We start from the raw sequence: 57,671 nt of genomic DNA, 5'->3' as shown, positions 1-57,671 counted from the left end.
TATTTCTACAGGACAACCCAATGTTATTATAGAAACGGCTATGCCTGTAAAAACCTCTCAATTGGTAACGATGCCTATAGAACTGATGCCACCAACGCCCGCAAGAAATATGCTCGACAGGATTAATGCGCTTGCTAATTCTAAAAAAACGAGAGAAGCAAAATCAAAACAACAAGAATTAAAAAAACACGGCTATCTGGTTGATGTTGATTTTAGTATGTAAATCTGCTGTTTTATGAAAATTGACTATCCTGTATTACCTTCTTATGGCGACAATCCTACCGAAGAAGAAAAAGAACGCACTATAGCAAGCTATTACGGACATCAAAACCGACATGGTTTTTATCCTGTAGGGAGTAGTAATACGTGGCATGGCGGCATCCATATAGAAGATTTTGGAACAAACGTGAGTGCTATTGCAGACGGTAGAATTATAGCCTATCGCATACCCGAAAAGTATCTACATGAAAAAGATAATAAAGATATTAAATACTCCAACGGGTTTATACTCATACAACATCATTATAAAACCCCAAAAGGGGTAGCACTACGATTTTACAGTCTGTATATGCACCTGCAACCTAAAGCAGAAATGATAAAAAACAAAGGGAAAAGCATACCAGATCTATATGCAAAATATACAACAAAAGTAAAGACAGCTACTAAAGAAATAGGTTTAAAAGTTAGAGAGTATTGCGAAGATCATAAAACAAAGGATGATGCCAAAGAAAAGGTATTTGTACCTAAAGGTAGTTTGATAAAAAAAGAAAATATTACCCCACCCAAAGGACATTGGATGGAAAATAATACAAGTTATGTATTTTGTAGTTATCAAGGAGAAATATTAATTGCGCTAAAGAGTTGGACTACTGATCATGGCGAAAACCACTACCAAATAAGCCATACTAAGGCAAAAGATAAAAATACTTTTAATGCCAATGCTCCCAAAGGCACGATGGTATTTGATACTATCAATGGCACATATATAGGTATGGAATGTGCAGAAACAGCACTTGAAGTTGAAAAAACCAAAGATAAAAACTGGTATAAAATCAAAGGCAGAACACAGTATGTTATGGTTGCCGATTGTGAACCTCTTACTAAACAGATCAAAGATGATGTAGTATTTAATGAGGTACAGAATGTAGATGTACCTATTACAGCAGGGCAGATTATTGGTGTTCCTAGTCGTTATGAATCTAATGCCTCAAAAGGCTATACCACCGTACATATAGAAGTCTTTACAGATGATAGCGGCATACACGAGTTTATCAATAATACACAGGACAATGACCGCACATCGTATGAAGTTGCCAAGGAGCAATTATTACAGGTGGGCAAACCTTGCAATTTTTTAAAAGCCGATACCAAAGTAAAAATCTATCAGATTAAAGACGACTATACCCAAATCGGGTTTGAAGATGTTTCCTGTAAAATCGAAGATAAAACAACACATCTTCATTGGACAAAAAAAGTAGCTGTTTATGTGAATGGAAAGAAAACTACGAAGCCTACATATACCATTGTTGGAGAACATTTTGAGGAAGTGAATACAGCACTCGAAAACCTTTTGCCAAGTACAGACACCAAAGTATATTTAAAATTTCAGGGAACAGGAAATAAAAGGACTATTGGTTACGGCACAGCGCAATCAGGCAAAAAATACTGGGTAAAAACCAGTGAGGTAACAGGCGAAGTAGGCAATTGGGTGGCATTATCACAAGATATAAGCGTTGTGTATGAACAACAACCCACAGCAGACACCGCTGATAGTAAAGCTAAAAAAACCGCAAAGATTAGAAAAAAAGCCACTACAAAAGATAGCGCCAATACAGAATGGTGGCTTATAAAAACCAAAGACAATGAACAAGGGTGGGTTAAAAAAAGTGACCTAACCAAAAAGAATCCTTACCATTGGGCGGATTATGGTTGGGAAATACTAGAAGATACAGGCAACCAGTATTTTTATATGTTTGGCGAATATGTAGAAAAAAGCGAACCCCATGATTTTATCAAAAAGATATGGGAGTTAGCCGATAGCGATGGCGATAAAGAACTCTCTAATTATGAGCTGCAACAAGCTGTAAGTACCAAAGATACCATAGACATACTAAGCAAGCTTATTTGCAAACATCAAAGCGAATGGAACACTTGGGCTAATATCAGTGATTTTGAACAAGAATTGATAGAGGTGCATAAAAAAGGGATTAATGAAGCCAAAGGCACAGATGATAAGGGTAATGACCTAAAACAAAAGTTAGAGCAGCAACGAGATGCTAAAATCGAGATGTTTAAAGATAAAATAAAACATCTTTGTTTTTGGCAAGACATAAAAAATGGCGAAATTGTACCTATGCAACAGCGTAGAGAAGCGTACATAGACAGTAAATACAACCCCACACACAGGATATTCCCTAAAGGAACAAGTGCAAAGGAAATACTACTAGGCAAAGAGTTTGACGAGTTAGAGAAAGAACGAGATAAAAGGCAGTTTCCTACAGATTCTAATGTGTATCATTTGCACGCTATTTCATTTATCGAGCAGATGAAAATGATTGTGGGTGATGGTGGAAAAATGAAATCTGTACTAGAAGAAATGAAGCTTTTGGTAAATAAGCATATTCCTTATAGTCAACAAGGAGAAAGAAGCTCCTTATCCGATGAAGGGTTGGCAGCTTTGGATTGTTCCGAGACTGTTGGTATATATCTACATAAGCTTGGTTGTATGCCTAAATATAAAGCTATTCATACAGGTATAATGACCACAGAAGCAGATTTTAGAAAAGCCATAGGATCGAATAAAATACAATTTGTAGAAGGAAGTGATAAGGCAGATTTTATTCCTGAATCAGGAGATATTTTTGTATGGAGAAGTGGTGGTGGGCATACAGGAATCGTTTACAAATATGATGAGAAGAAAGATGCTGTTTGGATAATGGAAGCTATTGGAAAAAGTGGTGCTAGAAAGCCTATGGAAGCATATAATCGTGAGAATGGAGGATATAACAAAACTTGGTGTACTCGTACTTCTGTATATAAAAGAGATAGTAGTGCATTAACAAAACACGATGGATGGAAAGGCTATTTTAGACCAATTAATTACTAAATGAACAATATAAATATGAAGATTAAATTTATAATGTATGCAGGATTTATTTTTTTGTTTTTTATTACTAGCTGTAAGGAAATAAATAAAAAAGCAAATGCCACTACAAATCATAAAAAATCAGAGCAAGTACATGAAAAAAGTGAGGATAAAGTAGAGATAAAATCTAGCTATAATTTTGATAATATTATTAAATGTGAAAAATACGGCTATGATGGAACAGCAAGCATAGCAGATTATGGATGTCTTTATAATCCAAAAGGGAATAATACTTATGGAAATATTGCACCTTACCTAATACCTAAGATTGGAATTAAGAAACATCTACAAAAAGTTGATGAGTTATTTAAGGAAGGTGATAAATATGATAAATGGGAAAAAGAAGGAGAGCGCATTAACAGTTTGTCTGTATCAGACATTAAGGAAGAATTTTACATTTATTTATCATTGATAGATAAAAAGTATTTAGAGCATACATCTAATCTTGATGCTTCTTATAATATAAAACGGAGTGAAGAAAAAGATTATAAATTTACGACACAGTGGTTTACTTTTAATAATTCAATCAAAAGTTGGCAGTTGTTAAATTCTTTTGAAACTTCACCCAGTACAGACAGAAAAGCTTGGGAATGGGAGCAGGAAAAAATAAAAGAAGTAATTGCAAAAAACCAATGATCAACTCTAGCTCTACGAATTTTATAACTCCGTAGTAATTTTAGTAAATAGTAGTGATGCAAAATCTCATTATTTAAAATGAAATACATATATTCAATATTATTATTGTTATCTGCAATTGTTTTTAGTTGTAAACAGACAAACAAAAATCAAAAAGAGACATCTTTCAAAAACAATAACAACTCTGTTGTTGAAAGGGCGAAAATTAAAAGTAATCACCCTCCTTTTAAGATTAAAAACATTTCAATAAATGATGGGTTTTGGAAACGAGAAGCATATTATAAATCTAAAATTGAGGGAGAAAAATACTATCAAGTTCGTGTTAGTATTATTGACACTTTAAAATCGTTTTATTTCTTAGGATTAAGAAAACGAAAATTTGATGAAGATACTGTTAGTATAAGTAAGGTTTATTTGTATGAATTAGATAAAAATAAGAATATCTTTATTGTTGATTCCTTACCTGTCACAAAAAGTGGCGGTAATTACTACTATGAGGATTTATTTTTATCAAGGCAATACGACAATTTGATATTAAAAAAGGATTGCCTGTTTTATTACAAAGAAAATCAAAATCTTTTGCAAGATACAACAGATAATTATTCATTTAGAAATTACTTTAAATATAAATTAGGATCAAAAGAGCAACCTATCAAAATAGAAAAAAACCAATTACCATTTAAAGAAGATAAGATAAGTATAGGATTATATGATGTAAAAGCGACAATTGATTCAAAAAAATCAATAGTAGCCCTAACCAACAGTTCTAATATTTTTATTTTAAAAAATAAACTATGGCAAGACAATATTCATGCTTTAGATACAATTAATCCTTACAGATTTAGCGAAAGTTATAAAAACTCAATAAATATTCAACTGTCCACATACCCCCAATTTGAATATCATGATTCTACTGAACCCTGCCCTTTAAATGCAATGTTTGGTAGTATGTCATGGGATGATAGAGGAAAGGTGTTATATTTTGATAATAGTGCTATTTGTCAAGCTTGTATTTGGAAAATTGATATAAAAACTAAAGAATTAATTAAAATTGTCCCTGAACATGAAGCAATAGACCCATACTTTTTTAAAGAAAAAGGCAAGGAAAATATTGCTTATGTTTATAAAAATTGTATCCAATTAGCACATCCAATTAAAAAAAAGTCTAATAGAATCTCTAAAAACATAATTACATATAATCCCAAAAATTATAGATTGGATTATGATGAAAACAATCTATTTATAGAAACTAAAATATTAGATAAAAAAAGCGATAAGTCACTAGTCTTAAAAGAAGGTGATTTTTATTTAGGTTCTGAGGATTCAGGTATTTCATTTTATTTTTCAATCGATAAAAACAATAAATTATCAGGAACTTACAAATTTTACAGAAATGATAATACTTCTGAGGATAATATTCTATTTCATCAAATGAATATAATAGACTCTAAAATAGTAAATCAAATTATTGGCGATAATGAGTATAATTACTATTATGAATATGACCACGAAAATAAGAAATGTCACACACAGCAGTATACTAAAAACAAACAATTTGTTAGTGAATCATTTTCAGATTGGGATAAATTAGAAGAGTATTTTATTAGCGAGAAAACTAGAAGATATAATTCTGAAAATAAGACATATTTAGAAACTTATTATTATTCAGGCATAGTCATAGAGTATGATAGTGTTTTTAATTTAAAATCAAAGAAAGACCCTAATAACGGTTTCCATAAATTCTATAAAAACAATTATTTGAATAGAATTGAGTTAATTGGTGATGAATGGGGTATTAAAGAATTTGAAAAAGATAAATTTGAAATTTTTATAAAAAATAAAGGCAAGCAAGTTTTAGAAAAAAACATGGATTATATATTCAAGATTTCAATTAATAGCTATTATCAATTTTCTACAGATAATAATGGTTTTATTATAAGTAAAACTTTTAAATATGTATGTAAAAATTGCTAGTTGATAACTTTAACATCCCATTTCTTCCTGTACATAGAGTTGCCAAAAGTTTGCTGCTAAACAACTAAAAAGATGGAATATCCCACAGATATAGAAAAAATAGTAACCCCGTATATTAATCCTAATTTCCATATAAAATTAGATGCTACAACTTATAAAAAACATATCAATTCTTATGAGTGTATGTTGTTAAGTTTTCTAAGTTTAAGTAGAGAATGTATAAAGCACGAATTACACAACCCTGCTATTGTTGTTTTTGATTATCAAGAGCGAATTATTTGTAATAGAGATTTTACTATGGAGTATGTAGTAAATAATTCTGATGACAGTACTAATTTTAGGTTAGAATTAATTGAAGATACAAGAAATGATCGTATCTATTTTATGCTTCAAGAAAAAGCGAAACCAGACAATGTGGTATTTCATTGGTTACATTATTCCATACCTTTTAATATTCTTAGTCATGTAGATTACAGTAAAATTACTAATCATATTGTTGATAGGCAGCAGCTAAAAAAAGACCACGAGGTTTTAAATTTTGAACTATTGCTACACCGTATCAATTTTAAAACAGGTAATTGGCATATTACAAAGCCCTAGATTAATATGCTTTAAAATTATTTCCTGAAGAACGGCGGGTATATTATATCATATATTACCCGTGCGCCCTCTTTCATTGCAATTTCAACATTGTGTAAATCATTTTTTAAGTCTGTAGTATCAGACAATGTAAGATCATATAAAGTCACGCCTGTTTCTGTATTATGAACGGTCAAGCCTTTTGTTTCTTTAGGAGCATCCCCAATTATAAAACGACACATAAAGCGTGGCGTATTTTTGTGACTTATAAACCCCGATTTAGCCCGTTCATTTTTAGGGGCTTTATCAATTTTCAAATGGTACGGCAATGGTGGCAATTGCGGCGTTTGGTTAATGTTTTCCTTCATCCCTATTTTTTAAAATGATGTTTGGGGCAAACCGATTTTTTGAAACTTTACTTTTTTTGCAAAGCCCCAATTTGTCAAGGTTTCTACCCGACATTGTTATAATATAATTGTCTGTTTTATGGATTGTTATCATATAATAAAGATACGATTTTACGAGATAATGACAGCACCAAACCCCATTTTTGAAAACTATATATTTTGTACGGCCATAACTAGCGTTCACAAAACATATAGATTTCAAAACGCGCCCGAACCGATAAACCGCCTTTCAGAAAAAGAAAGTCGTTTTAACCGTTCTCATTGCCTTTGCGCTCGACCTCGAAAAACCCTAAAAAAAGGAAAAGGGAGATTGCTCCCCCGATTCCTACGGATTGTGTGGAATCCGCAAAACCATTGTATAATACATTTGATTTTGTAATGTCAATTAAACCGATACGCCAAGTATTCACAGGGTAAAATTTGAAAATGAATACTATCGAAATCAAATAAAAAAGGGGTGCGAACCGCATCCCTTAATTTCTTCTTTGTTAGTATTCTATGGATATTTAAAAACATTTTTCATATGATGTGTTATCAGTCTTTGGAGATAATGGCTTAAATTATTTTCAGGGTTCTAAATATAATAATATATCTTATGAATTATTATTATCTTATGAGGCAATTACCCCTGAAATTAAAGCGCATATAAATCAGAAAAATAAAAATGAATGATTAGTTTTTTAGTTAGATATTGGCATAAGATTGGTTTTTTAATTATGCCAGATTTATATAAAGAAAGGTTTAAGCAAACACCTTGGTATTTTAAGCTCTACCATAGTTATGACATTATTAAGCTAAAAAAATTATACAAAAAAGATAGAGATAATAAAGGCGTGGTTAAAGCTCTTGAAAATGTATTCCAAAATGTAGATAATTATATGAATGAATACTGTAATCAAGAAAAGCCTACAATAACGTGTAAAAAAGGATGCTCTTTTTGTTGTTCTAAAGAGGTGTTTATCTCTGATGATGAAGCTAAAATTCTTCATAATTATATATCGGTAAATGATATAAAAGTAGATTTGAATAAAGCTACTTATCAAGCACTTTCTAAATTTAATTTACCATTAAATCAAAGAGATTGTATCTTCTTAGATTCGGAAACTAAGGAATGTAAAGTGTATAGAGTTAGACCGCTTAGTTGTAGAATGTTACTAGCTGCTAGTGAGCCTAAATTCTGCTTAAATGATAAATATGGTAAACCATTGTATTTTTTGTTGCCAAAAATGGAAAACATCAAAACAGCTATTTGGAATAGTTCTATTTCTGGAATTTTACCTGCAATGATATTAAAACAAGTCAAAGAAAAATGATTTTAGGTCGTAAAATACAACCTGAAAAACAATATTTTCTATAAAGGGTATTATTAAACTTTGTATATTTAAAATAAATTTTTTATGTCAGAATTAATACCTTTCCAAGCCCATTTTGAATATCATCATAGCGATAATTTTAATACAGCATTTTCAGAGACAGTATGGTCACGATTATTTAGTGAATCTGGAACGAGAGATGTAAAAACAATCATTCATAACAATAGTGATGGTTTTGATATTCCTTATTTGAAGAAGGGAACAAAGATTAATTTAGATTTTGATCAGATACATTCGGTATCGCCTGAAAAGATAAATAAAGCAGACTATGACCAGTCTGTAAGTTTTAAATTTAATTCTAAGCCTGTAGAAGTCCTTCAAATTAGAAACGATGAAATTACTTTTTCTAATAATAATTCAGAAGTATATACAGTAACGCTTAATGATAATCTTAAACTAATAAAACGCTAGGTGAAAAGAAACTATGAAAACACAAGATGTTGTTTTCATAGTTCAGCTCTCGCATACCAGATGTTGTGTTTTACGGATTAAGCGGAAGATCATTTTTAATCATTCTTAGATCGTTCAAGCTGCGCAAAATTACGTTAAGGGGCATACGCCCACTTACCTTAAATCTTTGCTTGTTTCACTTCACTAAAATAATTAAACCGCCCACCCTGTCTATAACTTGGCTTATCCACATTCTTTGTGGTTGCTTTGGTGGATGAAAAAGGGAAAACTAACGGGTAACAATTTTCACGGAGAATCAAAACGAAACATTAGGAACATAAAAAAGCCCGCCGAAGCGAGCCTTTTAAAAAATCTTTATATTGAGCGATGCACAACAAACTGAACACTTGAAGCATCGCCCAATATAAAGGGAGATGCAAGAAAAAAATGCTTTCTTGTAACACTTTTTTACGGCTTTTTTTCAAGGTGGGTTTTTCTTCCTAAAACGGATAAGGAAAACCAAAAATGCGACACATCGCCAGTACTTCATACCTCAATACAATTATTGCACCCTACTCTTTTAACCGCAGCAAAGAACCCCGCAGAAAGTCATTGGCATTACAAAGCCCGAATTTTGGGTTTGTAAAGGCTGTTAAACAGGATTTTGTTAGAAACCCCCGTATGATGTCAGGTACGCGTTGTATGGTGCTTATGTTGCTCGGTTGGGCGGGAAGCGAACAGCCCATTAAAACAACGGCGGGAATTATTGCCAAAAAGCTAGGGCGTAGTGTTCGACAAGTGCATAGGTACTTACAGGATGCCATACAAGAGGGGTATTTGTATTATAGTCGCACCAAAGACCGTTTGGGCTATTATACGGGTATTAAGATACATTTGAATTTTGGCGCAATTCGATCATATAAAAAACAACCTGTACCCCGCACAAATAGCGATATGACAGATACGGCAGACACTAATACTAACTTTATATATAAAAGGGAAGATACCAAGCAGGAACGGGAATATTTGAGCAAAATAGATGCAATTTTAAAACGTAATGGTTTGCCCCCTACTCCCTAGTAGCTTTTTACCGCTTTAAATCGTTAAAAATGAACCTTCGTAAAAACGAAGGTGCTTTATGTATGCTTGCTAAAAGAAAAACAGATTAAAAATTTTTGCGCGGTACACATGTATTGTGGATTAAGTAAAATCATTGCTTTTACCTATGGCTGCACAGGCTATACAATGTATGAATACAGTACAATAATACAGGATTGCACAAATGGAAATCAAACAAGAATACACGGTTGCAGAAGCTACGGAGTTTTTAGGCTTCGCATCAAGAAGCACTATAAACGTGCGTACCAAAGAGAAAGGAGATAAAGCACTATCCTATAATTTAGACGATAATAATAATAAGGTAATTCCTATAGCAGAGTTAGAAAGGGTATTCCCAAAGAAATATAATGCAGCAATTAAGCGAAAAAGAAATACAAACAATACAAGTACAGAATACAGTGCAAAAATACAAAAAAGCACAGCTAAAAATACAAACAATACCATACAGTTAGAACAGGATATTAAGATTTTAGAACAACAAATTGAATTTAAGGACGAACTGTTGCGAATATCCAAAGAAGCCAAAGAGAAGGCAGAAGAACGCGAACAGGACTTATCTAAAAAATTGAACCTATCGCAAGAGACTTTGAAAGCTCAAACGGCAATTTTAGAAGATTTACGAGAGAAAAAACAGCCACAGAAGCCTGTACAGGAGGAAAAACAGAATTTTGATAGGAGGGAAGGTAAAAACAGATTAAAGACACTCACGGACGCAGAAATCGCAATTATTATATTGTTGTCGTTCTTATGCGGATTAATCGTTCTAACGCTCTAACCCTTGATCTTGTTCGCGGTCTAAATCCTTTTGCTCCTCGATCATATCAAATTCTTTGCGAATTCTATCTTGTTCGTACAACATACCGCTATCATTAAACCCATCCAAATAGTCAGGGTGTGCATTACTCTTTTTAATCGCTTCGACCAATTCAGGTTTAAAGGAATGAATATAATATCCTTGATTAACACCTTTCAGATATTCTGGTGAAGGCTCAATATTTTCGTTTTCTTCCATTGTTAAAATGTATTTTTACTGTGCTTTTCAAGGTATTCATTAATGCTGTCACGGTCATACAAAATCAATTTTCGGCGGGGTTGGCTAAATCGGATATCCCCATTATTTCGAAGATTGGATATAGTCGTTTTTGAAGTTACACGGAGTAGGCGCATAGCTTCACTTTCAGAAATCCATTTATCTTGTGTATGCCCTTGATTCTTTTCTTTTAGACGGTCAACCACTTCGTCAACAAGGGCGTAAAATGCTTCGGTTTCTAAACAAATCACTTCCATACGCCTAATTTAAGAATTTAATACCGCATCCAATGCATCGTCGGCATCTTTATGAATGAAATTAGCTTGATAGTTTATTGTTGTTTTTAGATCACTATGACGGTACAGCTTTTGGAGCATAAGCGGACTAATGGCATCCCCCGCGATATTCCCAAAGGTATGGCGGGCTATATGGTTGGATAAGTTTTTATCTATCTCACATTGTGCTGCAATTCGCTTTAGGTATTTGTTAAAAAGGCTTGAAGCATTACGGGCTTTTACAAACATATCGCGTTTATCATTCTGATCTGCTTTTTTGAGATATGGGAAAATAAAATCTGTTTTTGATTGTTTGTCAGCTTTGTAAAATTCAAGGATAGCCGCCGCCTTATCTGGTACTTTTAAACTTACGGGCTTATCGTTTTTGTGCATCGTATAAAATAATCTGCCATCCTTGAAATTATACCACCGCATTTCTAAAACATCGGAGATACGAATACCTGCAAAGTAATAGGCAAAAAGCCATACATTACGAGTATGCCAAATAGAGGTGTTTTCTTCTAAGCCCAAAGACTCTATACGTTCGATTTCTTCCCTTGTTAGTCCGATTTTATGACCGTTACCAATACGGATTTTTTCTTTTTCGCCTGCAAATGGATAGTGTTTTGTATCTACGATACCGTCCTTTATTGCAGCATTGTACAAGGTACGGATAAGCATTAATTGGTTCGTAATAGTTCGCTTTTGTTGACCCAAATACGAAGCACAGAAGATTTTGAACCGATTTATAAAAGGTTCGTTTATATCCTCAAAATACAAGGTTGTATTTTTTGAAAACTCTTTTTTCAGAATATCTAAAATATTATATTCACCTTTTCGCGCTTTGCTTATACGTTCTTTTCTGCGTTGCATAATACCATCAATAACCGTTTGTTTATTCTCGGATTTATTATGCGTTAGAAACTCGCTGATATTGTACATTATGGACAGGTCAGGTTTTGCAACGGAAAATACACCTTGCAAATATTTGCTTTTCACACGCTGCGCCCCAAATTGGAAAAATGACACGTTTTTGCCTTTACGTTGCACCTTTTTTTGAATTTCTTTACTAGATACATTGTCATTGGCTGTGTCAGCTTCTAAGGCGATATTTTCCGTTTCAGATAGCTTTTTAAGCAGGAAGTTATTAAGCCTTGCAGAATTAGGATAGGAGCGTTTTACCTTGCATAAATTCTTATCCCAATCTTTGGGAAGAATGTATTTTCCTGTAAAAACAAACCGTGTTTTTCTATTTTGAGTGATTCTAATGGCAAGCGGGCAAGTGCCATTTTTTTTGCTATAGTTCGTCCGAAGTACTATCTTTACTGATGCCATAACCTTTGCTTTTATATTACAAAGATACGAAATTCTAAGAATACACTGTACAACATATGTACAACATTTTGTGTTTTATCGTGTATTTTTATGATTCTATATAAAAGTTAAATAACTGATAATCAAATATATTAATACATATTGAATCATATTAAACCAATAGTTATTAGGCTCATAACCCGAAGGTCACTGGTTCGAGTCCAGTTCCCGCTACTAGCAAAGACAAGGCTTTCGAGAAATCGAAAGCCTTTCTTTTTTGCAATGGGTACAGAATAGGTACAGAATAACGTATTTTTCAAAACTTAATAAACACTGGTGGTAAATATTATTATTTGGTTTTAAATTCTATAAATCTTCATTTTACATTAGAGGGAGTTTATTATCATACAATATATCCGCAAGTTAAACTCGTAAAATACTTCCATCAAAAGACTACGGCATAAAGCCAACGCTTCTTCCACTACTCATTTATTCCGTTTCCTTTTGAGCCAAGATTTTATCTTCCGTTTGGTTTCTACTCAAATATTGTTTAATCTAAAATTTGAGTATTATGACAACAAAAGCGAGTACCACAAAGAAGCGCAGTAGAGAGAAATCTACTGCCAAGAAGGAAGTAAACGGAAAGAAATCATCCGTACTTCAAATTCAGAACTTACCACTGGGCAACATCAAGCCTGACCCAGAACAACCAAGAAAGACTTTCAACAAAGATGCATTACAGCAACTTTCTGAGAGTATCGAAGAGCACGGTGTATTGCAGCCAATCACGGTAAGGCATCTAAATGGCCATTATGTCATCGTGATGGGCGAACGCCGATATCGTGCAAGCAAGCTGGCAGGAAAAAAGACCATACCCAGTATTGTGAGGACTTATGAGAACAATGATGTCCTTGAAGTTCAAATCATCGAGAACCTGCAAAGACAGGATGTAGAACCTACCGAGGAAGCTGAAGCGATTGCTTACCTAAGCGAGAAGTATGCGCCAACAGAAATTGCAAAGCGATTGGGCAGAACGGACAACTTTATCAGACAGCGCCTAAAATTGGCAGGTTTAATAGAGGGTTTCAAACACTTTGTTCGCAATAGCGAAATGACCATTTCCTTAGGTGTAGGTGTTGCATTGTTTGCACCAGAAGAACAGCAGATGATGTTGGAAACGATGGGCGAAGATTTTAATGCGCATCAAATCAACAGGATGATTAAGGACCAGTCCTATGACTTGGAAAAAGCATCTTTCGATGTAGCTGATAAGAAATTAGTGCCGAAAGCAGGCTCTTGTATTGAATGTCCATTTAATGCGGCCAATCAAGGTAATCTGTTTGGCGAGGGTAAAATGGTCTGTACAAAATCTGCTTGTTTTGAAACTAAGAAAAGTAAATCGTTCTTGAACTTGATTGAAAAGGCTAAGAAGCAAAACATCCTACTAATTCCTGAAATACGACGGTATTGGGCAGATGACGAAAACAATCAGCTGGTTATTTCACAGTTGGAAAAAAGTGGCTTGAAGGTCTATCTGCTGGATGATGTTGAAATCATCGAAAATCCAATTAAGCCAACAACAGAAGCCATCAAAATAGAATATCAACATTACGATTATTCTGAGGACGAACTCAAGGCAGAATTGGAAGAAGCGATACAGAGCTTCAATGAAGAACTGGAACAGTTTATTACTGCAAAGGAAAAAGGATTTGTAAATGGTATCGTTTTTCATCCTGAGACCTACCAGAACAAGGAAGTTTTTGTCAAGGTAAGCGAGAAATCAAAAGATAAATCGAGTGAGTATTCAGCACCATTGGCCAACAGAAAAATGGCAGATTGCACACCTGAAGAACAAATCATTAAAATCAATGAAAGGGAAATCCGCAAGAAGCACATTGAGAACAACAAACAGTTCGAAGAAGTGGTTCAAATGATTCGTGAAACAAAATACATCAATACGAAGAAGACACTTTCAACAGACGAAATGGTGGCATTCTCAATATCGCTTTTTGAAAATAATGTGGACTATATGAGCCAACAAAAGTATTTTTCAAAGTTCTTAAGCGACACGTCCAAGATGACCAAAGTTGAAATGGTCGAGAATTTCAAGAAGAATTTCAAAAAGGAAATCTTTCACAAGCTGATACGCTATATGCTCACAAAGCAAGTGCATTTTGGCGAGAGCAATCACGTGAATAACCTGACAAACATTTCATTCTACAGTGCGATGCAGGGATATTACAAATCCAAGATTGACGGCATTGAGAAGGAATATGCTGAAAAACGAGACAAGCGTGAAGCACGTTTGAAAGAGCGCATCACAGTTCTTGAAAAGAAAATTCAGGAACTAAACGATTAGCTTTTGTTGTTTGAAGAAGGGTCGGCATTCGTGCTGGCCCTTTTTCTTTTTTATGATTATGCCTAAAAAATGTATTTACAAGGAAGGGGTTATCAATCAATAGTTAGCGCAAAGATAAACTCGTAAAATACACCCATCAAAAGACTACGGCATAAAGCCATTGCTGCACCCTATGCTTATTTATTCCGTTTCCTTTTGAGCTGAGATTTTAGCTTCCGTTTGGGTACTGCTCAAATATTGTTTAATCAAAATATATCATTATGAAACGAGTATCTGAAAAATCTAAAATTTCGCCACAAGAGGCTGAAATACATTATCAATCGAGTAAAGAAAATTACAACATCGAAGGTGCGGAAAGCCACTTGGCTTATTACAGAGAAAAGTATCCACTGTACTATGCGCAGTTATTACAAAATGTCTAATTTAAAATTCAAAAGCTATGTATTTACAAAATTTGCAACAGGATGAAATCTTTGTTCCATCAGAAATGAAATCCTTAAAAGCTTTGACACAGATGGAATCCAGACGAGGACTTGAAAATGTTATCATCTCAAATGGCAAAATCGTCAATGTGGTATCGAACAGCTATGGACACATTCCGAATCAACTGTTCTTCAAGAAAGCTGAAGAAATGTTGACCGATGCACAACTGAACTTCCACAAGCGCACCATCAACAAAAATGACAGGTCGTTCATTACAGATTTCATTATTGACGATAAGAGTCAGTTTTCTGTAAAAAATAAAGAGGATTTGATACTGCCAATGCTTCGGTTTAAAAACTCTTATGACGGTAGTGAAAAGACCTCTGGTCATTTCGGGTTTTACCGAAAAGTATGTTCCAACGGTTTGCACGTTTCTCAGGCAGAAATTGAGTTTTCTATCAAGCACAGTAAGAACAACACTCACCTCATTATGCCGAGGCTGAACAATCTGCTCGATAAATTTCTGGATAATGAGTTCTACACCATTACCAAGAAATTCGATAAGATGAAGGAATTTAAAATCATCGACACTCAGGAATTTGTGAAAGCTATTCTTCACAGAACTAAACTTTTCAGATACGAGTGTAGTGATAAGAATAGTGACCCTTCGAAAAAGTCTCGTGAGGTCATTGAGATTTTGAACTACGAAGCCTTGTTGCTCAATGAAGAACCAAATCTGTGGTTAGGTTACAACGCTTTTAACTCAGTATTACATAACACTTTGAAGAAGAGTTTTGGTCAGCAAGAACGGTTGGACAAAAAACTATTCGATGAAGTTTATGAAATGGCTTAGAGATATTTAAAGGTTTATCCAGTACCTTAAACTGGATTTTTTATTTAATGAAGAATAGCATTTACAAAACCACTCAGCACATTCCTCTACATTTCGCGGAAAGCTACATTTTGGGAAAAGAGCTTCACTACAAATATCTTGGACACAATCCACAATTTCAGCTTTCCATTCCGTTAACCCTTCCCGATGCTCTGGGAAGGAACACTACATTCCCGAGCCAAAATTGTGAATTAAGTCCGCTTTTTCATCGGAAAGCCATCACTTCGGTTTTCTTAACAGGATTTTCGGCGCGGTCTTCTTGAGCCCTCACTCGAAAATCCTTAAAAACCGAAACGCTGTCTTACACATTTTAAGGGGTTTATAATGGATAAAGCCTTTATTGTTTTTCGGGGCGTCGAAAAACAGGCACGACATAACCAATTCTAATTTAACCACAGCTACTTATTTCGCTTAACTATCGGTACGCTCAAACGCAACTGCGTTTAAAAGAATTGCTAATGCCCTTATGGAACTTGTCAAGACTGTACGAGTTTTAGTGAAAAATAAGGCTTCTACTTCCTTGAAATTCCAAGGAATTTACTACGTCGCAAACACACCTGATTTATTCCCTAAAAGTCTTGACAAAACCCACTCTATCCATTGTGCGGTGCACGAAAGAAAAGAACAAACACCCCTTAAAATTTAATCTGTTTTAAATCAATAGGGGAAATATAAATCACTTAAATATTTTATTATGAGTACTATTAAAAATCACGTACAGTTAATTGGAAACGTTGGACAAGAACCAACCATTACGAACCTTGAAAGCGGAAAGAAAGTAGCCCGTTTTTCGTTAGCCACAAACGAGTATTACAAAGACAGCAAAGGCGAAAAGCAAACAGATACGAATTGGCATACAATTGTAGCCTGGGGCAAGACTGCCGAAATTGTAGAGAGGTATGTTGCTAAAGGGAAAGAAGTTGGAATATCAGGAAAACTAAAAACCCGAAGCTACACAACCGATGATAATGAGCAACGCTATGTTACGGAAGTTGTAGCCGATGAAATCCTTTTACTTGGAAGTAAAGGCGATAAGTAAACCTAAAATTAAAGAGGGCGTAACCGTCGAAAGATGCGCCCTCTTTTCATTATCCATATTAATAATAGAAACAATGAAACACAAAGTTAATGAAATAAAGATTAGTTATAAGGGGGAATTGAAATCCTCAATGTGGCATAAAATAGGAAATTCGCAAGATGCAGCAGAATTGCTTTTTGAAGACTGGGATAAAGATACTATTGGTATTCAAGAAACTTTTAAAGTCGTCTTATTGAATAACAGCAATAAGGTAAAAGGTGTGTATCAACTTTCGCAGGGCGGAATAACAAGCACATTAATAGACCTACGAATATTGTTTGCAGTAATTTTAAAATCCTTGTCCGTAGCCATCATTTTGGTGCACAATCATCCAAGTGGAAAATTACAACCAAGTGATGCGGATAAACAACTCACAAACAAGATTAAAAAAGCATCCAAACTTTTTGATATCACCATTCTTGACCATTTGATATTTGCGCCCGATGGCGATTACTATAGCTTTTCTGACAATGGAATTCTGTAAAATTTACAGCTATGATATATCTCAATTTTACAGACTTGAGCGAAGAGGCTCAAAACCGACTTTTAGAAAATTCTAAAAAGGATGTAAAACGAAAATTTGGCGATAGCATTCGCAAATACGTAAATAAAAACCATACTAGTTTTGAAACGATGATTGAAGAAGAAGCGATGCGAAATTTGTATTCGTACACCTATGTTTTCAATCCTTGAAATTTGAAAAGCTAATTGATACACCTCTATATTTTTAGAGGTGTTTTTGTATTCAATCAATTTCAAGTCAATAAAAAACCGTATCTTTATTTCGCTGAAATTCAGCACACAAATTACAGTAAGGTTATCCACTTTTCGACTTTCGCCGATACCCTTACACATCGAAAAATAACATATCGGAAAATCATTTTCCCTGAAAATGGCAATCGGCTTTTTAGCTGGATTGTATGGATTTTTGTCCCGCGAGCGGGACGAAAAGGAATAGCAAGAGGGTAACACGCTGCGCGATGTTTCGGATTCCTTTTCGTTTTTAATTAACTGATAATCAGTTAATTAATTATATTTTAATTTCTGGACAATCAGCGATTTGCGACAAACGGGCTGAGAACGCCCATTTTTAGGGAAGATTTTGCGACAAATCGGCGAAATATGGACTCATTTACTGGAATTAGATTTAAAAAAGAAACTGCAAAACGTTTCCAAACATTTTCACGCACATACTTCAAATCGCACACCGAAGCAATGTCCACGATGCTCGATTTTTTCTTCTACAATGAAATTTCGCCAAAAGAAAAATTAGGTCCAACAGGACGCACCATCGAAGCTAAACTCTTAAAAAGAATCAATGCGGTTATTGCCATCATGCGTGATGTAGAAAAGACACAAACCAAACCTACGGTGGCTATGATTCAATCGCTGTTTGAAACAGAAGAACCCACAAAAAAACCGCTAATCGTAGAAAAGAAATATGCTGAAGAAAAGAAAGAAGTGCGCTTTCGCGAAAAGCAAAATACAAGTAATCAACTCTAATTTTTTAAGCTATGTACATTACAATCACAGCTCAAAAATTGGGTAATAATTATTCACAAAGTTCAGCAGATTTCGTGGGTTATTTAGAGAAAGAAAATCAAGGTTTGGAACAACAGGAAATGGAACCTTTTTTTAATCAATATGGCGATGAGATTTCTGCAGAAGAAGTTGTAAAAGAGATTGATGGAAACACCGCAAAGTTGAAAAAGAAAGAACCTAAGTTTTATTCAATTACGGTCAGTCCTTCAAAATATGAATTACGCAAACTTCAGAACAATAGCCAAGATTTAAAAAACTATACTCGTGAATTGATGAAGGATTATGTTGCCAGCTTCAATCGGGAAATCAATGGGCGACCTATTACGATAGATGACATTAAGTACTTCGCAAAAATTGAACGCCAACGCACCTTTAAAGGAACAGATTTTCAGATAAAAGAAAACCAACCCTTTGCCACAAAAATATTGCAGCTCAAAACGGATATCCGAAATGTTCAAGCGGGAAGAGCTGAAGGGAATATTAATAGGATGAAAAAGGAAATTGACAAACTGGAACGTAAAGCACCACATCAACAAAACGGAAAACGGATAGTTCAGGGAATGCGAAAAGAGGGAAACCAAAGCCATATCCATATCATCGTGAGCAGAAAGGATGCTTCAAATTCTGTCAGTCTTTCCCCAGGAAGTAAACACAAAGCTTCGGAAGTTGAAATGCACGGTAAGAATGTAAAACGAGGTTTTGACCGAGATGCTTTTTTCACGAAAGCGGAACAAACTTTCGACAAGACTTTTGGTTATAAACGCAACTTTGCAGAGACCTATAAGGCACGAAAAGATTTTGTTAAAAACCCCAAGCTCTACTTTGCTGCCTTGATGAAATTACCAGCTAACGAAAGAGCAATGGCTTTCAAAATGATGACGAAAACGGGATTGCCAATCGTTCCAAGTATTCCCGTTACTCAGGCGCAAATTGCACTTCGTGTTTTCAAACGATTAAGACGTGGTGCAGAAGTGGCTATAAAATCAAGTTCTATAGGCATATAAAAACAAATAGTTATGAAAGTCAAGAATCCATTAACAATATCGAAGAAAACTATAAACATCTATGAACCCAAAATAGAATTGCTAGTAATGGATTGTATGGTTTATATGAAAGATTGCAGAGATAAGCAATTTGATTTGGCAATAGTTGACCCACCATACGGAATAGGGATTCATAAAATGAATTTCACCCAAAATCGGAAAGGTGGTTTAGCTAAACGGGGTGATTACAGCTCTATAAGTGACTGGGATAAAGAAATACCAAAGCAAGCTTACTGGGATGAGTTATTTCGCATTTCGAAAAATCAAATCATCTGGGGTGGAAATTATTTTTCATTACCACCAATGAAAGGTTGGGTTTTTTGGGATAAGAGAACGGATGCAAAATACAATACGGATTATGCCGATGGGGAATTGGCTTGGACTTCATTTAATAAACCTTTACGTTGTTTTCGTTGGTTGTGGAATGGTATGCTTCAACAAAATATGAAAAACAAGCAGATAAGAATTCACCCTACCGAAAAACCCAAAGCTTTGTACGAATGGTTACTTATGAATTATGCTAAAAAAGGTGACAAGATTATCGATACACATATAGGTAGCGGTAGTATTGCTATGGCATGCTGGAATATGAAATACGATTTAGTGGGTATGGACATCAATCCTGTTTATGTTAAAGCTGCTCAAAAGCGTTTAGACGATTACAGGAAGCAATTAAAATTGTTCTAATGCTAACTACAAAACCTGAAATAGTACTTTTAATTATTGGTTTAGCCAGTATCGTTTTCTATGTAATGTTTCGAGTAAGTAAGTATGCGTTCTTATTAAATATCACTATGCTTTCGTTTCTCGTATCCTATATTTCTGAAGGAAATGAATTAGTATCGATATTATTGTACTTGGTTTGTCCTCTTATGCTAATTAATACAGGACTGTATGTTTTTCTGCATAAAACTGAAAACGCACAAAATGGAAATACTAAATATCAGGTCAGTTTTTCTACGAATAAAGGAAACTTCAAACTAGATAATATTAAACGTGGCGCATCCGTCATCGGATCCGCTGGAAGCGGAAAAACCGAAAGCGTAGTTTATGGTTTCTTAAATCATTTCCGGAAAGAGGATTTTTGTGGAGTCATTCACGACTACAAGGATTTTGAATTGACCGAAATGGCATATCCATTGTTTAAGGAAAGTAATATTCCGTTTAAGGTCATTTCCTTCGATAAAATCATTCATAGGGTAAATCCTATTGCGCCACGCTACTTAGAGAACGAGGAAAGTGTAAACGAAGTGTCGAGGGTACTAATTGAAAACCTTTTGGAACAACGTGAATCAGGAACTACAGGCACAACCAAATTCTTTAACGATGCTGCTGAAGGTTTGATTGGTGGTTTGATTTGGAAACTGAAGACGGATTACCCTAAATACTGTACACTGCCTCATTTAATAGCCATTTATCAATTATTGGACACTGATAGCCTTATCCAATTTTTGGAAACCAATACCACATCTAGAGCAATGGCAGATGCTTTTATTAGTGGTAAGGATTCTGATAGGCAGACCGCTGGTGTTAAAAGCACCTTGGCCAATGCCCTAAAACGCATTAGTACACAGCGAATTTTTATGGCATTATCCGCAGACGAAGTGCCATTGAATATTAATAGTGAAGAAAATCCTGCCATCATTTCCGTAGTAAACAATCCAAAATATGAAACATCGTATTCGCCTGTGATCGCCACCATTATTCACACCATCACCAAACAAATGAGTGTGCGAAATTCTAAGCCCTCATTTTTATTGATGGAAGAAGCACCAACAATTCGTTTGTTGAATATGCATCGAATTCCTGCAACTTTGAGAAGCTACGATATAGCTACTATTTATGTGATGCAGGATAAAATACAGAATGATATGATGTATGGTGATAAGGCGAGTAAAGCAATATTGAGTAATCTTTCTTACCAATTTTTCGGAAAGGTAAACGACCCAGATACCGCTAAATATTACGAACGTTTTTTTGAAATCATCAAAGACCCAACGAAAAGTATTAGCCGTGGGCATAACCTTGATTTTGATACCCGAATCACGACTGGAGAGAAAGAAATCCCAAAAATTAGAGCAGATGTGTTCTTTAGATTAAAGCAAGGGGAGTTTATTACCTATGCTGATGGAAAGGATAAAAAAGTGCAGTTTAAATTGGCAAATATTCAAAGAGAGTTGCCCAAGGAATCTAAGCAGTTTTCCCAATCAGATTTAGCAGCTAATTTTGAGCGGGTTTATGATGAAGTGCAGTCGATATTCAATTAATACTGTCACATTGAGAAAGTATAAATACTGGTGAAAAATTTTCAGTAAAGAAAACTGAAATTATTTTAACTAATAAAATGCTCTTATATTGAAGGAAAATAAATACTTTGATTGAAAAAGAACAAATACAAAAGAGGCGTCAGGAAATTGCAGAAATCAGACACGCTGATAGTGTATATAGAGATATTGTAGCTAGAGAAAATGAAAGAGCAGACTACGAGAAACGTTGGTTTTGGGAATTACTTCAAAATGCAAAAGATTCTGTTAACCCAGACCAAAGCATAAAAGTGAAAATTTGCATTGAGGAAAATGAAATATCATTTCTGCATACCGGTAATCCTTTTGAATTAGATGATATTTTAAGCCTTATTATTCAAGGTAGTTCTAAAAACAATAAGGAAGGTATGACCGGAAGGTTTGGTACAGGATTTATGACTACCTATCTTCTTTCTAAAGAAGTTAGAATTACTGGTAAACTAGTAAATAATCAAGGTTGCTTTGATTTTCTGCTCAACCGTAATGCAACAGATAATGAACATTTTTATTTGCTGCAGCAAGAGTCAAATAAACAATTTGATAATTCAATTAGGAATAATAACTACTTAGGTGATGATGAATTTCAAACTAAGTTTACTTATAAGCTAGGAACAGAAGGAAAGAAGACTGCGAGTATAGGATTAAAATGTTTAGATGAACTAATTCCCATTACTCAACTATTCAATAAGCAACTAGAATCAGTAACTGTCATTGAGGATGGTATAACCAGGACCTTTAACAAGTCATTGGTGAATAAGCACGAAATAGGCTCTATTAATGAATGGATGGTAAATACGCTTTATAATGGCAAAATGCAAACAAGTTTAAAGGCCTATGTGCAAAATGACCACAGGTTTGATGCTTGTATTATTACTACCTATCAAAATGAAACCGAAACAATTCTGCCGTTAACAAAGAACCATCCGCGACTATATTATACTTTCCCATTACTAGGAACTGAAGAAATTGGAATCCCGATTATTATTAACTCAACTCATTTTGACCCTAGGGTTGAGCGGGACGGCATATATCTCAAGAAAGTATCAGAAGGTGGAAGTGAGGTAATTAACAAGGAAATAATAAATAAGGCTTTATCGCAAAGTTTACTGGCATTCGTACAATTATTTAAAGACAAAAATATTTCTGGAATTCACGAAGTTTTTAATTTCAAACTTTCTAAAGATCTAAAATGGATGGACCACGACTGGTTCGTCAATTTAAAAAATAACACATTCCAGATACTTGCCACCAAACAAGTAATCAAGTATAACAATTCTGAGGAAGGCTTTACTAGTCTAAATGATTTAACAATTCCATTTACTGATAAAACCGATTGTATTAAGGGTTTATGGGAACTTTTATCAAAAATACTTAAGCTAAAGGTGCCATTGGTTAACGAGTTACAAAGTTGGGTTGAAGTTGCCCGAAGTTATTCATTTATTGAACCCAAAATAGAAAACATTGATGAACTTGATTTTGTATGGGGTATTGATGAGTTAATTGATTTTGTTGAGCAAACTAATGATATTGAAACATTAAATTCTTTAATCAGTATTGAAGGACAGTTATGGCTTAACAACTTTTACTCTATAATTGTACAGATTAAAAGGCATTTTCCACTAGAGAAATGTATTGCTTTAAATCGTAGGAATAACTTAAGAAAAGCTGAAGGTATTAGTTGGGATTTATGCAATGATGAAACTCTGATTGTTATATCCGATTTAGTTGGATTAAACTTTGCTGACAAACTCTTTTCAAAAAACATTCAAACATTTAATCTAAGTGGCGTTGAGAATTTTTCGCTTCAAGAGGCGGTAAGTGAGTTAAAATCTAAGCTCAATCAAATTACACCATCTGAAATAAGTAGCAGTTCATACCAAATATGTAATGCAAAATTCTTGAAATGGTTAATTTCTAAAGAAAATCAAGAAACAATTAAAGATTTAAAAGTTCTAAGAGGTACCGTAAATAATAATAACGAGGATTTTATTTATGACCATTTCCCTAAATCCGAACACTTACTTTTAGGTCCAAAAAAATTATTCGAAAAAGAATTTCCAATCTATGCAAGCTTAGTTAGAGATAAAGATTGTATGAATGATATTTATACTGAGTTTTTGAGTAGTGAAGACTTTAGTTTTTTAAATGAAGGTGGGTTTATACATTATAGCCCAATTATTATTAAAACTGAAAATGCAACCATCAAATTGCTAGAAGATTTGATGATAAGCGAAAGGGATTTGAATAGCTTAAGAGATAGTGACGGAAACCTTAAATATAAATTCCAGGTTACTTATTCAGATTTCGCATACTTAACAACAAGTGATGGGCATATTTATGCCCGAAATACAACTCAAAAATCAAGTTTAGAACGGTTAAGATTTTTACTTAATGAAGCCATAGAAAAAGATGTTTTTTTTGATAAAGATTACCAGGAAATTAAAATCGATGATGTCGAAACTGCTATACAATTAAAAAAGTGCTTATGGGTATATCGTGCCAAACGATTGAATTGGATAAATATAAAAACTGAAAGTGAAGACTCGGAAACAAAGTTTGTAAGCGAAACACCTTCATCAAAAAATCTTTCAGAATTATTTAAAGAGAACGATGCCTTGCTAAAAACAATTCGTGGCGCCAGACAACAAACTTTTTTGAACAAATTAGGTGTTGGTGTTTCAGATTTAATTAGAAATACTTTGCCTACGGACGAACTTCGGTTGAGCTGGGATAAAGCAATAACAAATATGATTACAAGTGATGCCGACCCGGAACTTGTCCAAGAAATTTTTAACGACCCAAGTATTAGAAAAGAATATGAGAGAAGGCTCGGTGAGAGGAAGTTAATAAGTAGGAATCAGTTTATTGGTAAACTCATAGAAGATTTGTTTAAAGAATACATAACACAACTCAAAGCCGAAGGTGTCAATATAAATATTGAAAGAAAGCCATTTGGTAGTGATTATATTCTTACAGAGGAATCGTCAGATTTAATCAATCAACAGAACGAACGAGAGGCTTTTAAAATTAATAACTGGCTTGTAGAATTAAAAGCAACAGGAAAAGATTATGCTGCAATGACCCCTTTGCAAGCAAAAACAGCAACAGAACAGAAAGAAAATTATGCTCTAATTGTAGTGCCCCTAAATGGTTTTGAACCTGATTTGGAATATCTCAGACAAAATATCAAGGTCATTCACAATATAGGTTATAAGATAGATAATGTTTTTGCAGATTTTAGCGAAATTGAAATTAAAAAAAGCCACCTTCACAATGGCCAAAATGGAATTTCTGTGAGCATAGAAGATCAAAACATTCGTTTTAGAGTAAATGCCTCTATTTGGAATAACGAGCACATCAGTATTAAGACTTTTATTGAAACGTTCTTTGTAGATTCAAATAATTAATTTAAGGATAAAGGTTGAGTAATTTTTATTGAGAAGAGTAAGATATACAGAAAAAAGTAAGAATTTAAAATGAGTATTAACCAAAGTGAAATAATTAAAAAAACAGATGAATTTCTAGACACCCTTAAGCTCAATCTAAAGCAAATAAAACTCAAAAAATATCAAAGTGTAGTCTTCAATTCTTCAGAGTTTAGGACCAAAGAAATACTGAATGAAAGTGTATATAAGGTTAAAAAAAGCAGCCTTCCTCTAATTTACACAATCGAGTTATTAGAAATTAGTAAACTGCCTAAATTACTTGGTTTGTTTGAGGATTTTAGTGAAAGCAACAAAAAGAAAGTTAAGAACAAGGATAGAGTCAATCTTTCAAGGTACAATAAGTCACTTTCATCTTTTCTATATGTCGGAAGCTCTACCACGGGCATTTACTCAAGATTAAAAAATCATTTTGGAACACGCGGTAATAGAGTATATAGTTTACATTTATGTAAATGGGACAATGGTATTGATTATGATATAAAGTTGAGAACTTATACTATTGAGAACGTAAAAAGCCCAAATACAATGCACGCTATAGTAGAACTGGTAGAGCAACAAGTTTGGGATGAATTAGAACCCAATTTTGGAAAGCGAAGCGGACAATAAAATGCTTAATCTGTACCTCATTTTGAAATATGAAGTAATTAGATTAAAACATTTAAATTTACAGAAACAATAGATAATAACTATAAATATTAAAAAAGAAGCATTTGCTAGTATCAATTGGTTAACAAAGAAGAAATAATAGATTTAGAGAAAATTGTTCAAAAGGAATGTGATGAATATTCACTTACTTTAGAAGAATCACACGATAATAACTTTAAGATTTATACAGATCAGTCTTCAGGAATCACACTTTTCCTTCAACTTGATGAGAACCACAATTTATCATTCTACTTTCTGCAACGAACTTACGATGTGTTTTATACCGGCGATAGATCGGATGCTCACGTAATTCTAAGCTTGATGTTTACGGCTTTCTTAAGGTTCTATAAGTCGGGAATTTCCTGTGAGCAATTTGATATTGGCCATCCTGTTGTTCCAGATGAAATATGGGGAAGATATTTGATACCAGTCCAAGCCCCAATTTTACATGGAATTTCGACTGCCAAACAACTCTTTGAGGTTGTCAAGGAAATAATAAAAATGGTCGCATTTTGGCGAGAAAGCTTATGGTATTTTGCAGGTTGCCCTTGTGATAAATGTATGACTGCTGGAAATATTGATAACTCAAACTATAAATACTCTTTCGAAGATGTTGAGGACATATTTTCACATTTGCATAGTATATCTAGCCGAAATAATTATAGGGATCGTGAACGACCAGAATGGGTATATTTCTATGACATAGAAGAGGAAGTTACGATGATTAAATCCAGTAGTCTCGCAAAGTTTCTCTACGCAACATTAGATTTGTGTACAGATAAAACTGAACAGTTAAAAGGACAGAATGGTACATTTGTGCTAAGCGATAACATAAAAAACTTTGTTCACGATGATACGAGATTTGAACTGGACGAATATTTCAATATTATCAATAAAGAAGGGAAACTAAAAGGATACCCCGTGATTCCTATGGAAAATATGGTCGTTACGGTAATGGAAGATTATATTATTGCATTGGGTAGAATATGTGGATTTGAAGAATATAAAAAAGAAAGAGAGCTCATTAGAGAGCGACACAATAGAGAATCTGAGCTGTTGTTTCCAATAGCACAATTTTTGTGGAAAGAAGAAGTTTGTCCAGACCAATTCGAATTATTAGTTAAGGCACTATTGGAACGTGAGCCAAACGTAAAAAGCGTTAGAAGACCAGCACCCATTAATCAAGGTGATAAAGGAAGAGATTTGATTATTGAGTGGAATGTAATAAATGAATATATGTCCGATACCACACCGCCAAGAAAGTTGATTAAAGTTGTAGGACAATGCAAATCGGGAAAATCTACAATCGGAAAAGGGAAAGTGTTGGATATACGAGATACTGTAGAAACTCATAATTCACAGGGCTTTTTCTTAGCCGTAAATACCCAAATTTCCGCAGCACTTACAGAAAAACTCGAATCGTTACTATCTCAAGGAATTTGGACTTCTTGGTGGAATAGGGATGATATTGAGATGAGACTGTCTAAAAATCAAGATTTAATCCCAATGTTTCCAAATGTTCTAACATCTAAAGACCAAGTCAAATTTGTGGATAGGGAAGATTAGTTACATTACAATTCAACATGATTGATTGAAATCAGAACACCAGATTGTTTTTGTTTAGAGTTTGTATTCAATAAGTGGTCAAATGGTAGTGTAATAGGTGGTATAAAGATTCTCAGGTGTTTGAAATAGAATAAATTAGATGAGGAATTGCTGATTTGTTTAATCAATAGTAAAATATCAATTATATATATATCTTACTGTTTTTCATATGTAAAATATTGAAATTCAAAGCATTATTTCTAAAAGACATAGGAGATTTAAAAAGGTCCATTATCTCTTGGTCCGTTGTGGGTAACCTTCCATAGTCCATCTTCTTTAATCAATTTAAAAACACCAGGTTTTGGGTCATATGCTGTGGAATACTTTATCCAAGCAACTTCACCTTCCATAACTTCATCAACAATCTTGAAGTCGGATTTTGAATTTTTATCCTGAACGAACATTTCTTGAATGCTGGAAAGATTAGCATAGCCTTCTGCAGTAGTATGTTTTTTTAGAGACGCTTTATCACCGTGATAAAAACTTTCGGCAACAACTTTGGCAGTTTCAGAAGGAGACATATCCTTATTCCCAGCACAGGAAATAAATAGAAGTACAAGTGAGCAGATAAGTAATCTTTTCATAATATTATTAATTTGGGTTATTGATATATCTATGTGATATATTCAGTTTTATATTTCGTTCACCATCTTTCTCGTTCAATTCCAAAATTGCCCTACGGTCATTCGATAATGAAAATTTGGGCATTACATAAATAAACCTTACCATTTTACCTTCTGCAATTTTTGACGGCAAATAGTGCTTGTAAATAGGCTCTTGATATAAACTCTGTAAAGATTTCTTTTTCCCTTTTTGTCGGGTCTCGATTGAGAGGTTCAAGAAATTCAAATCGTAATCCATTGAAGAATTATTCTCAATCTGGATAACAAAATAGAGTTCTTCTTTATCAAAAACAATATTTTCAACATTCAAGACAATGCCTTGAGTTCGCTTCTTAATCCGACCAACACGCTGGTTTCTGTTAAGAAGATAGGAACAGAATTTTTGATAATAGTAGGTCCTGTTATCTATATTTTTTTCAGAAGTAACAACCTGAATCGAATCGGTAACAATTGGTTTTTCATTCCCAATACTATTTGTTACTGGGATAAAATAATTGAGCTTTGACAGCTGCTTCTTATATCTTACAATATACGAAAAAATTGCACCATTTCTGTTGATTACCAGCAGATTACTTTCTTTGCCAGGTTTAGCCTGAAGCAGCCCGAAATATTGTTCTTTTTCACGATTGTAGCTGAAAACAAAATTGTCCGAACCGGTTATGCCTTGTCGTATGGGTTCTGGAAAAAATAGCGCAACGTTTTTAGTGTCGTTTGCATAAATTGTATCTAGTACTTTGTCTGTTTGAGCTTTCGCGAAAGCGGAAATAATGAAAGCGGAAATTATAATATACTTTTTCATAAGAGTGCGTTTTTAAATGCCCATTATGGGCCTCATAATTTTGGTTTTAGAATTAATTTGTAGTTGTTGAGCACAGTCACCTTGACACTTCGATTACGACGTCTAAATACCTGTGTAATTCCGCCTACTTGTGGAACGGTAGGAATATTGATATCGCCTATAACATCATCCAAAACTTCTGTGGTAGCTTCTGCCCTAAAATTATTTTGCACATAAATACCTTCGCTGCCATCCAACAAATCAAATGCCTTCAATTTGGTAGGATGATGCTTAATATTCTCAATTTCGATTAAAGCACGATTAGGTTGAAAGCTAATAAACCCAAAAACTGGTGTATTCTTTGGCATTGGCTTACCATTTATAGTTGCTGATTTGGTAAGGCGCATTCGCAATCTAGTGTTCGCCTTAACAACCTGGTCGCCATCGACAACCACATATATCGTTTCATCCGTATTGCCAATAATTGAAACTTCATTGGGTTTTGGCGAAGCAGCAAAGAATAATTGATGCTCTAGCCCTAATTCTTTGGCTTCAATTTTTTGTTCTCGCATTATTTCGGCTGAATCGATTTGTTGTGCGCTCTTTTTCACAACTTTCTTTTGCCTTAAGTTTCTGTATTTCTTGTCAGAGTATTGAATTTTACCTGCATTGTATATACTATCCACAATGCGTTCTTTTTCGAGTTCTGGCAAATCAGGATTGTAAAGACCTGTGGAATCCAAAAGTTTTTCATCGTAGATGCTAGGTGCGTTATTCTCGCGCACTTCCTTTAAGTCATTGATAGCATCAAGTTTGGAATCATACTCTTTTTGGTTTTCGTCCAAGTCCGGTACCAAGGTTTGTTCAAGGTTTTCATCTTCACTTTCATCATCACCCATAACCATCATAGAATAGGAAATAAGGAATATGAAAATCACAGCTAGTACAGCTGCAAAAACTATTTTGTTCTTTTCTACTTTCATAATCGTGGTTTTTAAGTGCCGATTATCGGCTCAACTTTCATTGTTTAATTTTTTTAAGGTGTTCTCGAAATAGTTTGTAATCAACAAACCGTGTGGATTGTTCGGAAAGTTTCTATCAACGGGAATTAAGTTTCCACTAGAAACGAGTTCATAGGTGTCTATTATTGAGCCTCTATTGATTTCAAAGACGGTAACTGTTCTAAAGACGTATGCCCCTTTTTGTTCTTCTATTTGTGAATCAATACTTAGTACTTTTTGAATAAGCGAATATTGCAATAATCGATTGTAGACACCATCAGCTTTTTTCTGGCGATATAGATTGTCTACAGAACTATTACCCAGCCATAGAGCCTTTTCAAGATTCCTTTCGTAGTTACTGGCATCGATATTATAGAAGTAGTTGTGGAACAGGTCTAAATGGGCTAAGACCTCGACCTTGAAATTTTCTTTTTGGGTAACCAACTTCAACGGAATAATACTACCATCGGTATTGATAGCAAAGGCACTATTAAGCGCTTCTTTATTCGTTTTAAAAGCCATCCATAGTGAAAAGGTGCTAGATAGCATTGCAAAAATGACAACTGCCAACACGATAAATCTGTTCAATTTTAAGACGTTGTATATGTTCTTATATGGTGTTTTCATTTTCATTGGAATTAACTTGAAAATAATCTGAGGGTAAATGAGGTGGCGCGCTTGTATAATTTGAATTTTAGAAAAACAATAAAACCAACCGACCCAAGCTGAACTACAGGTGCAAAAAAGCCCTGACCAACATCAGTTCCAAAAAGGTTTGTCCAGAAGTTCGTATTGATTTCCGTATAGAGTGCATTTACAAATACGTTGACCAAAAAGAAGGCTGGCACCAACATATAAACCGCAGCGTATAATTTGAAAAATGTATAGGCAAGCGAACGGAATTTTTCAAAAACCGCCAGACTGATTACTAAAGGAAAAAAGGCTTGCATTATACCCAATAAAAAATAGCGTTCTGCAAGGAAAAGCGGGTAGATGAACAAATCTAAAATCCAGAGGATAAGACTAATGATAAATGCAAATATTTTGAATCCATAAAGTGGTGTGACCAAGGCTTCATATAATAATGTCATAGCATTTTTTGCGGCATCCATAAGGTTGACATCTTCTTCAATAGGAATATCTTGCATCTGCAAGGGCAGTAAGGCAGGTGCCGTACCACGATATTGTGCTTCTATAGACACAAGAATACTATCAAAAAAACCCAGTACTTGAGTAGAAAAAATAACCAGGAGAACTATGGCAAAATTCTTTGCCAGTTCTCCTGGACTCAACCCCCAAGTATATCCGTCCTTATCGGCAATACCCTCATTATATTTTTTAAGGATATTAACCAGAAAGAACAATACGGCAAGTGTTTTCATTCCTGCAATGGTGTATTGCGAGAAACTGCTATTCTGTATGGTTTGAAATACAGTATCGATATATTCTAGTCCGATTGACATTACTATTCTCTAATAGGTGGTTTCACGGTTATTAATTTTATCCTGCATTTTTCTGAAGGATATAATGTCCTTGTAGCGTTTAGTTTTAGTTGTGATATTAGCAACCATTTCCTTTGATTCCTGTTCTTTCTGCTTTAAAACTTCAGCACGTTCAGCATCTGACATCTTTAAATTATCGCTGGATAGGATTTCACCCATAAATTCAACCGTGTCCAAAGAATTTTGGACTATGGCGTCGAATGATTCCGCAACTCGTGTTACTTCCTCTGGTTTTATATAGGGCGAGTTTAAAATATCCTGTAAATCGTTTTGCATTACGTTGATAAGGCGTTGATTGTTCTGTGCAATTTCCTCAACTGCTCTAAGCTGTTGTACAACGCTGGATACTTTCTCTATAGCTTCTTTAGCATCTTTCAGGAATTTTACAGACTTAATCATTTCAGCTGTCTGCTTGCCTGATTCTATAAGTTGTTTTACCAAGCTTACAAAGTTAGTGTTGTCATAAACTGGCATTCCTTGGGCGTTAGAGCCGCTAGGCAATAAAAGGGCGACCGTTAAGAATAGCCCAAACAAGATTGTTTTGATTTTTGTTTTACTAATTGTTACGTATTTGTTTTGGTATTCGTGAATTTTTGATTTCATAATATTATGTTTTAGATGTGAATTCTTTTATAGCCAATTCCATATCATTGGTCTTTTTGTAAATGGCCATTATGGCCTCATTTTCTTGTCCATCGGTCAGATAAGCTGCATACACTTCTTTGGGAACTTCAAGCCTAAAAATGTTGCTTTGCTTTCCTATTTTGATGAACATTTCGGTGTACTTTCGTGGTCCGGAAAGGTTGTTCTTGATGGACTTTAACTGGTTTAAATCGTGGCTTGAAAGGTTGAGCCTTTTGACCAATTCGTCATAGCCTTTTTCGTTGTTTAGGCTATAAATGACCTGCGTATTCTCTAGTATGCTAGCTGATGTTGAATTATTGGGCAGCTGATTAATGGATTGCAGAATAATCCCAATCGCACCATTCTGTTTACGAATAGCTTGATAGTAGAATTCAACACTTTCTAGTACGTTGTCAAACTTTAGTTGTTTGGCAAACTCATCGAAAAGGATGATACCTTTTTCAGCCCTGTTTTTCCATATTGTTCTTTGGATGGCCGACTTAATCAGCTTCAACATTACGGACAAGATTTCCTTGTTATCCTTTACTTCATCTAGCTCAAAAACAATTAGGCGTTTGTCCTCAATTTTATAGGTTTGGTCTTCGCTAACTTCAAAGAGGAAGCTATATAGACCATCGCCGACATACTCAGACATTACGTGCAAGAAGCTGGTAATATTGAAATAGTCGGGATGGATTTTTAAGGTGTTCAGAAGGTCTTTCTGATTCCGCTCTATAAAATTGTAAAAACCATCCAGCGAATGATTTTCTGAAGTATTGTTGTAATAATGGCGCAGTATCTTTTTAACCGAAACTGATTGTGCTTTGGTCACTTTTAAATCAGAGGCAAAAAGTTCAAATAAGAACACAGATAAGTCTTCCAAACGTTCAGGTGTGAGGTCGTTTACATCACTTATATAAAAAGGATTAATGCCTAGATTCTTTCCACTTTCATAACGAAGCACAGTGTATTTCTCAGGATAGAGTTTGGCAAACTTGGTATAAGAACCACCCAAATCTATTATGACTAGACGGACACCGCTCTCAAAATATTGGCGTAGAATGTTATTTGCTAAAAAAGACTTGCCTTCACCCGTTGGGGCGAAAATGGCAAAGTTGCGTGCCTTGATACGTTTCTTACGCTCGTCCCAAACATCTTTTAGAACCGGGATATTATGTTCACGGTCATTAAAGATGATTCCGGTAGCATCAGAGTTGTAATTGGTATTATTGATAAACAAGCATAAAGCGTGTTTCAAATCCGTTACATATAAATCATTATTTGAGAAATTGGAAGAAAAACAACAGTAACTATTTAGTATATAGTTTTTGCGTTCTTCGCCTCGTGGGTAATATGGAATAATGTCTAGTTCCTTAAACTCGGTTTTGATTTTTGAACCGATTCGGCTTAAATTTTCTGGGTTTTTATCCCAGTACACTATATTTAAATAACCTCGAATAATACGTGCATTATCATCGGCATTGATTTGGTCAAGAATGTGTTGAATTTTACCAAGCACCACTTTGTTCTGTGAACCGAAATTTGAGCTTTTGTTGAGTTCCTCGACTTTCTTATCGAGCAGCTTGCGCCACTTCTGTTTGTCATCCAAATACAGGATTTGATTAACAATATGATTCTCATTAAGCGTAAGCCCTAAGCCATCAATAAACCCTTGATGAAACACAAAATCGTCAGAAGTGAATTTCTCATTAGTCTTGCTACTCTGTACACTTTCGCCAAAGCACAGTTCGCTATTGATGGCCAGGGCATCAAAATGGTTTTCGCCAATATTGACGCTTTTTTTATCTAATATGATGTCGGTATCAAAGCCTTCATTGAAACCGTTGAAATAGCTATTTGTGAGTTGTTGAATGTCTTTCGCGTTAAGCGGAACAAAGGTCATTTTTCGGCTATTGTTTATAAAAGAAACCGAGTCACTAACCGAGCCGATGAAGCTCTTAACGTTGTCATCTAATTGTTGAACAATACCTTTTGAAACTTTACGAAAAGGGTTGACATATTTTGAATTATTTAGAGCCTTGTTCTTAGTGAGCGTAAAGAACAAAAAGCAACGATGTTCCATATAAGCACGTCCTTTGAAATGGTCGTGTGTTGCTTTTTCTAAAAATGTTGTACTCGGAAGTTCTTCTGAAGTGTAACTCTTTTTAAGGTAGATATCCTGTTTTTGTACCACCGTGCCAATAGGCAAAGATTTTAAAGACTGAAACCAAGCACCGTGTATATCCTCAAAGTCTTTTTCGGATAAAGAATAGATTTCTGGCAATGTCCCTTTATAGCACAGAACGACATTGCCATTATTGGCAAATATGATATTGTCTTGAATATCTGTAATAGGATTATATGCTGAAAGATTAATCTTGTTCATAATCGAAGCCAGAGTTTCTTTTGTTACTTATTATTCTTGGGAAGGCTTTAGCCATTTGAAATAATTGTGGGTTATGTGTTATTCTTGTAAGAGCTACATACAAGGCAGCATTAAAAACGAGAACGCCAATTATTATCCCGAAGCTGAAAGAGAAAATGATAATGAGCAGCGAAGCCAAAATGGATACCATCATTAGGGCAAACAGGGAAATAGGCAGCCCAAAGATGACCGCCCGTTTCCTAATGTTTTTATAGACCTCGAATTTCTTCATACAGCTTTTCTAATAAAGCCCTCGATGAGGGTTCATTTATACTACGATGCCTATTAGGTATGTGAAGATGCCGACAACTGCACCAGCAATCAAAACAAATACAAGTACTCTAGTAATTCCTTTTTTTAGGTCTGCATTTTCCCCAAAGAAATGCCCTGCGTTAAAAAGGAAACCAACTAGAAAAATGACACCAAGTAAAATTGGAAATATGGTACGTATGGTATCACCCACATCGTTAACGGAATTTTCAATTCCACCAATTTGAGCAAAAAGTGATGTTGAGAGCAACGATAAAAAAGTTGCTAAGTAGATTGATTTTTTCATAATAAAACTGTTTAGATTTTTTGTTCATTTCCCTTTCTTAAATTTACATATATTTGTGATTAAATAACTGATAATCAAATATTTGTGAATAAAATATTATTTAAAATCAATTGAATTTATTTGCTATTATTTGACATTAAATTCTATGGGTTTTTGAAGGAAAGTTGTTGGTAACCTGAAAATTGAAAATGAAAAAAGTGCTGAAAAACGTCAGTTTTGTCTTTTTGCTTCTAAAAATGTGTATCGTTTTTGGACAAGAAACAAGTACCCAAAAACGAATCGTAATTGATGTTGGACACGGTGGAAAAGATTCTGGTGCAATAGGTATAAATGGAATCCAAGAAAAGGATATTGTAATGAATATTGCTAATGCCATTTTAAAGCTAAATAACAAGTTGGATAAGCCTTTGGCTATTTATTTGACCAGATACAGCGATACACTAATTTCCTTAACGGATAGAACGAAATTGGTCAAAGCCCTTAAAGCTGATTTGTTTGTATCCTTACATTATAATCATTCGGATAATCCAAATACAAGAGGGATTGAGATATATGTTGCCCCATCGAAATCTGAATATTCAGAGCAATCTGTTTGGTTGGCCTATCAATTGCAAAACCAAATAAAGAAGCAATTAGGTTTTGAAAGTAGGGGTGTGAAATTTGCCAATTTTCAAGTATTAAGGTATACAATTGAGTACTGCAGTTCTGTTCTTTTTGAAATAGGGTTTTTGAGCAATTTAGATGAGAAAAGCTATTTTACTAATGATACTAATGTAACTATGCTAGCACATACTTTACTGATTTTTTTAATACATGCAGACTTATGAAAAATATGTACACTGAAATTTTTAGCAATTTGAAAAACACAATAGTATTGTTTTTAAAAGAGTTAGTTCTAATTATAAAATCTTTGATGAAAAATAATAGGTAGTATATTCCAATGTGGAATATTTAAATGTATACGTATTAATTAAAAAGAATTCTAAACTCAATAATCGAGAGATATATTTTTAACTTTGCATTTGTTATTTAAAGACAGTGAACGAAGAACCAATATATTTTGATTTTGCATCAACAACACCTGTAAACGAGGAAGTTTACAAGGCAATGTCGCCGTACTTTCTTAATTACTATGGGAATGCCTCTAGTAGTACTCATAAACAGGGGGAAAGAGCTTCTAAAGCGATTGAAGAAGCCAGAAATCAAGTTTCAAGACTTGTGAATTGTAAAGAGAATGAGGTCTTCTTTACTAGTGGTTCAACGGAATCCATCAAGTTGGCCATAAGTCAAGTTTTCTACAATAGTTTAGATGCAGGAAACCATATAATCACTTCCAGAGCAGAGCACAAAGCAGTTTTGGATACGTGTGAGGATTTAGAAAAAGTCGGTGCTCGGATAACCTATCTTGATGTTGATGACAATGGAAAATTAGACACAAGTTCACTGGAAGATAGTATTGGAAGTGATACAATACTTGTAGCATTAATGCACGTTAACAATGAAACCGGTGTTATTGCCGATATTGGGGATATTGGTACTATATGCAAGAAACATAATGTTCTTTTTTTTACGGATGCGACACAATCTTATGGAAAACTTCCGCTCAACTTTCAAGATAAAAATATAGACTTACTTTGTTTTAATGCGCATAAAATTTATGGGCCTAAAGGTATCGGTGGCTTATTAGTCAATACAACTGCTAAAACTAAATCAGGCGTAATAGTTAAGGGACTTATTGAATCCGTAAATTTAGGAACTCAAAATGTTCCTGGAATTGTAGGGTTAGGGAAATCAAGTGAACTGGCAAAGTCCGAATTGCATGTAAACTACGATAAGATTCAAAAATTAAATAGGTATTTGACCCAAGAATTATACCAACTTGAACTTGGAACCGTCAATGGATTTTCAGCGAGCAGAAGTCCTTATATTCTTAATATACAACTGGCAAATCAAGATGCAGAGTCATTTATTTTAAAGCACAAAAACACAGTTTCGGTATCAATGGGTTCTGCATGTAATTCTAGATTATTGCAACAATCCCACGTGCTTAAAAGTATGGGACTAACTAAGGAAGAATCCGAAAGTAGCATCAGAATAAGCTTTGGAAGCCCCACATCTCAATCACATTTAGATATTTTAATCAATGCCCTTAAAAACGAGAATAGTTAGTTTCAAAAGAATTTACTATTTCAGCTGCTAATCTTTTGATTCTCGAATTTCCTGTTCTAGGACTTAGTCTTACCCAAGAGATAACATCAAAAGTGGGATTGAGCTTACCGCGTAACAATATCAACTCTTTTTGTACCAAATACTCAACAGCTTCCCTATATGATTTCTCAACTGATATAAATTCTCTTGTTTTAGGCAATGGAAAGGATAGAAGTAATATGTCGTCTACATCATTTACCTCATAGCCCCGGGTTTCATTAAATCGTTTTCTCAAAGTTCCCTTTCTATTAAAGTGTGCACCGGCTCTACCAATTGTACCAGTATAACTGTTGGTCATTCCTACATAAACAATTTTGTGTTTTTTGGAAAGCCAGATGTAGATATAAGCTTGGTCTGCACCATTAAATGCCCCCATAATACTAGTCTCAAGCATACTTTTCTTCACTGTAATTTGGTGGCAAATCGTTCTCTAGTTTTCGGCACATATTGGCAAGAAATTCTGATACTATTCTTCTGGATTCGCGTAAAATAACTTTTAGGTCGTCGTATTCATATTTTTCAATATTCTTGTAGGCGTATAATTCGGAATCGGCAAATTGAAGCATCATTAAATCGAAGAGAATCTGTAAATCTCTATTTTCGGCGTTATCTTCATAGATTAATCTTGCAAATCGGTGAATTTTATTAATCCTTACACAATTACCTAAATCGGTATCATAGTAAGGTTCCCACAAAAGGTTGTCTTCAACAGATGATACCCTGAATATCTTCGTGAGGTTAGGATTCTTTTCACCTTTAACGGCCTCTTCTTTTTCATCATCGGTATAGTCATCATCTACATCATCCACTTCTTCACCCTTATCCTCTTTCATCATTTTAATTATCCACTTGATTTTTGAGGTCATATCGTCCGTGATGGCTTTTAATCGCTCTAAAGCTATTTCCTCATCGGGTAGGTCATCACCTGGCAGAATTTCTATCTGTTCAAATTCTTCTAAGAGTTTATTTGCGATTTCATTAGGTGCTTTATTTATAATGTCACGACTTATCTTACCTGCGTTTTTCCAAGCTGCCTTACTTTTACTTTTAGCTTCCTTGGCAAAATCACTAATATTTCTAAAGGCTTCTTCAGAGAGAGTTAGCGAGGATTTTTTTACATCAATATTGAAGAAATCGTCTGCCTCGTCATTGATAAGTATTCTTCCCCTAAAGGCATAAAAATCTTGGTCGTATGGGATAATACCTTGTAGGTTTGAAGCCCAAGATATCAGTCTTTTATTTCTATACACATAAAAACCATAGTTGCCTGCTTCAATTAAATATCTTTCGCGCACTTCCTTGTCTCTCGACTCACCTATATTTTTAATTCTATAAATAGGTGGATAAGGAAGTTGCGTTATCTCAATAGTGACATTTATTTGTAGTTCATCATCAAGGGTAAGCTCTTTTGGTTTTTCTATCCATTGCACTTCGGTTCCGTCCCATTCATTTTCATTCAAGTTTCCATTTTCGTTGGCTTCAGCTACAAACAACGGGTCAATGGCATCTATTTTTTTGTCACCAATCGTAATATTGATTCCGCTTTCAGATAGGAAATAGAAATAAATGACACCAACTTTTGTTTTAAGTTCTTTAATGGTATTTCTAACACTTGGATGGTTGTTTAATCGAATAGCAGAAATAATAATGATGGTGCCTTTGCCTTCTTTTAGATAGGTATCAATTAGTTCAGATTCATTCTCGTCAATTTCAGTCTTTTCTGCAAAGTATTCTTTTGCGTCCATTACTTTTGGAAGAGAGACTTCATACTTATTAAATCCACTACCATTCGAAGAAATAACTTTGAGTACATCACCCTGAGAAAATGAAGCTGATTTTAAACCCAAGCCAAATTTTGATAGGGACTTATCGTCATAATGGTCATCTGTTGAGCCAAGTTTTAATGCCTCTTCGATTGCATTTGCGTCCATACCATCGCCATCGTCTATGATGATATATTCCTTGACATTGTTCCTCTTACTATCAGAAAAATCTTCACGTTCTTTTTTGATTAATAAGTGTATGTTGTTTGCATTTGCTCTTACAGAGTTATCTATAATATCACAAATGGCGGCGGAAGTTGTGTAGCCAATTCTGCTCAATCCAAAAAGAAGCCTACCGGCATCTATGGATAAATCGATTTTATCACTCATATATTTATATTTTAAATGAAGCAGCTAGCACAACCAAGACCTTCCGCTTCAATAATTTCATCTTTCCAACTGTTGGTGGTTCTTTTGCTAAGCTGCCTTTTCATTCTCGTAAAATGTTCTTTTTTAATGGCTTTAACTCGTTCTGGTTTAGACAGCTCTTCTAAGGTCTCGCTATCCATCCAATTGTAACCGTCTTTTTCATATACCATAGCTTTTTTAAATAAGGTTGGATGATTTTCCAAGAGCCAAACCCATTCTATTTTTTGCTGGTAAAAACAAAAGAAACAACCCGACCTGCTTCGAGAATAGGTGCCAGTTTCTATTTTACCATCAATTTCTACTTGGTATGATTTTTTTATATAGTACGCTGGTATACCAACACCACTCTCATCTAGTATTTTAAAGATGTCGTCTAATACCAAGACTTCATCATTATCTATTAAAGGGAATTCTTCTAAAAGGCCTACAGGATAATCGGTGTTTTCTTTTAAATACTCAAATACCACTCGATTAAATAATTTTACATCACTATTTAAAAGGAATTCTAATTTTTGCCCTTGCCTAAAGTTCGGTGAAATAGGCTGATTGACCCTATTGAGAATATCTTCTTTTAAATGGTTTGGACTTAGACTGTTATATAGTTTTGCAATCTTTGGAATATTATTATTAACCAACACTTCTTTTATAACGTCTTCGCTCCAAATATTTTTTCTAAACGGAAAAATAGATTGCACGTTGGTTTTTTTGGATATATAGCCCTCTCTGTTTTCATCTCCTCGTATTCCCACGTATGATATTGTAGGCTCATCACCAATGTATTTCTCAAAGGGTTCTAACTTTAGTTTTTTGGTGCACCATCTTGCAGTTGAAGAGGGAAGATAACCACCATATTCAGCTAGAAAATGGTCAAATGTGGTTTTGTACGGGGTTTCTTTTTCTGGTTCGACAGCAAAAATTGTTTTAATGTCTTTACCTAACCTGCTGTTTAAGGCTTCTATAAGTTCATAGGTTTCTTTTAATTCTTTTCCTGTGTCGCAAGAATAATAGTCTACATCCAAAGTGGGATATAGATTTTTAAGATAAAGTGCTAGTGCAGCGCTATCTTTTCCTCCAGAAATTCCAAGTACGTGTTTAACCTTCATCGTGCAAAATTTTTAAATATCTAATTATAGCAGCTGCACTCAATTTGTCATTTTTGGATAGTACCTTGGCTAAACCTTTCTGTAATTCTGAAACTTTCTTTTCTTCAGAAGCACTCAGAACGATATTTTGTTTTATGGTTCTACCTGAGATATCTGTTAGTTGAAATTGTACTATTTCATTATTTACAGTATCATTTGCCAAAGAATGTAACTCCAATAGATTATCTAAATTTGAGAATATCTTTCTTGTATTGTCCATCAAAACGGCTTCGTCTTCATCATTCATTTTCTCGATAGACTTTCCAAGAATCACATCAGCAATGGATTTTAGCCAAGAATCACGTTCGTCTAGTTTGGACATTATACGGTTAAGAAAGACTTTTTCTTTTTGAATCAACAAGTGTCGTTTCAATGACTTGTAACGTGCTTGAATTTTACTTTTGTAATCTGTAAAATCATTAATTTTCAGATTTAGAGCGTCGCATATATTTTCTTCATACCTGTTTAACAAACCTTCGTAGGCAATTCTAATTTCACTGATTGCGCCATTTAAGCGTTCAATGAAGTCATTTAGGATTTCACTATCATTTTCTTCGAGGTTAATGTTTTTATATCCTAATCCTTTAGGTATTTCTGATAGTAGCGCATTTTCTGGATCCTTTGCAGATGCAATAGCATCCCTCAAGCCTTTAGACGATGGACTTAATCGATTGGTTTTTTTAACGTAATCTGGTAGGGCATTATAAAACGCTATGAAACTACTGAAAATAGAAATCAGCGAACTTTCGGGTTTGTTACTAGATGTATTAACACCTGTAATCTCTTTGTATTTATTGAAAAGGTTTAGTCTTACGCCTTCAATCTTATATGATTTTAATTCATAATCGGAAGGTTTCTTATGCACAAGGTCAAGAACTTCACTGGTTAGGTAAGGGACATAACCAGAAGCTTTGTGAAATAGTGCATAGTCTTGATTTTTTACAATAAGGAATATAGGAATCCAAAAATCTATGAACCCCTTCTTAAGTTTAAATGGTGGTTTAGATAGCGATTCGTATAATTCAGACAAGTTCTTTTTAATATGTTTTGAATCCTCTAAGAAATTATTGCAATGTTTCCATAGCGGTTTAAAACTAGAATTCGTAGGCTCAGTGAGAATATATCCGTTGGTTTGAGCCTGGTGTATTCCTGTCTCTTTTATAAGTCCCAGATAAATGGATTTTTGAGGTGGAAACTTGTGGTCATCATAATTTAAGTTTTCCTCTTCGCTATACTGCAGTAAATCCTTCAAGAGGTTTTTACGTGCGGTTAGAATAGGGGTGCTTAAATACTCTTTATTGACCATCTCGTTTAAATAACAAGGTGTGTCAGGATATTCTTTTTTTACTATTAAGGAAAGATTTCTGTTTAAGGTTACCTTTGAATCAATTTTGAGTTTTTTACCATCATAGAACCAATCAGCATTAGATTTTTCATAAATACCATATTCTAAAAGTTTTTGCAGTTTTTCTATTTCGTGGGCTTTCTCTTCCGTTAGTATTTTTTTTACAACATTATCCTCTGCATACTTTTGTAATACAAAATCCATCTTTTCGATTTCATAGATACAAGACTTTACAAATTCAAAGTCTTTGAGAAGTACGTATAGTTGTGCCGGTTGTTGGACATCGGTATTCTTTAAATCCTTTTGTTTTATGTCTTTATTGAGAATTATATGTATGTAGCCGTCAATTCCCCCTTCAGGTTTAATGTTTTCTATGTAATCCGATACATTTACCTTGAAGAACCTTGGGGTGCCAATTTCAAAATAAGCTTCCTTGGTAAAATGATATTTTTCTTTAAAATAATATCTGGCTTTTGAAGCAATGTTGATGGCGGTATCAATATGTGAACTTGCGTCAATCAATTCCTGTTCTACATCAACATCCGTTCCGTCAATAAAGAAAAACTTATTACGATAATTATAGAACTTAATTATTTTTTGACTTATGAGCTTTTCAATATATTTTTCGGAATCAGGAATGTTTAAGGCATACTTACCATAATTTTCTAGGAAAGTTTTATCCAGCCTACCGAAAGATTTTGCAAATAAGTTTACCAAGCCAATGGTCTTTATGATTTTGGCTAAATGCTCATATCCAATATCGTTTATAGCCTCTGCCTTGTCCAACGCCTTTATGATGGTATTCCATTGAGGCTTGTGTGGGTTTGAATATCTATCTTCTAATTCACTAGTTAAATGAAGTGTTAGATAATCAAATACGTCAGCTACACTAAAAAATGTATGATTGTCTTCATCTATTTTATCAAAGAAAACTTGACTGTTAGCCAAAAAAGAGAACAAAGACCTTTCGTTTTGACCATACTTTTGTAAAGACTGAGCCAAGACATTTGCTGATAAAATATCGAATGGATAAAGTTTATTGGCTAAATCATAATTCAGAGTTTCTGAATTGCTCACCAATTTGCTTTCGTTTATTGTATTGAATAAATTTTGAAAACCAATTTGCTTTGGTTTTTTAATATTCAAACCTTCTATTCTTTCGGATGCTAGATAAAGTAGCTGCTCAATAGGTTCGTCAAATGAGATATCAATTAGTCTACCTTTGACCTTATCCCATTCGTTCTTTTGGTTTTGAGATAGGTCAATGGCGTAAGAACCAAAATTTTGATGCAACGTCGTAATTAAAATAATATTTCTATTGGAATCATTTACCAATTCAGCCAACTGTTGTATGAAATATAATTCGCTATCGGGATTGTGTTTGGCTGCGTATTCAAGAAATTTACCAAACTCATCGATTAAAATCACTAATATTTCATCCTTGTTTTTAAGTGATGTAGCACGCCTGCTTATCGTCTCAATAAGGTCTGAATTGGTTGTATCTTCCTTAACCTTGAAAGATTTCTTAAGCACATCTGTTAAGGGTGCAGCTTCCCCAATAATTTTTAAGAATGAAAATTTTTGAACCCCTTTAAACTGGCCATTAAGGTGAGCAAAATAGGGTTTTCTGTCGTTAAGGTTTTTTTCGAAAGCCCAAAGAAAACTAGACTTTCCCGTGCCATAAGAGCCAATTATATTAAATGAATGATGTCCCTGTTGAAAACCAGAAACTATTCTCTCAAAAACATTTTTTGCATTGGGTGTAACTACGTAATTGATGTCGTTTACGGCATCACGCTCAATATTTGTGGATGTTGTAAACTTATACATTATAGTAACGTTCTAATATGTCCCACTTGTTAGGGATATTTTTAATTTGTATTTCTTTTCTACCGGCATCCTTCTTATAAACAACACCTTTAAAAGCTTCTGATATTTCCTGAATTTTGAGTTCTGTACCTTCAGTAGAGCAAGCAAATACATCACCTATATTGTTTTGTATATCATCAAAACTTATAGACGTAAACTCTGGGAATTTGTCTAGGATTAGAAAGTAAAATATTTCTTTGGGTATCTCTGGTCTCTCACTTACTTTCAATTGAAAAACCGAACCTTCCTCGGTATCGGTAACTTTAGTAATAAGATTGAGGTCGATGAAGATGGACGATAAATCGTCTTCCATATCCTTAATATTCTTATCGGCTAGATAGTATGTTTTTATGAATACCTTGATGTCGTTTTTCAATGAGTTTTCAGCTATCGAAGTTTCATTGTTAGTGGCTGCCCTTATCAAATACCTAAGTAGTTGCTGGGTTGTAAATTGTGAATTAACTCTACTTTTCCTGAATTGCTTAAAAACTAAAGGGTAAATAGATGCTAGGTTGGTGTCTAACAATTTATAGTGCAATAACCACAGCGTACCTTCGTACTCTAAAAAAGGGTCATAACCTACATTACTATCAAAGATTTTATTGGCAAATGTAGTGGCTTGGTCTTCTCGGTCATTTATGCCGAAAGCCTTTAACCAGAAATTAATGGACATCACCATATTTTTTCCAACACCTAAAGCTGTTACCGCATCAGGGTTTTTGAAAGACTGTCCTTTGGAAAGATAATCGTATCCCTTCTTCAACCAAAAATGGCGACAGTGAAATGTTTCGTGTCCTGTAAACGTTAGTTTATTCATTTATTTTCGATTCGCCGTTTTTATTTTTTAAATAGTTCAATTTGTCTTTACATTCAACTAAAATACGCTCTGGATTTTCTTCCTCTAAAAGGGTAAACACAACCTTGTCGGTTAAGTATTTTTTTTCCAATTCAGAAACAGCAACATTATAGAATGAGGCGAAGTCTGACAGAAGCTCTCTTTTGGGAAGCCTCTCATTTCTCTCATATTTACCAAGTGTTGACTGGTCTATATCTAGTGCCGCTGCAACTTTTCTTATAGGCAGATTTTGCAATTCTCTTAGTGTTCTGAGATATTCACCCAATGTTTCCATCGTTGTTGAATTTTATTTTAGAGACAAAATTTGTCCTTACAAAAATAGGATTATTTAAGCCATTAACAACTTTTGGGATGGGATATAATGACTTTATTTTTGCACTACGGTATTAGGGTAGGAAATCACTTGATGTTAATCGCCAATTCCCTGCATCATAGCTTCCATACCACCAAAATTTAAAATAAAGGTTGAGTAGTAGTGGTCAAACAAATCCTTTAGGTATTGGCCTAAATCCACGTGTTCCAATTCATTTTTGCCCTCTACTTTTTGCCTAATCTCATATCCTCTGTTTTTACTGATTGTGTAAAGAAACAAGGTGTGAAAATATACCGAGGTGTAATATTTGCGGTTAGCTAATTCTAATTGTTCTTGGTTGATGTTCTTTTCCTTGGATTTGAAATTTTTCAGTACGGTACTGTCCATATTGATAAAAATGCGATTCAATAAGTCGCCTTCAGCATCCGGAATCATAACAGTAGAATAATCTACATCGAGGCTCGTGGCTTCTTCAACCGCTTCCCAAGTTACGTCCGTATCAGAATTCTCATCTGTGCTCTTGTACATAAAGACTAGTTTTGGCAATCCCAACAAATCATTATCGCTTTCTTTTTTCGGTGATTCGCTTTTTGGCTTGTTGTTGTCGGCAATTTTTACCCAAAATAATTCCTCTATATTGCCATTTGGTGATGAGAGGCTTGCTTTCATTTGAATGCTGTCGCCAATTTTCAATTCGTCTTTAGGGTTAAGGGAAATTTTTATTTTTCCTTTGTTTGGGCTACTTTTTACTACGTTAAAAACTTCATCAATTTCTTTAGGTTCACCAGGTTTATTTCCACCATCAGAATCATTAGGTTTTATGTTGAGTACACTAACCCTTAAATCCCCAGGTTCATCAATTCTATCAAAATAATCATTGGCTACATCTGTAGAAAAACGAATCGATTTTTCACCATTAAGTGGTATTGAAGCAACTTCTTTTTTATCATTACTGTTAGTGTCGATTCGAAAAAATGATGGAAACCTCTTAGGCTCAAAAGGTGTGGGTTCTTTTTCATTTGAAGTTCGATTCTTCCTTCCCTCAGTTTTCTTTTCCTTTTTTATGTCAAGCTTGAATGTTTGATTCAACAATTTTGCCAACTCAGAATCAAGTGGTAGATTTTTCGTAAAGTTTTTGAGTAATTCGCTTGTATTTGAAGACGTATCAATATCTACAGCTTGTTTTCTGCGTTTTTCTATTTCTGCCAACCTTCCATCTTTTGCACTCAATTTTTTTGCCAGATAACTTCTAAGGAATTGAGTTTCATCGCCGTCCTTGAGCCTGTCCCTAGAGGCCATAAACAATTCTTTTCGAAAATTGTACTTCATATCAGTACAATCCACGTGAATCAATAAATGACTTTTTAACAAATTTAGCTTTAATGAACGCGTAATAAATTCAGAAGTGTAATGACCGTGGGTTTGTCCATTAAGTGAAAACATAACGGACATTGAATTTTTAAAATACCTGTCCTGTATGATTTTCTTGGTTTTCTTGAGGTCATAATCCTTTACCTTGGTTTTGAACACATAGCAGGACACTTTCATCTTACCAAAGACATCATCCGAGAAATTCTCTGAAAAGCTCTCGTCTAAATATTCGGATTCCTCAGCTGCTAAACGCCTCTTTAAACCGAATAAATCATTTTCCAGAACTTTATTATTTGGATAGCGCTCAGCGGTATCGACTGTTAAAATTGGTAATGCGGGTTGAAATAGAAACTCATTAATACTCTGGTTCAAGTCTTGGGCAAACCCGGAATAGCCTTTGGGAAACTGATATGAATAGAGTTTTAATATGGTGCCTGTTTCAAATTGACGATTGTTTAGACCAAGGTCTAGTTTTGAAGCTGTGAACGAAGGGATTTTTTCATTAATTAGTAAGTACTCATACCACGTTTCTTTTGCTTGGTCAGATTCTTTTTTAGGATGCTCACGTACCAGGGTAAATCCAAAATTACCATCATTTGTGTACCTTTTAGAAGCAATAAGTTGGTATCGTTTTTTTCCGCAGAATACAATGGCACCGCTTCCGCCCATATTGTATTTACCCTGTACAAAATGAATATCGTTCTTATTACCACGAAGTAGCGAAAGAAAGGTGTCCTCAAACTTTTCGGGATGCTGCCCTTCGCCATTATCATAAACTACTACAGATGTTGGATATTGGTTTCGCTGATTTCTCGGCCCTTTACCGTCAGCAATAATTTGAATATTCTCGGCTTGTTCTTTGCGAAATGAAGATAAATCCCAATTATTTTCTGGATAAAATTTTTGAATGGCTTCGTCCATAGATTTAGGTGCAGTGTCAGATTTTGGGTCAATTCCCGAAAGAATGCATTCTTTTGTTAGTAAAGCATCAATGGCATTAGTGACTTTTTCTATTAACGCGGCAATAGGACTTGATTGTTGATTTTTTACCACACCATAATTACTGAAATTTCCACCCAATGGTTTCCAGTTTGAGTCATCAAATATTGTAGGATAAAGGTCTATTATGTTTAATAAATCTTCTTCATCTTTAGTATTATACAATTTAAAAAAGAGTTCTTGATTATCAATTTTTGATGAAGGTCGTGTGAATAGGTCTGCCATAGATTTAAAAGAAATGTTATAGCCTCTAATATAGCAAAATCGAATGCTCACGAAAACAGTTTTCAGTTATTTTTAAAGTAGGCTAATGAGGCACTGGACCCTGTTTTTCCATAAAATTCACTTCCGCTTATCTCTAGCCTTAGTTTCAAAAGCAATGAGATTAAACAATTCTCGCATTCTGCTACGAACACGATTACCATAACGCTCTTCCAGCTCTTCAGCATTTAGGTTTGTAGTGGCGTGTGTTTTAATTTTATGTTTGGTATCTAGATAAAGTTCATAGCGAGAGAGTAGTACTTCACCCATTACATTTAAATCCTTGCCGTAAAACCGACCGGTAGGTTCTATACCTAAATCATCAAAACAGTAGAATTTGGTATTGCCATATTCTTCGACCGTTTTAAAGCCCAAATGGTTAAAGCTGAACGTCACGTTTCTACAGGGAATCATTTCATAGGGTCGTTGCATTGGGACGATATGTCGTAATAATTTCATCAGGCTGGTCTTACCACAACCAACAGGGCCTGAAAGCAGGATGCCTTTTTCGATGTCAATTCCGTAGGTTTCACAATTCTCTTTATCCTTAATGAAGTAAGAACATAGCTTCAGTAGTATACTTTTATCTTCATCGTAAATCTTAAAATTTTTACCAAATAACAATTTGCCTTTGGCGTTCAAATAAATTAGGATTTTTGGAAAGTCATACATCACGCTTTTTCCATCAAACTTGCCCAGTGAATATTCTACGCCACCTTCAATAATTTTAGAGGGGTTGTCCATAATCTTTGTTTTTAGTGGTCCGCAAGTTGTCCTTGATTTGGGATGCCTGTTTTTTGTTTGGTCTGTTTTCTTCTTCGAAAAGCTCAGTTCTATCCATCCAATTTGTGGCCAATGAGCGCCAATCTCGTATTGGCTTTCCATCACTTGTTTTCCATTCCCGATCTGCATAGTGCTCATAGAATTTTTTTGCTTCATCAGCATCAAAACCTTTTTCTTCAAAAAATAAAATAACGGCCTGCCTGCCATTTGGCTGTTTTATATTGTTTTCTTGTTTGGTATTGTTTATATTAGATACCAATGCTTGTCCACCTATGGGATGGTTTTGGTACACAACTTGTCCGTTTTTGGGATGGTGGTGTCCCTCTAGTGGTACACCTCTGGGATAGTACTGTTCTGCAAGCAGTTCTAATTCGGGATGGTACTGTCCCATAACTGGTTCGCTACTTGTACCAATTATGGACATCTTGATTTTACTACCTTTGTAAGGATTGTTGGAAGGATAATAGGACAGATATTGCCAAGTATCTAAATCCACAATGCATCTATGGTAAGTAGATTTTGAACCGATTTTAGCACAGCGCATTAGTTCCCTACGGTTCACGTAGAATTCATCCATAAAACGGCAACTGTTCCATTCTTGGAACAGTGCCATATACAAACTGATATGGGTGGGATTTAGGCGGTCATCAAAATAGAACTTCTCAAAAGCCGCGTTAAGTAGCTTTATATAGTTCATACCCTAAGAGCTAAGACCGTGTTGTACACGATTGGCAGTCATCACATTTTGGATTTCTTCAGCGTCGTAGTAGATGATGCCACCAACCTTGGTATATGGTAGTGTTCCGTTGATACGAAGGTTTTGTAATGTGCCTGGACTTACCTGAAGCACATCCATAACCTCAGAAGATTTTAGATATTTTTTGAGCTTCCCAGTAGCTTGTTTGGATAATAATTTTTTAATGTCATCGAGCAATTCCATTTTGAATTCCCGAAGGTCGTCTGTTGTAATAATACTTGTCGGCATAATAGAACGGTTTTAAAGAAAAGAGCTATCATGGTTTCAATATTTTAATTTGATAGCCCTTAACCTGATTTGACTTTCGTTCTACAAATTTGAATAGCTTTAATGGATTTTATTCCCCAGTACAACCGTACTACGGTCAAAATTTAACATCTTGAAATTTGATTTGTTTTAGTGCTGTTTTCTTGAGTTTCCGTAATTAAGAGACCTTTAAATTGTATCAAAATTTATGGAAAACAGGTGTACAATGTGATTACCGTAGGTCAACCGTAGTACGGTCTTATTTTAAAGAATAAAAGAAGGGCAAACGAATAACTATTCCTCACTTTTGTCCATTTCCGAAAGAAGTGAGGCAGTCAGTTGGTCAAGAAACAATGTCCGGCTATTTTTGCGGTTTTTGATGTCTTGAAAGGTTTTGTAGATTTCCTTTGGGGTAAAGTCAAATACCTCTTCCAATATTTTAGATATTCTAATAATACTAAGACCTTTTTGTTTCGCAATTCCACTAGCAGATAATGCATAGAGAAGTTCTACCCAATCCGTATTTGTGAATGGCCAAGGAATTTTTTCCGTAGGTTTTATATTCACACTATTACCGTTCAATTTATTTTTAATAGAATGTTTCTTTTGGTCCATATAGTTGATAAGAGAAATATACGCCTTGAACTTTCCCAAAAGCATATCTCTTGGTGTACAAAAATCAGGGTCTTGAAAATAAAATTTGGAAGTAGTAATATGGTAAATATCAAGATGGCTTCTGGTATAATAAGCTTTATCGAAGTGAGTTGCCCCAGATTTTACATATTGACCGAAGTCAAGATTATAAAGGAAAAATCGATTTAATTTGTTAATCTTCTTTTTTACAAATTTTAACTGGGCAGCTCTGTCCGCTTTTGGGAATTGAATTTCAAAAGAATGAATCTCAGAGAAGTAAATAAGCTTGACTAATGGTATTTGCTTAATTTTCTTGAAAAAGATTATTTCTTTATCGACACTTTCAAAATCATTGACCAAAATTTCTCTTTTGAAAACACTAAGTAAATTTCTACTTAACTCTATAGAACGATAAGATTGCTCCAAAATCGGTAGATTTTCGAGCCTTATCCCGTTCAACTCTTCGAGAAGATTTTCGCATAATGTTTTTAAATCCAATTGCATCCATAAATACAGTTAAGTCCATCTAGGTTTGGGTAGTTTAGTTGTTAGAATTCTTTGGTATCTATGCGTAGTACCATACTTTAAAAATAGAAGTTTTACACTAAGAATGAGCTAAAGAACTAATCGTAAAGTACTAACATAATTTTGAAAGAAGCGTATTTTATTCCGTAGTTATGTACGGAATCAACCGTATATTCCTACGGTAAATACTGTAAACCTAAGAATAGCGCTATTTCGATTTTTTTCTGTAGCGAGAAATAAATTGCCTTCTATTCTTTGCGCCTGTTTTTTTGTAGATGTTAGAGGCGTGTTTTGACACTGTACTTTCTGCAATGAATAAATCCTTGGCAATTTGTTTATAACTAAGATTGCCGAGAATGGACAAGGTAATCTCTATTTCTCTTCTTGTCAAATTTTCATAAATAATTTTTACATCGGCTGAGTTGATTGCCTGTTCTTTGCTCATTGCGAATACTTCATACATCTTAGTCTTATTTTCTAAAAAATAAATATGTCTATCAATCTCAATAATAGTAATAGCGTAGAAAGAGGCATTCATAACTGTAAAAGTCAACCATTGGTAATCTCCAATAAATGTCAGTACGGGTAGTAGAGCTATACTTGCCACACTAACCATTGATAATCTGTTACGACGTAATATATATTCATTTGGGTTACTTGGATTAGAAATCCTCTCGTAAAACATCCCTAAAAATAAAAAGGCAATTATCGAGATTGGTATTGTGAAAAGCAATCTTGAAGAGTTCAACGAATGTGTAAAGAAGTACGGGATTAGGAATAGAACGATGAAACTTGCTGAGACTAAAATTGCTAAATTTCGTATAGAAGAATTATATTTTAAAACCACAATATCATATTCCTTGTACAAGTAGTAAACGATATAAACGCATAACGCTATAGCAACACCATAAGTTATTATATATTGAAGAATGAGAGGTCCTGGGAAATTTTCAATGGGTAAGAACCCACCTGTTAGATTGTATGTTATAAACAGGATGCCCAGATAGAAAAACCTTTTATAACCACTGGAATACTTTCGTGTTGAATAGTAAAGTGTAAACAATACAATGACCGTATCTAATAAAAGATAGAAAAAAGTAGTCCAATGTATTGAAGTTCCAAACATCTTTTATATTGTTATGCATTATGCTCAAATTTGTTGGTTTCTAAATTTTTAGTAACATTTTCCCATTGAAAAATCTGTCCGTTCATAGCTATATAAACGTCTGGTTTTAGAAATTGTAATGAGCTTATTGCAAAACCTAGATTAAATGGGGCATCGGTATTTTTTGATGTCCCTAGAATAAAAGACCCAACTAGGACAATGGTCTTACCAAGATTGAGTTTTCCTATGTATTTTGCGGTATCTTCCATAGTGAAAGTGCCATGCGTTATCAATATTTTAGTCGTTTTAGTTTCTTTTATTTTTCTTGCTAAAAGTGCCCTGTCATTTTCATCAATAGCTCTGCTGTCCTTTCTGAAGATACTCTCAATCGAATAATCAAAATCAACATTGGCATTGCTTAATAAATCTTCGATAGTTAGGTTCGATGTTTTGATTCCGTCTTCATCTACAGAATCTATACCTTCAATTGTGCCACCTGTAGTTAATATTTTTATCGTTTTAATAGATTTTTGAGAATTCATAGAAACTAATTCTTTAAAGTTAACATAAGCTTTTGACTAAAAACAGGGCTCTCATTTTTTAAAAATGTTGCTTTTCAAGTAATTTTATATGTGGTAGAAAAGTTAAAATGTGTAGTGCCGTTCTAACAATGTGATAGGCTAACCAATTTTTTAACTTATTTAATGTAGTTATTCTATTCTTTAGTTTAGTATTGGTGATTTGATTGCATTTTTCTATTATATCTTCAAAATCTTTTAGCAGGATTTCTGCGAAATCTTGAGAATGTATTTCAACATTCATTTCTATACTTCCATAGCAGCTAAGGTCATTGAGGTTAAATGAGCCTATTGTGGACCATTTGTTATCGACCACAGCTGCTTTGCCGTGTACAACAGACTTATTCCATTCATATATTAGCACATTTTGTTTTAAAAACAATGAATATAAATAAGAGGTTGCATTACGTATTAAAGGCACATCACTAATTCCTGCTAATATTAGCGTTACTTTTACTTTTCTTTTACAAGCACCTATTATAGTATTGTTTAGTCTTCTTCCTGGTAGAAAATAAGAACTAACAATAACTATTTCATTCTTGGCCTGATTAATAGAATTTATATAAGCGTCACATACTTCTGTTTTGTTTTTGAGCCAATCGTTTTGTCTAATTCCAACAAGTGTTTTTCCAGCAGAATGTAACACAGGTTTTATTTTTTTTGAACTTCCATCTTTAAAGAAATAATCTAGACATAGCTTTTGTAAATCTTGTGCCGCTGGGCAATCTAATTTTATAGCATAATCTAACCAAGGCTCATCACTCTCTTTACCGCGATATTTATTTGCAATATTTATTCCACCTATCATTGCAATTTTAGCATCAGCTACAATTACTTTGTGATGCATCCTTCTGCCTAAATAAAAATTGTTGAAAGAAAATAACGGCGAAAAAAATCGAAAAAATATTCCATTCTGTTGCAAGTCCTTTGTAAAATTATCAGTAAGTGACGAACTGCCATAAGCATCTAATAGAATATAAACCTTCACATTTCGATGTGCTGCTTCTTTTAAACAATTTGCTATATCATTTCCTGTTTCATCATTTTCGAAGATGTAAGTCTGTAAATGAATCTCTTCTCGCGCATTTTCAATGATTTCTTTCATCATAATGAAATATTCGTCACCAGAATGTATCAGCGTTATATTTTCATTGTCCTTAAAAAGCATATTTATCATCTGTCTACCGTTGTTTTTTATAACTTTTATGTTTTGTAAGCTAAAAATCTAATATTCGTTTTGAAATCATTCTTTATTCAATTTATCGAGATTTAAAGAAGGTAAAATCAATCCAAGAGTCAGTAAAATAGAAACACCAGCAATTATAAAAGGATAATAAAATCCACCAGCAACTAACCACGTTCCTATAATTGGTCCTAAAATTTGACCGATGCTATTAGTAGAACTTTGTATGGATATATTTCTTCCTGTATTTTTCTTTGATATCAAAGAAACTGCCGAGAGCAAATTTGGTGTAACCATGGCACCACCCGCGGCAAAAACAACAATTAAACCATAGACCAAGAATTCATTATTAAAAAATGGAAAGATAATTAAGGATATTCCAGATATTAGTAGCCCTAAAGCAATTTGATTTTTTGCTGATAAGATCTTTTCGCCATAACTGGCAAAAACTGGTTGCAAAATTGCCATTACTGATCCACAAAGCATAAAGCCAATGCCTACTTGGTTACTATTAAATGCTAATTCATCTTTACCATAGATTGAAAAGACTGTTTCAAATAAGGTTACTACAAATTGTATCACAAACGAGAGTAACAGCAGAGCAACAAAATACCTGCTAAACGAAAAATGAAATATTACTTTCTTAGATTTGAATTTACTGACTTGCTTTGAATTTTGAAGCCATTTAACTACTATAAACAATACCATTAACCCCACTATGGCAACAAAAACAAAAGGGATAGAAAACTGGTTTAAGTGTAATTGTCCAAACGAATATTCTAAATGTAAATCTGTTTGTGATAAGAAACCACCAATTACGGGACCAAAAATAAGACCAGAACTTATTGAAACTCCAGACCAAGCCATAATCTTCGTTCTTCGTTTTTCTGAAGTGATATCACTTAAATAAGCATTACTTACGGGAATAACAGAGGATGTGAATATGCCACCAAATATGCGTGCAACATACAGCATAGTCAGCGATGTTGCAAGACCAGTAAGTAATTGCATTATTACAAAACCAATAAGACCTATTATTATAATTGGTTTACGTCCGTATTTATCAGATAGCTTGCCCCAAACCACTACAAATACTAATTGAAAAAATGGATAAATACTCGTTAGCAGTCCAATATGGAAGTTGATAAGGTCAGTATCGAGGTTGTCTTTTAAAGCTAATCTTTCGGTATAGTAGGGAAGGGTTGGTAATAAAATACCATACCCTAACATTACTACAAATAAACTCAATAGGATTAAAAATATCCTGTTGAGTTTTTCTTTCCTATCCATTTACTTTTTACCAATTTTTCGCTTCAATAATTGCGCATTAATAGCCACTATAATAGTACTTAAACTCATAAATACCGCACCTACTGCCGGCCCTAAAACAAACCCTGAAGAATACAGTACTCCAGCAGCTAAAGGAATGGCTACTACATTATAACCCGTCGCCCATATTAAATTCTGAATCATTTTATTATAAGTAGCTTTTCCAAATAGAATTAGGTTAGCTATATCCTGCGGATTGCTATTTACCAATATAATATCGGCAGTTTCAGCAGCTACATCAGTACCAGAGCCTACTGCGATTCCAACATTAGCTTTTGCAAGCGCAGGTGCATCGTTTACACCATCTCCTGTCATTGCTACAAACTCACCTTCGATTTGAAGCTTTTCTACGATTTCCACTTTTTGATGTGGTAACACCTCTGCGTAGTAACCGTCTAATCCTAATTTTTCACTTACGGCTTTAGCTGTCTTTTCGTTATCGCCAGTAGCCATCAATACCTTGATGTTGTTCTTTTTGAACACTTTAATCGCATCCGCAGATTCTGGTCTTATTTCATCAGCAAGAGCGATGTATCCTGCTAGCTGACCATCGATTAATACAAACACAACAGTTTCAGCAGCGTCACTATAAGCATCTTCAGGAATAGTGATTTTTTCATCTCTTAAATATCCAGGACTTACTACCTTAACTTGCTTTCCTTCAACATTAGCTTCTACACCTTTACCTGTAATGGCATTGAAATTTTCTGGGTTAGGAATTGTAATATTATCTTCTTTGACCTTTTTTATAATTCCAACTGCAATAGGATGTTCCGAGCTCTGTTCCAAAGCACTTGAAAGCCTTAAGATTTCTTCTGTTGAATAATCTTGGTTTGTGGATTCAACTCTTGTGACACCAAAATCACCTTTCGTCAATGTTCCAGTTTTATCAAACAATAAAGCTGATATTTTTCGGGATTCTTCAAAAGCTGTTCGATTCCTTATCAATAAGCCATTTTGGGCAGATACTGCGGTAGATATAGCAACAACTAACGGAATGGCAAGTCCTAATGCGTGCGGGCAAGCAATAACCATAACCGTCACCATTCTCTCTAAGGCATATACAAAAGGAAAGCCTAAAATGAGCCAAACGGCCAATGTTCCAAAACCAATAGCCAAAGCAATGTAGGTTAACCATTTTGCAGCCCTGTCTGAAAGGTTTTGCATTTTAGATTTGGTCTTTTGTGCTTCCTCAACCATTTTGATGACCTTATTGAGATAACTATCCTTACCTGTATGTTCTACCTTAACCTTTAAGGTGCTATTGCCGTTTACCGAGCCACCAATTACTTTATCATTTTCATCTTTTTTTACAGGTTTGGATTCCCCTGTAAGCATTGATTCATTTAAGTAACTCGAACCATCTACTATAATCCCATCAGCAGGAACTTTTTCACCAGGCTTTACTAAAATCACATCGTCTTTTAACAAATCTTCCAAGGGAATATCTTCTATGGTATCACCCTTTACCCTGTGAGCTTCGGCTGGCATCATACTTACTAAAAGCTGTAGGGCTTTTGATGCACCTAGTACGCTTTTCATTTCTATCCAATGGCCTAAAAGCATAATTGCGATTAGTGTTGAAAGTTCCCAGAAAAAATCTTCACCACGTAAACCGAATACTGTAGCGGTACTATAAAAGTAGGCGACGCTAATAGCCATAGAAATTAGGGTCATCATCCCTGGTGAACCCTTCTTTATTTCTGACCAAAATCCTTTTAAAAATGGCCAGCCACCATAGAAATACACTACGGTGGAAAGTGCAAATAGGATATATGGGTTTCCTGGTAAGAGAAATTCATATCCAAAAAATTCTTGAATCATTGGGGATAAGAATAGAATTGGAACGGTAAGAACAAGAGTTACCCAAAACCGTTTTCGAAAATCGGCAATCATCATTTTGTGATGGTCGTGACCCATTTGACCGTGACCAGGATTATGACCAGAATGACCACCGCTTCCGTGGTTCATTTTAGAGTGGTCTTCTTTTTTGTGCTTCATCTTTGAATGGTCCATTTTAGAATGGTCCATTTCTTCGTGATTGTGATGTTCGTGGTTTTCCATTATTATAAAGTTTAAGTGTTATCGTAATTTTTTTCTCATTGCTTCAGAAATGTTTTCTGCATAGACCCCATAGGCATCCACCAAAGTGCCCTTAATACCATCTTTAGATGATATGGCATACAGTACGCTATTATCATCGGTACTGCTCATACCTTCAAAACGATGGGTCTCATCGACTTTAAAATCTTCAGGTTTAATTTCGATTTTAAGTGATGCACATTCCAAACACGAAGGCTTTAGGTTAAAATCATAACTGTAACCTCTTTGCTTTAAATCGTTAATTGCTTCTGAAAGCGTATCGTAATTCTTCATTTTGTTTTAGTTATAAGTCATTGTAAAATAGCTGCCATCCGTTTCAGTGAATTTTTGAAACGTCAACAAATAGTTATTGTTTAATTCTTCAATAACAGTATAGTTGAGTTGTTTGATGCGGATACCCAATGCATAGGCCTTAATATTTATTTTTGATTCGATTTGTATATTTGCTTTGTCGGTATTCAATTGACGGTCATATATTCTAATAAGGCTTTTAGAACCAAAAAAGTTTAGTAGGCCAGAATCAAAATTCATTTCTATTTCAATATCTTTTAGATTGCCTAGGTCATATAACTTAGTAAAGTTTTTAGTTGAGCTATTGATTTCGGTTTCTTTAGAATTGGGTTTTGCAAACGGGAATGCCATTACCATAATGCTTGTTTCATCAGGTTTACATCGATAGGTCGTCGTGTATTTTTCTGTAGGTTTTTTTTCTTCATCAAATAATTCCGTTACGACCACAATTTGATAATATCCCTTTTTCTCTATTATTTTTCCGGCCTCAAACGT

The 57,671-nt window shown here is 34.4% G+C and carries 54 protein-coding genes (2 of these 54 cut by a window edge); 24 read left to right on the top strand and 30 right to left on the bottom strand.

The window, feature by feature from the left end; translation table 11 throughout:
• From N456_RS23620 to N456_RS04450, 5 genes are all read left to right on the top strand, one after another.
• Nucleotides 1-223, top strand: the 3' end of a protein-coding gene (locus N456_RS23620) for a PAAR domain-containing protein (RefSeq protein WP_082422426.1). The gene continues 254 nt to the left of window position 1, outside the view; only the last 223 of its 477 coding nucleotides appear in the window; the start codon falls outside the window, past its left edge; its stop codon occupies nucleotides 221-223.
• 12 nt (nucleotides 224-235) lie between these two features.
• Nucleotides 236-3,106, top strand: coding sequence for a M23 family metallopeptidase (locus N456_RS04465; protein WP_062054332.1), 2,871 nt, complete (start codon nucleotides 236-238; stop codon nucleotides 3,104-3,106).
• A gap of 15 nt (nucleotides 3,107-3,121) precedes the next feature.
• Complete coding sequence (locus N456_RS04460) at nucleotides 3,122-3,781, top strand: hypothetical protein (RefSeq protein WP_148639185.1); 660 nt, start codon at nucleotides 3,122-3,124, stop codon at nucleotides 3,779-3,781.
• Nucleotides 3,782-3,859: 78 nt separating this feature from the next.
• Nucleotides 3,860-5,755, top strand: coding sequence for a hypothetical protein (locus N456_RS04455; protein ID WP_062054328.1), 1,896 nt, complete (start codon nucleotides 3,860-3,862; stop codon nucleotides 5,753-5,755).
• Between the two features lie 72 nt (nucleotides 5,756-5,827).
• Complete coding sequence (locus N456_RS04450; protein WP_062054326.1) at nucleotides 5,828-6,355, top strand: hypothetical protein; 528 nt, start codon at nucleotides 5,828-5,830, stop codon at nucleotides 6,353-6,355.
• Between the two features lie 17 nt (nucleotides 6,356-6,372).
• Here N456_RS04450 and N456_RS04445 read toward each other — a convergent pair whose 3' ends face one another.
• On the bottom strand, nucleotides 6,373-6,702 hold the full coding sequence (locus N456_RS04445) for a hypothetical protein (RefSeq protein ID WP_062054325.1): 330 nt from the start codon (nucleotides 6,700-6,702) through the stop codon (nucleotides 6,373-6,375).
• A gap of 707 nt (nucleotides 6,703-7,409) precedes the next feature.
• Here N456_RS04445 and N456_RS04440 point away from each other — a divergent pair.
• The 4 genes from N456_RS04440 (at nucleotide 7,410) to N456_RS04425 (ending at nucleotide 10,398) form a co-directional block, all read left to right on the top strand.
• Nucleotides 7,410-8,054: a YkgJ family cysteine cluster protein gene (locus N456_RS04440; protein ID WP_082422425.1), complete on the top strand. Its 645-nt coding sequence runs from the start codon at nucleotides 7,410-7,412 to the stop codon at nucleotides 8,052-8,054.
• An 84-nt stretch (nucleotides 8,055-8,138) separates the two neighbouring features.
• Entirely contained in the window at nucleotides 8,139-8,525 is a 387-nt protein-coding gene (locus N456_RS04435) for a hypothetical protein (RefSeq protein ID WP_062054321.1), read from the top strand.
• Between the two features lie 504 nt (nucleotides 8,526-9,029).
• On the top strand, nucleotides 9,030-9,584 hold the full coding sequence (locus N456_RS04430; protein WP_148639184.1) for a hypothetical protein: 555 nt from the start codon (nucleotides 9,030-9,032) through the stop codon (nucleotides 9,582-9,584).
• A 277-nt stretch (nucleotides 9,585-9,861) separates the two neighbouring features.
• Nucleotides 9,862-10,398: a hypothetical protein gene (locus tag N456_RS04425; RefSeq protein WP_148639183.1), complete on the top strand. Its 537-nt coding sequence runs from the start codon at nucleotides 9,862-9,864 to the stop codon at nucleotides 10,396-10,398.
• Here the strand turns inward: N456_RS04425 and N456_RS04420 are convergent.
• Genes N456_RS04420 through N456_RS04410 form a run of 3 tightly spaced genes read right to left on the bottom strand, consistent with a single transcriptional unit; the run spans nucleotide 10,387 to nucleotide 12,263 of the window.
• Nucleotides 10,387-10,635 carry a hypothetical protein gene (locus N456_RS04420; RefSeq protein ID WP_062054315.1) on the bottom strand — a complete coding sequence of 83 codons (249 nt, stop codon included), beginning with the start codon at nucleotides 10,633-10,635 and terminating at the stop codon, nucleotides 10,387-10,389. The two genes, N456_RS04425 and N456_RS04420, sit on opposite strands and share 12 nt — an antisense overlap.
• Before the next feature lie 2 nt (nucleotides 10,636-10,637).
• A complete protein-coding gene (locus tag N456_RS04415) occupies nucleotides 10,638-10,910 on the bottom strand; it encodes a helix-turn-helix domain-containing protein (RefSeq protein WP_062054313.1) in 273 nt (90 codons plus the stop codon).
• Between the two features lie 9 nt (nucleotides 10,911-10,919).
• Nucleotides 10,920-12,263 (bottom strand): site-specific integrase, encoded by a 1,344-nt coding sequence (locus tag N456_RS04410; protein WP_062054306.1) that lies wholly within the window; start codon nucleotides 12,261-12,263, stop codon nucleotides 10,920-10,922.
• Between the two features lie 550 nt (nucleotides 12,264-12,813).
• On the opposite strand from N456_RS04410, the gene N456_RS04405 reads away from it, so the two are divergent.
• The 13 genes from N456_RS04405 to N456_RS04350 all read left to right on the top strand — a co-directional run bounded on the left by N456_RS04405 (nucleotide 12,814) and on the right by N456_RS04350 (nucleotide 27,539).
• Complete coding sequence (locus N456_RS04405; RefSeq protein WP_062054304.1) at nucleotides 12,814-14,601, top strand: ParB/RepB/Spo0J family partition protein; 1,788 nt, start codon at nucleotides 12,814-12,816, stop codon at nucleotides 14,599-14,601.
• A 260-nt stretch (nucleotides 14,602-14,861) separates the two neighbouring features.
• Complete coding sequence (locus tag N456_RS24235; RefSeq protein WP_158447823.1) at nucleotides 14,862-15,023, top strand: hypothetical protein; 162 nt, start codon at nucleotides 14,862-14,864, stop codon at nucleotides 15,021-15,023.
• 17 nt (nucleotides 15,024-15,040) lie between these two features.
• Entirely contained in the window at nucleotides 15,041-15,877 is an 837-nt protein-coding gene (locus N456_RS04400) for a DUF932 domain-containing protein (protein ID WP_062054302.1), read from the top strand.
• Nucleotides 15,878-16,610: 733 nt separating this feature from the next.
• Nucleotides 16,611-16,955 (top strand): single-stranded DNA-binding protein, encoded by a 345-nt coding sequence (locus tag N456_RS04395; protein ID WP_062054300.1) that lies wholly within the window; start codon nucleotides 16,611-16,613, stop codon nucleotides 16,953-16,955.
• A gap of 73 nt (nucleotides 16,956-17,028) precedes the next feature.
• The gene (locus tag N456_RS04390) at nucleotides 17,029-17,478 is read left to right on the top strand and encodes a JAB domain-containing protein (protein ID WP_062054439.1); all 450 of its coding nucleotides are present in this window, start codon (nucleotides 17,029-17,031) and stop codon (nucleotides 17,476-17,478) included.
• Between the two features lie 11 nt (nucleotides 17,479-17,489).
• Nucleotides 17,490-17,687: a hypothetical protein gene (locus tag N456_RS24975; RefSeq protein WP_062054298.1), complete on the top strand. Its 198-nt coding sequence runs from the start codon at nucleotides 17,490-17,492 to the stop codon at nucleotides 17,685-17,687.
• Nucleotides 17,688-18,116: 429 nt separating this feature from the next.
• Complete coding sequence (locus N456_RS04380) at nucleotides 18,117-18,497, top strand: BfmA/BtgA family mobilization protein (protein WP_062054296.1); 381 nt, start codon at nucleotides 18,117-18,119, stop codon at nucleotides 18,495-18,497.
• A gap of 11 nt (nucleotides 18,498-18,508) precedes the next feature.
• A complete protein-coding gene (mobB, locus tag N456_RS04375) occupies nucleotides 18,509-19,540 on the top strand; it encodes a MobB family relaxase (protein ID WP_062054294.1) in 1,032 nt (343 codons plus the stop codon).
• Between the two features lie 12 nt (nucleotides 19,541-19,552).
• Nucleotides 19,553-20,266 (top strand): DNA methyltransferase, encoded by a 714-nt coding sequence (locus tag N456_RS04370; RefSeq protein ID WP_062054292.1) that lies wholly within the window; start codon nucleotides 19,553-19,555, stop codon nucleotides 20,264-20,266.
• The gene (locus N456_RS04365) at nucleotides 20,266-21,846 is read left to right on the top strand and encodes a type IV secretory system conjugative DNA transfer family protein (RefSeq protein WP_062054290.1); all 1,581 of its coding nucleotides are present in this window, start codon (nucleotides 20,266-20,268) and stop codon (nucleotides 21,844-21,846) included. The genes N456_RS04370 and N456_RS04365 overlap by 1 nt, the downstream gene beginning before the upstream one ends.
• Before the next feature lie 107 nt (nucleotides 21,847-21,953).
• Nucleotides 21,954-25,289 carry a sacsin N-terminal ATP-binding-like domain-containing protein gene (locus tag N456_RS04360; RefSeq protein WP_062054288.1) on the top strand — a complete coding sequence of 1,112 codons (3,336 nt, stop codon included), beginning with the start codon at nucleotides 21,954-21,956 and terminating at the stop codon, nucleotides 25,287-25,289.
• A gap of 69 nt (nucleotides 25,290-25,358) precedes the next feature.
• Nucleotides 25,359-25,934 carry a hypothetical protein gene (locus tag N456_RS04355; RefSeq protein ID WP_062054286.1) on the top strand — a complete coding sequence of 192 codons (576 nt, stop codon included), beginning with the start codon at nucleotides 25,359-25,361 and terminating at the stop codon, nucleotides 25,932-25,934.
• A 540-nt stretch (nucleotides 25,935-26,474) separates the two neighbouring features.
• On the top strand, nucleotides 26,475-27,539 hold the full coding sequence (locus N456_RS04350) for a PDDEXK family nuclease (RefSeq protein WP_158447822.1): 1,065 nt from the start codon (nucleotides 26,475-26,477) through the stop codon (nucleotides 27,537-27,539).
• A 257-nt stretch (nucleotides 27,540-27,796) separates the two neighbouring features.
• Here N456_RS04350 and N456_RS04345 read toward each other — a convergent pair whose 3' ends face one another.
• The 8 genes from N456_RS04345 to N456_RS04305 all read right to left on the bottom strand — a co-directional run bounded on the left by N456_RS04345 (nucleotide 27,797) and on the right by N456_RS04305 (nucleotide 35,087).
• On the bottom strand, nucleotides 27,797-28,162 hold the full coding sequence (locus tag N456_RS04345) for a nuclear transport factor 2 family protein (protein WP_062054282.1): 366 nt from the start codon (nucleotides 28,160-28,162) through the stop codon (nucleotides 27,797-27,799).
• A gap of 7 nt (nucleotides 28,163-28,169) precedes the next feature.
• Nucleotides 28,170-29,000: a DUF4138 domain-containing protein gene (locus tag N456_RS04340; RefSeq protein WP_062054280.1), complete on the bottom strand. Its 831-nt coding sequence runs from the start codon at nucleotides 28,998-29,000 to the stop codon at nucleotides 28,170-28,172.
• A 32-nt stretch (nucleotides 29,001-29,032) separates the two neighbouring features.
• Nucleotides 29,033-29,962 (bottom strand): conjugative transposon protein TraM, encoded by a 930-nt coding sequence (gene traM, locus N456_RS04335; RefSeq protein ID WP_062054278.1) that lies wholly within the window; start codon nucleotides 29,960-29,962, stop codon nucleotides 29,033-29,035.
• 30 nt (nucleotides 29,963-29,992) lie between these two features.
• On the bottom strand, nucleotides 29,993-30,607 hold the full coding sequence (locus N456_RS04330; RefSeq protein ID WP_062054276.1) for a hypothetical protein: 615 nt from the start codon (nucleotides 30,605-30,607) through the stop codon (nucleotides 29,993-29,995).
• An 11-nt stretch (nucleotides 30,608-30,618) separates the two neighbouring features.
• A complete protein-coding gene (locus tag N456_RS04325; protein ID WP_062054274.1) occupies nucleotides 30,619-31,443 on the bottom strand; it encodes a hypothetical protein in 825 nt (274 codons plus the stop codon).
• Nucleotides 31,444-31,452: 9 nt separating this feature from the next.
• The gene (locus N456_RS04320) at nucleotides 31,453-32,085 is read right to left on the bottom strand and encodes a conjugal transfer protein (protein ID WP_240315481.1); all 633 of its coding nucleotides are present in this window, start codon (nucleotides 32,083-32,085) and stop codon (nucleotides 31,453-31,455) included.
• Between the two features lie 4 nt (nucleotides 32,086-32,089).
• Nucleotides 32,090-34,492, bottom strand: coding sequence for a TraG family conjugative transposon ATPase (locus tag N456_RS04315; protein ID WP_062054272.1), 2,403 nt, complete (start codon nucleotides 34,490-34,492; stop codon nucleotides 32,090-32,092).
• Between the two features lie 307 nt (nucleotides 34,493-34,799).
• A complete protein-coding gene (locus tag N456_RS04305; RefSeq protein WP_062054268.1) occupies nucleotides 34,800-35,087 on the bottom strand; it encodes a hypothetical protein in 288 nt (95 codons plus the stop codon).
• Nucleotides 35,088-35,275: 188 nt separating this feature from the next.
• Here N456_RS04305 and N456_RS04300 point away from each other — a divergent pair, with 188 nt between their 5' ends.
• The gene (locus N456_RS04300; RefSeq protein ID WP_062054266.1) at nucleotides 35,276-35,914 is read left to right on the top strand and encodes an N-acetylmuramoyl-L-alanine amidase family protein; all 639 of its coding nucleotides are present in this window, start codon (nucleotides 35,276-35,278) and stop codon (nucleotides 35,912-35,914) included.
• A 211-nt stretch (nucleotides 35,915-36,125) separates the two neighbouring features.
• Nucleotides 36,126-37,256: a cysteine desulfurase family protein gene (locus tag N456_RS04295; RefSeq protein WP_158447821.1), complete on the top strand. Its 1,131-nt coding sequence runs from the start codon at nucleotides 36,126-36,128 to the stop codon at nucleotides 37,254-37,256.
• On the opposite strand, the gene N456_RS04290 is transcribed toward N456_RS04295, so the two are convergent.
• From N456_RS04290 to N456_RS04205, 18 genes are all read right to left on the bottom strand, one after another.
• Entirely contained in the window at nucleotides 37,237-37,689 is a 453-nt protein-coding gene (locus tag N456_RS04290; RefSeq protein WP_062054264.1) for a GIY-YIG nuclease family protein, read from the bottom strand. The genes N456_RS04295 and N456_RS04290 overlap by 20 nt on opposite strands.
• Complete coding sequence (locus tag N456_RS04285; RefSeq protein ID WP_062054262.1) at nucleotides 37,682-39,448, bottom strand: ATP-binding protein; 1,767 nt, start codon at nucleotides 39,446-39,448, stop codon at nucleotides 37,682-37,684. The genes N456_RS04290 and N456_RS04285 overlap by 8 nt, the downstream gene beginning before the upstream one ends.
• An 11-nt stretch (nucleotides 39,449-39,459) precedes the next feature.
• Nucleotides 39,460-40,590 (bottom strand): phosphoadenosine phosphosulfate reductase family protein, encoded by a 1,131-nt coding sequence (locus tag N456_RS04280; RefSeq protein WP_062054260.1) that lies wholly within the window; start codon nucleotides 40,588-40,590, stop codon nucleotides 39,460-39,462.
• A complete protein-coding gene (locus tag N456_RS04275; protein ID WP_062054258.1) occupies nucleotides 40,580-43,804 on the bottom strand; it encodes a P-loop NTPase family protein in 3,225 nt (1,074 codons plus the stop codon). The genes N456_RS04280 and N456_RS04275 overlap by 11 nt, the downstream gene beginning before the upstream one ends.
• Nucleotides 43,797-44,660: a DUF4007 family protein gene (locus N456_RS04270; protein ID WP_062054256.1), complete on the bottom strand. Its 864-nt coding sequence runs from the start codon at nucleotides 44,658-44,660 to the stop codon at nucleotides 43,797-43,799. The genes N456_RS04275 and N456_RS04270 overlap by 8 nt, the downstream gene beginning before the upstream one ends.
• The gene (locus tag N456_RS04265; protein WP_034260614.1) at nucleotides 44,653-44,973 is read right to left on the bottom strand and encodes a helix-turn-helix domain-containing protein; all 321 of its coding nucleotides are present in this window, start codon (nucleotides 44,971-44,973) and stop codon (nucleotides 44,653-44,655) included. Before N456_RS04265 ends, N456_RS04270 begins: the two co-directional genes overlap by 8 nt.
• A 135-nt stretch (nucleotides 44,974-45,108) precedes the next feature.
• Entirely contained in the window at nucleotides 45,109-47,607 is a 2,499-nt protein-coding gene (locus tag N456_RS04260; protein ID WP_205410250.1) for a hypothetical protein, read from the bottom strand.
• A gap of 117 nt (nucleotides 47,608-47,724) precedes the next feature.
• Nucleotides 47,725-48,387 (bottom strand): P-loop NTPase family protein, encoded by a 663-nt coding sequence (locus N456_RS04255; protein WP_062054254.1) that lies wholly within the window; start codon nucleotides 48,385-48,387, stop codon nucleotides 47,725-47,727.
• The gene (locus N456_RS04250) at nucleotides 48,371-49,123 is read right to left on the bottom strand and encodes a hypothetical protein (RefSeq protein ID WP_062054252.1); all 753 of its coding nucleotides are present in this window, start codon (nucleotides 49,121-49,123) and stop codon (nucleotides 48,371-48,373) included. The genes N456_RS04255 and N456_RS04250 overlap by 17 nt, the downstream gene beginning before the upstream one ends.
• Nucleotides 49,124-49,126: 3 nt before the next feature.
• Nucleotides 49,127-49,411, bottom strand: a complete 285-nt coding sequence (locus N456_RS04245; RefSeq protein WP_034260619.1) for a helix-turn-helix domain-containing protein — start codon at nucleotides 49,409-49,411, stop codon at nucleotides 49,127-49,129.
• A gap of 312 nt (nucleotides 49,412-49,723) precedes the next feature.
• Nucleotides 49,724-50,566 (bottom strand): RteC domain-containing protein, encoded by an 843-nt coding sequence (locus tag N456_RS04240; RefSeq protein WP_240315480.1) that lies wholly within the window; start codon nucleotides 50,564-50,566, stop codon nucleotides 49,724-49,726.
• A 229-nt stretch (nucleotides 50,567-50,795) separates the two neighbouring features.
• Entirely contained in the window at nucleotides 50,796-51,272 is a 477-nt protein-coding gene (locus N456_RS24965) for a helix-turn-helix domain-containing protein (RefSeq protein ID WP_240315479.1), read from the bottom strand.
• A gap of 452 nt (nucleotides 51,273-51,724) precedes the next feature.
• A complete protein-coding gene (locus tag N456_RS04230) occupies nucleotides 51,725-52,234 on the bottom strand; it encodes an asparaginase domain-containing protein (RefSeq protein ID WP_062054243.1) in 510 nt (169 codons plus the stop codon).
• 58 nt (nucleotides 52,235-52,292) lie between these two features.
• Nucleotides 52,293-53,375 (bottom strand): phospholipase D-like domain-containing protein, encoded by a 1,083-nt coding sequence (locus tag N456_RS04225; protein ID WP_205410249.1) that lies wholly within the window; start codon nucleotides 53,373-53,375, stop codon nucleotides 52,293-52,295.
• A 138-nt stretch (nucleotides 53,376-53,513) separates the two neighbouring features.
• Complete coding sequence (locus N456_RS04220) at nucleotides 53,514-54,743, bottom strand: MFS transporter (protein WP_062054239.1); 1,230 nt, start codon at nucleotides 54,741-54,743, stop codon at nucleotides 53,514-53,516.
• Nucleotides 54,744-56,846 (bottom strand): copper-translocating P-type ATPase, encoded by a 2,103-nt coding sequence (locus tag N456_RS04215; protein ID WP_062054237.1) that lies wholly within the window; start codon nucleotides 56,844-56,846, stop codon nucleotides 54,744-54,746. It abuts the gene before it with no gap.
• Nucleotides 56,847-56,864: 18 nt separating this feature from the next.
• Entirely contained in the window at nucleotides 56,865-57,158 is a 294-nt protein-coding gene (locus tag N456_RS04210; RefSeq protein WP_062054235.1) for a hypothetical protein, read from the bottom strand.
• A gap of 6 nt (nucleotides 57,159-57,164) precedes the next feature.
• Nucleotides 57,165-57,671, bottom strand: partial view of a hypothetical protein gene (locus N456_RS04205; protein ID WP_240315478.1) — the 3' portion only. Its footprint extends 96 nt past the window's final position; 507 of the gene's 603 nt are visible here — the last part of the coding sequence; its start codon lies off the right edge, out of view; its stop codon occupies nucleotides 57,165-57,167.

Source organism: Aquimarina longa SW024 (genome assembly GCF_001401755.1).
Classification (GTDB): Bacteria; Bacteroidota; Bacteroidia; order Flavobacteriales; family Flavobacteriaceae; genus Aquimarina; species Aquimarina longa.
This window is presented reverse-complemented; position numbering and strand designations above follow the sequence as displayed.

Excerpts from the sequence above, each read along its gene's own strand:
- N456_RS04465 (WP_062054332.1), top strand. The coding sequence starts at position 236 with ATGAAAATTGACTATCCTGTATTACCTTCTTATGGCGACAATCCTACC.
- N456_RS04460 (WP_148639185.1), top strand. The coding sequence starts at position 3,122 with ATGAAGATTAAATTTATAATGTATGCAGGATTTATTTTTTTGTTTTTT.
- N456_RS04455 (WP_062054328.1), top strand. The coding sequence starts at position 3,860 with ATGAAATACATATATTCAATATTATTATTGTTATCTGCAATTGTTTTT.
- N456_RS04450 (WP_062054326.1), top strand. The coding sequence starts at position 5,828 with ATGGAATATCCCACAGATATAGAAAAAATAGTAACCCCGTATATTAAT.
- N456_RS04445 (WP_062054325.1), bottom strand. The coding sequence starts at position 6,702 with ATGAAGGAAAACATTAACCAAACGCCGCAATTGCCACCATTGCCGTAC.
- N456_RS04440 (WP_082422425.1), top strand. The coding sequence starts at position 7,410 with ATGATTAGTTTTTTAGTTAGATATTGGCATAAGATTGGTTTTTTAATT.
- N456_RS04435 (WP_062054321.1), top strand. The coding sequence starts at position 8,139 with ATGTCAGAATTAATACCTTTCCAAGCCCATTTTGAATATCATCATAGC.
- N456_RS04430 (WP_148639184.1), top strand. The coding sequence starts at position 9,030 with ATGCGACACATCGCCAGTACTTCATACCTCAATACAATTATTGCACCC.
- N456_RS04420 (WP_062054315.1), bottom strand. The coding sequence starts at position 10,635 with ATGGAAGAAAACGAAAATATTGAGCCTTCACCAGAATATCTGAAAGGT.
- N456_RS04415 (WP_062054313.1), bottom strand. The coding sequence starts at position 10,910 with ATGGAAGTGATTTGTTTAGAAACCGAAGCATTTTACGCCCTTGTTGAC.
- N456_RS04410 (WP_062054306.1), bottom strand. The coding sequence starts at position 12,263 with ATGGCATCAGTAAAGATAGTACTTCGGACGAACTATAGCAAAAAAAAT.
- N456_RS04405 (WP_062054304.1), top strand. The coding sequence starts at position 12,814 with ATGACAACAAAAGCGAGTACCACAAAGAAGCGCAGTAGAGAGAAATCT.
- N456_RS24235 (WP_158447823.1), top strand. The coding sequence starts at position 14,862 with ATGAAACGAGTATCTGAAAAATCTAAAATTTCGCCACAAGAGGCTGAA.
- N456_RS04400 (WP_062054302.1), top strand. The coding sequence starts at position 15,041 with ATGTATTTACAAAATTTGCAACAGGATGAAATCTTTGTTCCATCAGAA.
- N456_RS04395 (WP_062054300.1), top strand. The coding sequence starts at position 16,611 with ATGAGTACTATTAAAAATCACGTACAGTTAATTGGAAACGTTGGACAA.
- N456_RS04390 (WP_062054439.1), top strand. The coding sequence starts at position 17,029 with ATGAAACACAAAGTTAATGAAATAAAGATTAGTTATAAGGGGGAATTG.
- N456_RS24975 (WP_062054298.1), top strand. The coding sequence starts at position 17,490 with ATGATATATCTCAATTTTACAGACTTGAGCGAAGAGGCTCAAAACCGA.
- N456_RS04380 (WP_062054296.1), top strand. The coding sequence starts at position 18,117 with ATGGACTCATTTACTGGAATTAGATTTAAAAAAGAAACTGCAAAACGT.
- mobB (WP_062054294.1), top strand. The coding sequence starts at position 18,509 with ATGTACATTACAATCACAGCTCAAAAATTGGGTAATAATTATTCACAA.
- N456_RS04370 (WP_062054292.1), top strand. The coding sequence starts at position 19,553 with ATGAAAGTCAAGAATCCATTAACAATATCGAAGAAAACTATAAACATC.
- N456_RS04365 (WP_062054290.1), top strand. The coding sequence starts at position 20,266 with ATGCTAACTACAAAACCTGAAATAGTACTTTTAATTATTGGTTTAGCC.
- N456_RS04355 (WP_062054286.1), top strand. The coding sequence starts at position 25,359 with ATGAGTATTAACCAAAGTGAAATAATTAAAAAAACAGATGAATTTCTA.
- N456_RS04350 (WP_158447822.1), top strand. The coding sequence starts at position 26,475 with ATGGTCGCATTTTGGCGAGAAAGCTTATGGTATTTTGCAGGTTGCCCT.
- N456_RS04345 (WP_062054282.1), bottom strand. The coding sequence starts at position 28,162 with ATGAAAAGATTACTTATCTGCTCACTTGTACTTCTATTTATTTCCTGT.
- N456_RS04340 (WP_062054280.1), bottom strand. The coding sequence starts at position 29,000 with ATGAAAAAGTATATTATAATTTCCGCTTTCATTATTTCCGCTTTCGCG.
- traM (WP_062054278.1), bottom strand. The coding sequence starts at position 29,962 with ATGAAAGTAGAAAAGAACAAAATAGTTTTTGCAGCTGTACTAGCTGTG.
- N456_RS04330 (WP_062054276.1), bottom strand. The coding sequence starts at position 30,607 with ATGAAAACACCATATAAGAACATATACAACGTCTTAAAATTGAACAGA.
- N456_RS04325 (WP_062054274.1), bottom strand. The coding sequence starts at position 31,443 with ATGTCAATCGGACTAGAATATATCGATACTGTATTTCAAACCATACAG.
- N456_RS04320 (WP_240315481.1), bottom strand. The coding sequence starts at position 32,085 with ATGAAATCAAAAATTCACGAATACCAAAACAAATACGTAACAATTAGT.
- N456_RS04315 (WP_062054272.1), bottom strand. The coding sequence starts at position 34,492 with ATGAACAAGATTAATCTTTCAGCATATAATCCTATTACAGATATTCAA.
- N456_RS04305 (WP_062054268.1), bottom strand. The coding sequence starts at position 35,087 with ATGAAAAAATCAATCTACTTAGCAACTTTTTTATCGTTGCTCTCAACA.
- N456_RS04300 (WP_062054266.1), top strand. The coding sequence starts at position 35,276 with ATGAAAAAAGTGCTGAAAAACGTCAGTTTTGTCTTTTTGCTTCTAAAA.
- N456_RS04290 (WP_062054264.1), bottom strand. The coding sequence starts at position 37,689 with ATGCTTGAGACTAGTATTATGGGGGCATTTAATGGTGCAGACCAAGCT.
- N456_RS04285 (WP_062054262.1), bottom strand. The coding sequence starts at position 39,448 with ATGAGTGATAAAATCGATTTATCCATAGATGCCGGTAGGCTTCTTTTT.
- N456_RS04280 (WP_062054260.1), bottom strand. The coding sequence starts at position 40,590 with ATGAAGGTTAAACACGTACTTGGAATTTCTGGAGGAAAAGATAGCGCT.
- N456_RS04275 (WP_062054258.1), bottom strand. The coding sequence starts at position 43,804 with ATGTATAAGTTTACAACATCCACAAATATTGAGCGTGATGCCGTAAAC.
- N456_RS04270 (WP_062054256.1), bottom strand. The coding sequence starts at position 44,660 with ATGAATAAACTAACGTTTACAGGACACGAAACATTTCACTGTCGCCAT.
- N456_RS04265 (WP_034260614.1), bottom strand. The coding sequence starts at position 44,973 with ATGGAAACATTGGGTGAATATCTCAGAACACTAAGAGAATTGCAAAAT.
- N456_RS04260 (WP_205410250.1), bottom strand. The coding sequence starts at position 47,607 with ATGGCAGACCTATTCACACGACCTTCATCAAAAATTGATAATCAAGAA.
- N456_RS04255 (WP_062054254.1), bottom strand. The coding sequence starts at position 48,387 with ATGGACAACCCCTCTAAAATTATTGAAGGTGGCGTAGAATATTCACTG.
- N456_RS04250 (WP_062054252.1), bottom strand. The coding sequence starts at position 49,123 with ATGAACTATATAAAGCTACTTAACGCGGCTTTTGAGAAGTTCTATTTT.
- N456_RS04245 (WP_034260619.1), bottom strand. The coding sequence starts at position 49,411 with ATGCCGACAAGTATTATTACAACAGACGACCTTCGGGAATTCAAAATG.
- N456_RS04240 (WP_240315480.1), bottom strand. The coding sequence starts at position 50,566 with ATGCAATTGGATTTAAAAACATTATGCGAAAATCTTCTCGAAGAGTTG.
- N456_RS24965 (WP_240315479.1), bottom strand. The coding sequence starts at position 51,272 with ATGTTTTACGAGAGGATTTCTAATCCAAGTAACCCAAATGAATATATA.
- N456_RS04230 (WP_062054243.1), bottom strand. The coding sequence starts at position 52,234 with ATGAATTCTCAAAAATCTATTAAAACGATAAAAATATTAACTACAGGT.
- N456_RS04225 (WP_205410249.1), bottom strand. The coding sequence starts at position 53,375 with ATGAAAGAAATCATTGAAAATGCGCGAGAAGAGATTCATTTACAGACT.
- N456_RS04220 (WP_062054239.1), bottom strand. The coding sequence starts at position 54,743 with ATGGATAGGAAAGAAAAACTCAACAGGATATTTTTAATCCTATTGAGT.
- N456_RS04215 (WP_062054237.1), bottom strand. The coding sequence starts at position 56,846 with ATGGAAAACCACGAACATCACAATCACGAAGAAATGGACCATTCTAAA.
- N456_RS04210 (WP_062054235.1), bottom strand. The coding sequence starts at position 57,158 with ATGAAGAATTACGATACGCTTTCAGAAGCAATTAACGATTTAAAGCAA.